At 61.7% G+C, this 56041-nt stretch carries 51 protein-coding genes (1 of these 51 cut by a window edge); 16 read left to right on the plus strand and 35 right to left on the minus strand.

Going from position 1 to position 56041, the window contains the following annotated elements; translation table 11 throughout:
- Positions 1-1107, plus strand: a 1107-nt coding sequence (locus ACJ8J1_RS22860) for an autotransporter outer membrane beta-barrel domain-containing protein (RefSeq protein WP_442520431.1), incomplete at its 5' end; no start/stop codon positions are given.
- Between the two features lie 456 nt (positions 1108-1563).
- A complete protein-coding gene (locus ACJ8J1_RS22865; RefSeq protein ID WP_033645361.1) occupies positions 1564-2415 on the plus strand; it encodes a helix-turn-helix domain-containing protein in 852 nt (283 codons plus the stop codon).
- Here ACJ8J1_RS22865 and ACJ8J1_RS22870 read toward each other — a convergent pair.
- The 4 genes from ACJ8J1_RS22870 to ACJ8J1_RS22885 form a co-directional block, all read right to left on the minus strand.
- Complete coding sequence (locus ACJ8J1_RS22870; protein ID WP_033645360.1) at positions 2405-4189, minus strand: ATP-binding response regulator; 1785 nt, start codon at positions 4187-4189, stop codon at positions 2405-2407. The two genes, ACJ8J1_RS22865 and ACJ8J1_RS22870, sit on opposite strands and share 11 nt — an antisense overlap.
- Entirely contained in the window at positions 4186-4680 is a 495-nt protein-coding gene (locus ACJ8J1_RS22875; protein WP_033645359.1) for a molybdopterin-dependent oxidoreductase, read from the minus strand. Before ACJ8J1_RS22875 ends, ACJ8J1_RS22870 begins: the two co-directional genes overlap by 4 nt.
- A gap of 160 nt (positions 4681-4840) precedes the next feature.
- On the minus strand, positions 4841-6193 hold the full coding sequence (gene gorA, locus ACJ8J1_RS22880) for a glutathione-disulfide reductase (RefSeq protein ID WP_033645358.1): 1353 nt from the start codon (positions 6191-6193) through the stop codon (positions 4841-4843).
- Positions 6194-6323: 130 nt separating this feature from the next.
- Positions 6324-7166, minus strand: a complete 843-nt coding sequence (locus ACJ8J1_RS22885; protein WP_033636386.1) for a 23S rRNA (adenine(2030)-N(6))-methyltransferase RlmJ — start codon at positions 7164-7166, stop codon at positions 6324-6326.
- Between the two features lie 135 nt (positions 7167-7301).
- Between ACJ8J1_RS22885 and ACJ8J1_RS22890 the strand changes: the two genes are divergently transcribed.
- The 4 genes from ACJ8J1_RS22890 (at position 7302) to rsmJ (ending at position 11100) form a co-directional block, all read left to right on the plus strand.
- On the plus strand, positions 7302-7706 hold the full coding sequence (locus ACJ8J1_RS22890) for an ASCH domain-containing protein (protein WP_025304616.1): 405 nt from the start codon (positions 7302-7304) through the stop codon (positions 7704-7706).
- Positions 7707-7722: 16 nt separating this feature from the next.
- Positions 7723-8184 (plus strand): HIT family protein, encoded by a 462-nt coding sequence (locus tag ACJ8J1_RS22895; RefSeq protein WP_033645357.1) that lies wholly within the window; start codon positions 7723-7725, stop codon positions 8182-8184.
- Positions 8185-8302: 118 nt separating this feature from the next.
- A complete protein-coding gene (gene prlC / locus ACJ8J1_RS22900) occupies positions 8303-10345 on the plus strand; it encodes an oligopeptidase A (protein ID WP_033645356.1) in 2043 nt (680 codons plus the stop codon).
- An 8-nt stretch (positions 10346-10353) separates the two neighbouring features.
- A complete protein-coding gene (gene rsmJ / locus ACJ8J1_RS22905) occupies positions 10354-11100 on the plus strand; it encodes a 16S rRNA (guanine(1516)-N(2))-methyltransferase RsmJ (protein ID WP_033645355.1) in 747 nt (248 codons plus the stop codon).
- Between the two features lie 28 nt (positions 11101-11128).
- Here rsmJ and ACJ8J1_RS22910 read toward each other — a convergent pair whose 3' ends face one another.
- From ACJ8J1_RS22910 to ACJ8J1_RS22955, 10 genes are all read right to left on the minus strand, one after another.
- Positions 11129-11728: a KpsF/GutQ family sugar-phosphate isomerase gene (locus tag ACJ8J1_RS22910; RefSeq protein ID WP_033645354.1), complete on the minus strand. Its 600-nt coding sequence runs from the start codon at positions 11726-11728 to the stop codon at positions 11129-11131.
- Positions 11728-13365 carry an FGGY-family carbohydrate kinase gene (locus ACJ8J1_RS22915; RefSeq protein WP_033645353.1) on the minus strand — a complete coding sequence of 546 codons (1638 nt, stop codon included), beginning with the start codon at positions 13363-13365 and terminating at the stop codon, positions 11728-11730. Before ACJ8J1_RS22915 ends, ACJ8J1_RS22910 begins: the two co-directional genes overlap by 1 nt.
- Before the next feature lie 10 nt (positions 13366-13375).
- Positions 13376-14329, minus strand: coding sequence for an ABC transporter permease (locus ACJ8J1_RS22920; protein ID WP_033645352.1), 954 nt, complete (start codon positions 14327-14329; stop codon positions 13376-13378).
- Position 14330: 1 nt separating this feature from the next.
- Positions 14331-15320, minus strand: coding sequence for an ABC transporter permease (locus tag ACJ8J1_RS22925; RefSeq protein WP_015379367.1), 990 nt, complete (start codon positions 15318-15320; stop codon positions 14331-14333).
- Complete coding sequence (locus tag ACJ8J1_RS22930; protein WP_033645351.1) at positions 15313-16812, minus strand: sugar ABC transporter ATP-binding protein; 1500 nt, start codon at positions 16810-16812, stop codon at positions 15313-15315. Before ACJ8J1_RS22930 ends, ACJ8J1_RS22925 begins: the two co-directional genes overlap by 8 nt.
- Positions 16813-16917: 105 nt before the next feature.
- Positions 16918-17904, minus strand: coding sequence for an autoinducer 2 ABC transporter substrate-binding protein (locus ACJ8J1_RS22935; protein WP_033636379.1), 987 nt, complete (start codon positions 17902-17904; stop codon positions 16918-16920).
- Positions 17905-18233: 329 nt separating this feature from the next.
- Complete coding sequence (gdhA, locus tag ACJ8J1_RS22940; protein WP_021505207.1) at positions 18234-19577, minus strand: NADP-specific glutamate dehydrogenase; 1344 nt, start codon at positions 19575-19577, stop codon at positions 18234-18236.
- Between the two features lie 200 nt (positions 19578-19777).
- Entirely contained in the window at positions 19778-20215 is a 438-nt protein-coding gene (uspA, locus tag ACJ8J1_RS22945; RefSeq protein WP_004930988.1) for a universal stress protein UspA, read from the minus strand.
- A 267-nt stretch (positions 20216-20482) separates the two neighbouring features.
- Complete coding sequence (locus ACJ8J1_RS22950) at positions 20483-21391, minus strand: LysR family transcriptional regulator (protein ID WP_033645350.1); 909 nt, start codon at positions 21389-21391, stop codon at positions 20483-20485.
- Between the two features lie 104 nt (positions 21392-21495).
- Positions 21496-22269, minus strand: a complete 774-nt coding sequence (locus tag ACJ8J1_RS22955) for an SDR family oxidoreductase (protein ID WP_033645349.1) — start codon at positions 22267-22269, stop codon at positions 21496-21498.
- Positions 22270-22702: 433 nt separating this feature from the next.
- Here ACJ8J1_RS22955 and uspB point away from each other — a divergent pair, with 433 nt between their 5' ends.
- Positions 22703-23038: a universal stress protein UspB gene (gene uspB / locus ACJ8J1_RS22960; protein ID WP_004930978.1), complete on the plus strand. Its 336-nt coding sequence runs from the start codon at positions 22703-22705 to the stop codon at positions 23036-23038.
- Positions 23039-23112: 74 nt separating this feature from the next.
- Here uspB and pitA read toward each other — a convergent pair whose 3' ends face one another.
- Positions 23113-24615, minus strand: coding sequence for an inorganic phosphate transporter PitA (gene pitA / locus ACJ8J1_RS22965; protein WP_033645348.1), 1503 nt, complete (start codon positions 24613-24615; stop codon positions 23113-23115).
- Between the two features lie 300 nt (positions 24616-24915).
- Here pitA and ACJ8J1_RS22970 point away from each other — a divergent pair, with 300 nt between their 5' ends.
- The gene (locus ACJ8J1_RS22970) at positions 24916-26115 is read left to right on the plus strand and encodes an NAD(P)/FAD-dependent oxidoreductase (RefSeq protein ID WP_033645347.1); all 1200 of its coding nucleotides are present in this window, start codon (positions 24916-24918) and stop codon (positions 26113-26115) included.
- 29 nt (positions 26116-26144) lie between these two features.
- Here the strand turns inward: ACJ8J1_RS22970 and add are convergent, their stop codons facing one another.
- Positions 26145-27137, minus strand: a complete 993-nt coding sequence (gene add / locus ACJ8J1_RS22975; RefSeq protein WP_033645391.1) for an adenosine deaminase — start codon at positions 27135-27137, stop codon at positions 26145-26147.
- A gap of 9 nt (positions 27138-27146) precedes the next feature.
- On the minus strand, positions 27147-28088 hold the full coding sequence (locus tag ACJ8J1_RS22980) for a nucleoside hydrolase (RefSeq protein ID WP_033645346.1): 942 nt from the start codon (positions 28086-28088) through the stop codon (positions 27147-27149).
- 158 nt (positions 28089-28246) lie between these two features.
- Here ACJ8J1_RS22980 and ACJ8J1_RS22985 point away from each other — a divergent pair, with 158 nt between their 5' ends.
- Positions 28247-28930 carry a Crp/Fnr family transcriptional regulator gene (locus tag ACJ8J1_RS22985; RefSeq protein ID WP_033645345.1) on the plus strand — a complete coding sequence of 228 codons (684 nt, stop codon included), beginning with the start codon at positions 28247-28249 and terminating at the stop codon, positions 28928-28930.
- Here ACJ8J1_RS22985 and ACJ8J1_RS22990 read toward each other — a convergent pair.
- The 4 genes from ACJ8J1_RS22990 to ACJ8J1_RS23005 form a co-directional block, all read right to left on the minus strand.
- On the minus strand, positions 28927-29346 hold the full coding sequence (locus tag ACJ8J1_RS22990; RefSeq protein ID WP_033645344.1) for a VOC family protein: 420 nt from the start codon (positions 29344-29346) through the stop codon (positions 28927-28929). The genes ACJ8J1_RS22985 and ACJ8J1_RS22990 overlap by 4 nt on opposite strands.
- A 144-nt stretch (positions 29347-29490) precedes the next feature.
- Complete coding sequence (locus tag ACJ8J1_RS22995; protein ID WP_033645343.1) at positions 29491-29907, minus strand: SRPBCC family protein; 417 nt, start codon at positions 29905-29907, stop codon at positions 29491-29493.
- A gap of 36 nt (positions 29908-29943) precedes the next feature.
- A complete protein-coding gene (locus ACJ8J1_RS23000) occupies positions 29944-30741 on the minus strand; it encodes an SDR family NAD(P)-dependent oxidoreductase (RefSeq protein WP_033645342.1) in 798 nt (265 codons plus the stop codon).
- A gap of 53 nt (positions 30742-30794) precedes the next feature.
- Entirely contained in the window at positions 30795-31805 is a 1011-nt protein-coding gene (locus ACJ8J1_RS23005; protein ID WP_033645341.1) for an aldo/keto reductase, read from the minus strand.
- A gap of 141 nt (positions 31806-31946) precedes the next feature.
- On the opposite strand from ACJ8J1_RS23005, the gene ACJ8J1_RS23010 reads away from it, so the two are divergent.
- Complete coding sequence (locus ACJ8J1_RS23010) at positions 31947-32846, plus strand: LysR substrate-binding domain-containing protein (protein ID WP_033645340.1); 900 nt, start codon at positions 31947-31949, stop codon at positions 32844-32846.
- 33 nt (positions 32847-32879) lie between these two features.
- Here ACJ8J1_RS23010 and ACJ8J1_RS23015 read toward each other — a convergent pair whose 3' ends face one another.
- The 3 genes from ACJ8J1_RS23015 to ACJ8J1_RS23025 are packed head-to-tail and all read right to left on the minus strand — an operon-like array spanning position 32880 to position 39252.
- Positions 32880-35072, minus strand: coding sequence for a virulence factor SrfC family protein (locus tag ACJ8J1_RS23015; RefSeq protein ID WP_033645339.1), 2193 nt, complete (start codon positions 35070-35072; stop codon positions 32880-32882).
- Entirely contained in the window at positions 35069-38014 is a 2946-nt protein-coding gene (locus tag ACJ8J1_RS23020; protein WP_169539938.1) for a virulence factor SrfB, read from the minus strand. Before ACJ8J1_RS23020 ends, ACJ8J1_RS23015 begins: the two co-directional genes overlap by 4 nt.
- Complete coding sequence (locus ACJ8J1_RS23025; protein WP_033645338.1) at positions 38014-39252, minus strand: SrfA family protein; 1239 nt, start codon at positions 39250-39252, stop codon at positions 38014-38016. The genes ACJ8J1_RS23020 and ACJ8J1_RS23025 overlap by 1 nt, the downstream gene beginning before the upstream one ends.
- A 297-nt stretch (positions 39253-39549) precedes the next feature.
- Between ACJ8J1_RS23025 and ACJ8J1_RS23030 the strand changes: the two genes are divergently transcribed.
- Positions 39550-40464 (plus strand): DMT family transporter, encoded by a 915-nt coding sequence (locus ACJ8J1_RS23030; RefSeq protein ID WP_033645389.1) that lies wholly within the window; start codon positions 39550-39552, stop codon positions 40462-40464.
- Here the strand turns inward: ACJ8J1_RS23030 and pdxR are convergent.
- From pdxR to ACJ8J1_RS23075, 9 genes are all read right to left on the minus strand, one after another.
- Entirely contained in the window at positions 40461-41954 is a 1494-nt protein-coding gene (gene pdxR / locus ACJ8J1_RS23035; protein WP_033645337.1) for a MocR-like pyridoxine biosynthesis transcription factor PdxR, read from the minus strand. The genes ACJ8J1_RS23030 and pdxR overlap by 4 nt on opposite strands.
- A gap of 79 nt (positions 41955-42033) precedes the next feature.
- Positions 42034-42657 carry a LuxR C-terminal-related transcriptional regulator gene (locus ACJ8J1_RS23040; protein ID WP_033645336.1) on the minus strand — a complete coding sequence of 208 codons (624 nt, stop codon included), beginning with the start codon at positions 42655-42657 and terminating at the stop codon, positions 42034-42036.
- Positions 42658-42766: 109 nt separating this feature from the next.
- Positions 42767-43306, minus strand: a complete 540-nt coding sequence (locus ACJ8J1_RS23045; protein ID WP_033645335.1) for a fimbrial protein — start codon at positions 43304-43306, stop codon at positions 42767-42769.
- 18 nt (positions 43307-43324) lie between these two features.
- Positions 43325-44329, minus strand: coding sequence for a fimbrial protein (locus ACJ8J1_RS23050; RefSeq protein WP_033645334.1), 1005 nt, complete (start codon positions 44327-44329; stop codon positions 43325-43327).
- Positions 44330-44343: 14 nt separating this feature from the next.
- Positions 44344-44955, minus strand: a complete 612-nt coding sequence (locus ACJ8J1_RS23055; RefSeq protein ID WP_033645333.1) for a fimbrial protein — start codon at positions 44953-44955, stop codon at positions 44344-44346.
- 11 nt (positions 44956-44966) lie between these two features.
- The gene (locus ACJ8J1_RS23060) at positions 44967-45713 is read right to left on the minus strand and encodes a fimbrial biogenesis chaperone (RefSeq protein WP_033645332.1); all 747 of its coding nucleotides are present in this window, start codon (positions 45711-45713) and stop codon (positions 44967-44969) included.
- A gap of 24 nt (positions 45714-45737) precedes the next feature.
- Positions 45738-48224, minus strand: a complete 2487-nt coding sequence (locus ACJ8J1_RS23065; protein ID WP_046687943.1) for a fimbria/pilus outer membrane usher protein — start codon at positions 48222-48224, stop codon at positions 45738-45740.
- 86 nt (positions 48225-48310) lie between these two features.
- Complete coding sequence (locus ACJ8J1_RS23070; RefSeq protein ID WP_033645330.1) at positions 48311-48862, minus strand: fimbrial protein; 552 nt, start codon at positions 48860-48862, stop codon at positions 48311-48313.
- Between the two features lie 91 nt (positions 48863-48953).
- On the minus strand, positions 48954-49484 hold the full coding sequence (locus ACJ8J1_RS23075; protein ID WP_033645329.1) for a fimbrial protein: 531 nt from the start codon (positions 49482-49484) through the stop codon (positions 48954-48956).
- Positions 49485-50241: 757 nt separating this feature from the next.
- On the opposite strand from ACJ8J1_RS23075, the gene ACJ8J1_RS23080 reads away from it, so the two are divergent.
- The 5 genes from ACJ8J1_RS23080 to fetB all read left to right on the plus strand — a co-directional run bounded on the left by ACJ8J1_RS23080 (position 50242) and on the right by fetB (position 53746).
- A complete protein-coding gene (locus tag ACJ8J1_RS23080; protein ID WP_033645328.1) occupies positions 50242-50655 on the plus strand; it encodes a hypothetical protein in 414 nt (137 codons plus the stop codon).
- A 29-nt stretch (positions 50656-50684) separates the two neighbouring features.
- Positions 50685-51794, plus strand: a complete 1110-nt coding sequence (locus ACJ8J1_RS23085) for an FKBP-type peptidyl-prolyl cis-trans isomerase N-terminal domain-containing protein (RefSeq protein WP_226772922.1) — start codon at positions 50685-50687, stop codon at positions 51792-51794.
- Positions 51795-51831: 37 nt separating this feature from the next.
- On the plus strand, positions 51832-52119 hold the full coding sequence (locus ACJ8J1_RS23090; RefSeq protein ID WP_033645326.1) for a FaeA/PapI family transcriptional regulator: 288 nt from the start codon (positions 51832-51834) through the stop codon (positions 52117-52119).
- A gap of 189 nt (positions 52120-52308) precedes the next feature.
- On the plus strand, positions 52309-52986 hold the full coding sequence (gene fetA, locus ACJ8J1_RS23095; protein WP_033645325.1) for an iron efflux ABC transporter ATP-binding subunit FetA: 678 nt from the start codon (positions 52309-52311) through the stop codon (positions 52984-52986).
- Positions 52973-53746, plus strand: a complete 774-nt coding sequence (fetB, locus tag ACJ8J1_RS23100; protein WP_033645324.1) for an iron efflux ABC transporter permease subunit FetB — start codon at positions 52973-52975, stop codon at positions 53744-53746. The genes fetA and fetB overlap by 14 nt, the downstream gene beginning before the upstream one ends.
- 36 nt (positions 53747-53782) lie before the next feature.
- On the opposite strand, the gene ACJ8J1_RS23105 is transcribed toward fetB, so the two are convergent.
- Together ACJ8J1_RS23105 and ACJ8J1_RS23110 are read right to left on the minus strand one after the other, a co-directional pair.
- Positions 53783-54619 (minus strand): TIM barrel protein, encoded by an 837-nt coding sequence (locus tag ACJ8J1_RS23105; RefSeq protein WP_033645323.1) that lies wholly within the window; start codon positions 54617-54619, stop codon positions 53783-53785.
- A 31-nt stretch (positions 54620-54650) separates the two neighbouring features.
- On the minus strand, positions 54651-56041 hold the 3' portion of the coding sequence (locus ACJ8J1_RS23110; RefSeq protein ID WP_033645322.1) for a sugar porter family MFS transporter. The gene runs 52 nt beyond the window's last position; the window shows 1391 of its 1443 coding nt (coding positions 53-1443); its start codon lies beyond the right edge, outside the window — the gene reads right to left on this strand; the stop codon is at positions 54651-54653.

Raw genomic sequence — 56041 nt, forward strand, 5'->3', positions numbered from 1 at the left:
GGGCGCAACGGCACGAGCTTCGCCAGCGTGGCGCAGACGCCGAACGAGCGGGCGGTGGCGGCGGCGGCGGATGCGCTGGCGGCGGGCAACCCGGTGTACGAAAGCGTTCTTAACAGCGGCACGGCGGGCGAGGCGCGGCAGGCGTTCCGTCAGCTGTCGGGGCAAATCCATGCGGATATCGCGTCGGCGCTGGTGAACGACAGCCGCTACCTGCGTGAGGCGCTGAACGGGCGTCTGCGTCAGGCGGAAGGGCTGGCGAGCTCGTCGGCCATCAAGGCGGACGAGGACGGCGCCTGGGCGCAGCTGCTGGGGGCGTGGGACCACGCGTCGGGCGACGCCAACGCCACCGGCTATCAGGCCTCGACCTACGGGGTACTGGTGGGGCTGGACTCGGCGGCGGCGGCCGACTGGCGGCTGGGGGTGGCGACCGGCTACACCCGCACCTCGCTGCACGGCGGCTACGGGTCGAAGGCGGACAGCGACAACTACCACCTGGCGGCGTACGGCGACAAGCAGTTCGGGGCGCTGGCGCTGCGTGGCGGGGCGGGCTACACCTGGCACCGCATCGACACCAAACGGTCGGTGAACTACGGGATGCAGTCGGACCGTGACACGGCGAAGTACAGCGCGCGCACCGAACAGCTGTTCGCGGAAGCGGGCTACAGCGTGCAGGGCGAGTGGCTGAACCTGGAGCCGTTCGTCAACCTGGCGTACGTGAACTTCGAAAACAACGGCATCGCGGAAAGCGGCGGCGCGGCGGCGCTGCGCGGCGACAAGCAGCACACGGATGCGACGGTGTCGACGCTGGGGCTGCGTGCGGACACCGCGTGGCAGGTGACCCCGGGCACGACGGTGGCGCTGCGTAGCGAGCTGGGATGGCAACACCAGTACGGCGGGCTGGAGCGCGGCACCGGGCTGCGGTTCAACGGCGGCAACGCGCCGTTCGTGGTGGACAGCGTGCCGGTGTCGCGTGACGGCATGGTGCTGAAGGCGGGGGCGGAAGTGGCGGTGAACGAAAACGCCTCGCTGTCGCTGGGCTATGGCGGGCTGCTGTCGCAGCACCATCAGGATAACAGCGTCAACGCCGGCTTCACCTGGCGCTTCTGACGTTCAGCGGTCATTACAACGACAACGGAGCCGGCATGCCGGCTCCGTTTTTATTTGCGGCGGTGGGGGGAGAACGTATGATGGCGCGGCGTCAGGACAATAAAAAACCGGGACCCTGACGGATCCCGGCTCAAAAGTGGGTAAAACAGATTAGCGCTAAAGGCTCAAGCCCCGTTTTGCTTATGCAGTCCGAGCGATGTGAGCATCGTCTCAGTAGCGGCAACGGAACAAATTTTCCCTGGTGTTACTATGGTTATTATTAAAAAACGTGCTGGTGTTGTTTTTTTATAGTGTATTGCTGTATGTCTCTTTTGATACCATGTTTGACGATGCAACATGGTATGTCAAGCAACGTTTTTAACGCATAATTGCATGGGATGCTAGTTTTAGATGTGGCTTTTTCAGCAGAAATAATCAAAACGACTGATAAATCAGTAAAAAAAATCGAAGGAACAAATGGATAACAATCACCAAAAATTCGATTCACAGTCGATTGCCAATCGGGTCAGAGAGCTGTTTTTACATTACGGGATTGGAAAACGTCAGCATGCCCGAGAGCTCAGCCGCATCTTGGATCTGAGTTTTTCACATGCGCACCGCAAATTGAAAGGGCAAAGCCCCTGGACGCTGGAACAGATCAACAGCGTCGCGGCCGCGCTCGGAGAAACGCCGGCGGCGATCGCCGATTTGAGTGCCGAACACGAGGCGGCCGAACCGAACATGGCGCGCGATGCCATCTTTTTTGTGGCAGGGGTCGCGATGCCTTGCGTCGGGCACATCGGCGACGAGCTTCCCGCCGGGCGGCCGGCGGAATTTGTGGCGCTGCGCATCGAGGGGCAATGGCATATCTATCGCGCCGATGAGGCGCCGGCAGGGCCGCGTTATGGCGTCGAGCTGATCGAAATCCGGCCCGGCTATGGCGACGACGAGCGTCTGAGCATTGCGGTATTGGACGATTCGCATCAGGCGGCCGATGAGTTGGCCAAGTATCTTGGCGGCTGCGGTTTCAACGCGGTGGCGTTTTACGACGTCGACAGCTTCTGTCAGGCGTTGCAGCAAAGCCTGTTCGACGGTTACGTGGTGGACTGGCTAATCGGTGAAGAAACGGCGGATCGCTGTATCGCCACCATCCGCGCCTCCGACAACCCGGACGCGCCGGTACTGGTGCTGACCGGTGAGCTGGGCACCGATCGACGCGAATCGGAAATCGCTCAGGCGATGCGCGAGTACGATGTGCTCGGCCCTTATGAAAAACCGGTGCGGCTCCATGTGATCGAAGCCGCACTGCAACGCTGTTTTAATCTTTAGCGGGGAACACCTCGGCCAGCGCGTTCGACAGCGCATCCAGCCGAACCGGCTTCATCAGGTAGTTGTCGAACAGCGCGCGCTGATCCGCCGTGAGCTGCTCCGGCGTGTAGGCGCTGATGCCGATGATCGGCACATGGCGGTTGGGGCCGCGACGATTGCGCAGCTGCCTGGCCAGGGCGGCGCCGTCGATGCCCGGCATCTGCAGATCCAGCAACAGCGCGTCGTAAGGGCGTCTGAGCAGTTTCTGCAGCGCGCGCTCCGGCGAGTCGCACAGTTCGTGCTGGTAACCCAGCTTATCCAGCAACGCCGCAAAGGCGTCACCCACCGACTTGTTGTCATCCACCACCAGCACCTGCTGCGGTTTCTGCTGCAGAGAGGCATTGGCGGCGGCGGGCTCGTCGGCGCGTTCTTCTTCACTGATCTGCACCGGAATGCTGACGATAAAGGTGCTGCCCTTCTTGATTTCGCTGTACACCGTGATGGTGCCGTCGAGCAGCGTCACCAGGCCGTGCACGATCGCCAACCCCATCCCCACGCCGGCATATTGCTTGGTATGCGACTGATCCAACTGGGTAAAGGGTCTGAAGATCTGATCGAGCTGGTCTTTTTCGATACCGATGCCGGTGTCGGTCACTTCGATAATCAACGAACTGCCGCCGGGTTGACGGCGCAGACAGCTGTGCAGCGTAATGCTGCCGCTTTCGGTGTATTTGTAGGCGTTGGTCAGCAGGTTGACGATAATCTGCCGGATGCGCAGCGGGTCGGAATGCACCAACAGGTGGCTGCACTCCACCTCGCAGCTCAGTTTGACCTGCTCTTTGCGGGTCAAAGTAGCGATTTCGTTGGCGGTCTCCGCGATCAGCTTCTGCGCGTCGAACGGCACGATGCGCAGCTCCATCATGCCGCTGTCGAGGTGCGCGTAGTCGGTCAGATCTTTCATTTGGCTTTCGATCTGCTGCGCGGCGGTCTCCAGCCGCTGGAAGGTGTCCGCATGCTCCGCCGATACCCGGGTATTCACCAGCACGTCGATGGCCGACATCACGCTCTGCAATGAGGTGCGCAGCTCGTGGCCGATGGCGCCGAGGAAGGCGTTTTTGGTGCGGGTCGCTTTCTCCGCCTCGATCGCCTTGGCCTGCTGGCGAATGGTCAGCCGCTGCTGACGGAACACGATCAGGGTGATGGCGATCAGCGCGATCACCGAGAACATGACAATCACCAGCCCATAGAAAATGATGTGCCGTTTCTCGATGTAGTCCTCATAGGCGGCGGTGCGCTGCTTCACCTCGGCGTGGTCGGTCAGGTTGGCCATTTCGATGGCGTAAGGCTTAATGGCCTTCATGGCCGCGAAAACCTGATTGAAGTCGATTTTCGGGTTATCCAGCAGTTTATCGATGCGATCCATCTGCAGGCGCATCTGCTTGACCACTTCCGGGTAGCCCGGCTCGGCGTACAGCGGTTGCGTGGATTCGGAGACGGTTTCCAGCACGTAAAAGCGCGAATAGAGGATTTCGAACCGCAGCCGCAGGTTGTCGTTGTCCACCTGCGGCGCGTGGCTCTGCTGCTCGACGAACGTGTCGAATTCCGCCAGCTTGATGGAGAACTTGGCGATCGACCAGGAGTAGTTCTCCTGCGTGCCGGCGATGGCATACAGCCCTTTCTTCGACAGGGTGGCGCTGTAGTAATAGAGCGTGACGGTCGAAGCCACCAGAAACAGCGCGGCGAAGATGGCCGGTATCGCCAGCCTGCTGCCGTTCTTAAAGGTCGTCAGCTTCATTTGATCACGATCCTGTCGACTTGCCAGATAAAGCGCGAGTTGTACAACGGCGAGTTCAGCTCAGGCCCGGCGGCGTCACGCGGGTAAACCAGGAACAGCGGGCCGAAGTTTCTGAGCTTCAGCATCTCCCCGTCCATCTTGTAGGCCAGGATCATGTTGTACTTCTTGACGTCGGACAACGGCACGTCGATGTAATAATCGTTCAGCGCGTAGAAGGTCAGCGTCTCGCCCTTGGCGCCGACGCGCTCCAGGATGTCGGCCACCGAAATCCCTTCAAACTTCCTCTGCGGCGTCCAGGAGGTGGAGGTCGTGATGCTGTGCACCGGCATCGCCAACAGCTGTTTATCGGTGAACAGATAGCTTTTTTTGACCGGATCGGTCACGTTGTCGATCTTGCCCGCCACTTCCAGGGTAAAGCTGAGCGCGCTGCTCTGGGCGATAATCAGGGCCACGCAGGCCATCGCAAGGGTTTTGCATAGTTTGAACAGCATCGGCGTTCTCCAGAGGCGCGGGGAGGTTTGTATCAGTCCCGCTAATTTATCAGGCAGAATAATGGCAGAAAAAGCAGGCGGGTGCGAAGGGAATAGTAAACCGCACAAAAAGAACAGGCCGGTATTTACCCCGGCCTGAGAGAGGGATAAACGTAGCGCCTCAGCGCATGGTGACGAACTCTTCCGCCGCAGTCGGGTGGATAGCCACGGTGTTGTCGAAGTCCTTCTTGGTGGCGCCCATCTTCACCGCTACCGCGAAGCCCTGCAGGATTTCATCCATGCCGAAGCCGATGCCGTGCAGGCCGACGATTTTCTCTTCTTTACCCGCGCACACCAGCTTCATGCGGCACGGCTGGCGGTGCTGCGTCACGGCGCTGTACATGGCGGTGAAGGAGGACTTGTACACCTTCACGTTGTCCGCGCCGAATTTCTCGATGGCTTCCGGCTCGGTCAGGCCGACGGTGCCGATCGGCGGGTGGCTGAACACCACGGTGGCGATGTTGCTGTAGTCCAGGTGCTCGTCCGGCTTGTTGTTGAACAGGCGCTCGGACAGGCGGCGGCCAGCGGCCACGGCGACCGGGGTCAGTTCTACCGCGCCGGTGTTGTCGCCCACCGCGTAGATGCCTTTGACGTTGGTGTTCTGGAACTTATCGACGTCGATGTAGCCTTTCTCATTGGTTTTCACCCCGGTCACGCCGAGGTTCAGGTTGTCGGTCGCCGGTTCGCGGCCGATGGCCCAAATCAGGCAGTCGACGGTGAATGCCTTGCCGTTTTCCAGCTGCAGCGTCAGGCTGCCGTCGGCGTTCTTGACGATTGCTTTCGGCACCGATTCGGTATGCAGGCTCGGCCCCTCGGTGTTCATCACTTCCACCAGGGTGTCGACGATCATCGGATCGAAGGTGCGCAGCGGCGCGTGCTTGCGCACGAACAGGTGCGTTTCCGCGCCCAGCGCGTTCAGCACGCCGGCGATCTCTACGGCGATATAGCCGGCGCCCACCACGGCGACGCGTTTCGGCATGGCGTCCAGCTCAAAGAAGCCGTCGGAGTCGATACCGTATTCCGCGCCCGGAATAGCCGGATGGCTTGGGCGGCCGCCGGTGGCGATCAGGATGTGATCGGCGGTGATGGTTTCGCCGTTCACTTCCACGGTGTGCGCATCCACGAAGCGCGCGAACCCTTTGATCACGTCAACCTTGTTCTTGCCCAGCACGTTATCGTAGGAGTTGTGAATGCGGTCGATATAGGCGGTGCGGTTGGCGACCAGCTTTTTCCAGTCGAAGGCGTTGACGGTGGTGTCGAAGCCGTAGTCCGGGCCGTACTGATGGATGGCCTCGGCGATCTGCGCCGCGTGCCACATGACTTTTTTCGGTACACAACCCACGTTTACACAGGTGCCGCCCAGCTCTTTGGCTTCAATCAGCGCACACTTTTGGCCGTACATGGCTGCCCGGTTGATCGATGCGATACCGCCGCTGCCGCCGCCTATTGCTAGATAATCGTAATGTTTCGTCATCTGGGATTTCCATGAGTTGTGAATTTGAAGAGGGTAAGAGTTTAACGCCTGACCGGGGTTTGTCGCAAAGATTGCGTCGATGGCTGCGATAGGCGGACGCAGGGCGCGGCAAAGCGCGCCCTGCCGGGGATTATTCCGGTACCACCCAGTTGACCAGATGGTGGCCGATGCCCGACGGCACCAGCACCTTGTGCAGCCACGGCAGCACGTTTTTCATCTGCTGTTCCAGCTTCCACGGCGGGTTGATGACGATCATGCCGGAAGCGGTCATGCCGCGCTGATCGCTGTCGGGTTTCACCGCCAGCTCGATCTGCAGGATGCGGCGAATGCCGGTGGCTTCCAGATCGCGCAGCATGCGTTTGATCTGCTGGCGCATCACCACCGGGTACCACAGCGCGTAGGTGCCGGTGGCGAAACGCTTGTAGCCTTCCTGAATGCCTTTGACCACGTCCTGGTAATCGGTCTTCATTTCATACGGCGGGTCCATCAGGATCAGGCCGCGGCGCGACGGTGGTGGCAGCTGGGATTTCAGCTGCTGATAGCCGTCGGCGCGCTGCACTTTGGCGCGCTCGTCTTTCTGGAACTCGCTGCGCAGCAGCGGGTAATCACTCGGGTGCAGCTCGGTCAGGTGAATTTTATCCTGCGGGCGCAGCAGCTGGCGGGCGATCAGCGGCGAGCCGGGATAGTAGCGCAGCGTGCCGGAACGGTTGAAGTTGTGCACCACGCTCATGTAGGCCGCCAGCTCCTCGGGCAGATCGTCGCGTTGCCACAGCAAGCCGATGCCTTCCAGGTATTCGCCGGTGCGCTCGGCGTGTTCGCCGCTGAGCTGATAACGGCCCGCGCCCGAGTGGGTATCCAGATACAGGAACGGCTTCTCTTTTTCCTTCAGCGACTCGATGATCAGGCTCTGAACGGTGTGTTTGAGCACGTCGGCGTGGTTGCCGGCGTGGAAACTGTGGCGATAACTTAACATGACGGGTGGCGGTTCCTTGTGCTCCGCAGACGGAGCATTCAATGCAATAAGGCTTATAATCTGCACAGTATAAACTGTCTGGCCGGGAAAAACCGGACTCCGTTGCCGCAGACGTTAACAGAAAGGGACAGGACGATGAGCAAACAGGCGATTTTGGCGAATTACCCCGACGCGGCGCGCTGGGCGTTCGGCGACGGCCCCGCGTTAGCCGACGAACTGCTGGGGTTGGTGCTGAGCGGGGATAAAACCGCCACCTGCAGTTCCTATGCGAGCTATCGTCGGGAACAAACCCCGAGGATCGGCGATTACAGCATCGTTCTCGATGGCCGCGGCGAACCGGCCTGCGTGATCAGGACCCTGGCGCTGCGCCTGGTGCGCTACGACCAGGTGACCGCCGAGATGGCGGCCAAAGAGGGCGAAGGCGACAAAAGCCTGGCATTTTGGCGCGAGGGGCATCAGGCATTCTTTACCCGCGAGGGGAGCTTTGCGCCGGACATGTGGCTGGTATTCGAAGAATTCGAACGGGTTGAAACGCTGTGAATCACAAGGAGAAAGGATGAGCTGCATTTTTTGCGACATCGTGGCGGGCAAGGCGCCGTGCCATAAAATCTGGGAAGACGACGACCATCTGGCGTTCCTGTCCATCTTTCCCAACACCGACGGCTTCAGCGTGGTGATCCCCAAGGCGCACCACCCGAGCTACGCGTTTGACCTGCCGGACGAGGTGCTGAGCGCGTTGATGCTGGCGACCAAGCGGGTGGCAAAGCAGCTGGATCGCGCGTTCGACGACGTCGGCCGCTGCGGCATGGTGTTTGAGGGCTACGGCGTTGACCATGTGCACGCCAAACTGATCCCGCTGCACGGCACCGCGTCGCTGGAGCAGTGGCGGCCGATCGAATCGACCTCGCCGAAGTTTTTCACGCGTTACGAAGGTTATATCTCCTCCCACGATGCGGCGCGCGCCGACGACGAACAGCTGGCGGAGCTGGCCGCCCGCATTCGCCAATGCGCCGTTTAAGGCACGAACGATCAACGCCGGGCATTGATTTTCCTGTTGCCTGGCTCCATGTTAGAGATTCATACGCATTTTAAGGCTCGCCCCCGTGGCGGGCCCCAACGCTAATCAGGACTGCCCTATGACAAATCCGTTGCTGACCCCGTTTTCCCTGCCGCCGTTTTCGGCGATCCGCCCTGAAGATATCGTGCCTGCGGTGCAATCCGCGCTGGCGGACTGCCGCGCTGCGGTAGAGCGCGTGGTCGCGCAGCCGGGGCCGTTCACCTGGGACAATCTGTGTCAGCCGTTGGCGGAGTCGGACGATCGCCTGTCGCGCATCTGGTCGCCGATCGGGCACCTGAACTCGGTGAAAAACAGCCCGGAGCTGCGCGCCGCCTATGAGCAGGCGCTGCCGCTGCTGTCCGAGTACGGCACCTGGGTCGGCCAGCACGAAGGGCTGTACCAGGCCTACCGCAGCCTGAAAGAGGGCGCGGCGTTCGAGACGCTGAGCGTGCCGCAGCGCAAGGCGGTGGACAACGCGCTGCGCGACTTCGAGCTGTCGGGCATCGGCCTGTCGGCGGACAAACAGCAGCGCTACGGCGAGATCGTCGCGCGCCTGTCCGAGCTGGGTTCCACCTACAGCAACAACGTGCTCGACGCCACCATGGGCTGGAGCAAACTGATTACCGACGAAGCCGAGCTGAGCGGCCTGCCGGAAAGCGCCCTGGCGCAGGCCCAGGCGATGGCGCAGGCCAAAGAGCAGGACGGCTGGCTGCTGACGCTGGACATGCCGAGCTACCTGCCGGTGCTGACCTACGCCGACAACCGCGCGCTGCGTGAAGAGATGTACCGCGCCTTCGCCACCCGCGCCTCTGACCAGGGGCCGAACGCCGGCAAATGGGACAACAGCGAAGTGATGGCGGAAACGCTGGCGCTGCGCCACGAGCTGGCTCAGCTGCTGGGCTTTGACACCTACGCCGACAAGTCGCTGGCGACCAAGATGGCGGAAAGCCCGGAGCAGGTGATCGGCTTCCTGAGCGATCTGGCCAAGCGCGCCCGCCCGCAGGCCGAGCAGGAGCTGGCGCAGCTGCGCGCCTTCGCCAAACAGCACTATGGCGTGGACGAGCTCGACGCCTGGGACATCACCTATTACGGCGAAAAACAAAAGCAGCACCTGTTCTCCATCAGCGACGAGCAGCTGCGCCCGTACTTCCCGGAACAGCGGGTGGTGGAAGGGCTGTTCGAAGTGGTGAAACGCATCTACGGCATCACCGCCAAAGAGCGTAAAGACGTGGATACCTGGCATCCGGACGTGCGCTTCTTCGATCTGTTCGACGCCGACGGCGAACTGCGCGGCAGCTTCTACCTCGATCTGTACGCCCGCGAAAACAAACGCGGCGGCGCCTGGATGGACGACTGCGTCGGCAGCCTGCGCAAGGCTGACGGCACGCTGCAAAAACCGGTCGCTTACCTGACCTGCAACTTCAACCGCCCGCTGGGCGACCAGCCGGCGCTGTTCACCCATAACGAAGTGACTACGCTGTTCCACGAGTTCGGCCACGGTCTGCACCACATGCTGACGCAGATCGATACCGCCGGCGTCTCCGGCATCAACGGGGTGCCGTGGGATGCGGTCGAGCTGCCGAGCCAGTTTATGGAAAACTGGTGCTGGGAGCCGGAAGCGCTGGCGTTTATCTCCGGCCACTACCAGAGCGGCGAGCCGCTGCCGAAGGCCATGCTCGACAAGCTGCTGGCGGCCAAGAATTACCAGGCGGCGCTGTTCATTCTGCGCCAGCTGGAGTTCGGTCTGTTCGATTTCCGCATGCACTTCGAATACAGCCCGGAGAAAGGGGCGCAGATCCTGCCGACGCTGGCGGAAGTGAAGAAAATGGTGGCGGTGGTGCCTTCGCCGAGCTGGGGCCGCTTCCCGCACGCCTTCAGCCACATCTTCGCCGGCGGCTACGCGGCGGGTTACTACAGCTACCTGTGGGCGGAAGTGCTGTCGGCCGACGCCTACTCGCGCTTCGAAGAAGAGGGGATTTTCAACGCCGAGACCGGCAAATCCTTCCTCGACAACATCCTGTCGCGCGGCGGTTCGGAAGAGCCGATGGCGCTGTTCAAACGCTTCCGTGGCCGCGAGCCGCAGCTGGATGCTATGCTGCGCCATTACGGCATTAAAGGATAACCCGACACGTGAGCGTGTGTTTATTGTGTGAAGCAGGCGCCGATCCCGGCGCCTTGTCTGTTTTGGCGCAGCGCTGGCGGCTGACGTCCGACGACGACGCGCCGATGGCGCTGGTACTGACCCCGCAGCGGCTGGAGCTGCGCAAGCGCGACGAGCCGAAGCTTGGCGGGATCTACGTCGATTTCGTCTCCGGCGCCATGGCGCACCGGCGCCGCTTCGGCGGCGGCCGCGGCGAGGCGGTGGCCAAGGCGGTCGGCATCAAGGGCAGTTACCTGCCGGACGTGGTGGACGCCACCGCCGGGCTGGGGCGCGACGCCTTCGTGCTGGCGGCGCTGGGCTGCCGGGTGCGGATGCTGGAGCGCAATCCGGTGGTGGCGGCGTTGCTGGACGACGGCCTGCAGCGCGGCTATCAGGATGCGGAAATCGGCCCGTGGCTGCGCGATCGTCTGACGCTGCTGCACGCCTCCAGCCTGACGGCGCTGGCGGATCTCAGCCCGCGCCCGGAGGTGGTGTATCTCGATCCGATGTTCCCGCACAAGCAGAAAAGCGCGCTGGTGAAGAAAGAGATGCGGGTGTTCCAATCGCTGGTGGGCAGCGACGATGACGCCGACGGCCTGCTGGAACCGGCGCGCCGTTTGGCGACCAAGCGCGTGGTGGTGAAACGCCCGGACTACGCGCCGCCGCTGGCCGATGTGCCGGCGCACGCCGCCACGCTGACCAAAAGCCACCGTTTCGATATCTACATGCCGCTGTAATGTCTGCCGGGCCCGCGGTGTCGGGCCCTCAGTTTTCCTCCCGCAAACTTTTCCCCACGCCGCCGCCCGGATGCACCGCCAGCAAGGTGTCCTTATCGTAACCGCTGCGCGTCATCAGGCAGGTGCAGGCGGCGTCGAAGATCGCCAACACCAGCACAATTGAGGTGGTGGCCAGCATGTTCAGCGGATCTATCTCCTTTTGCACCCCGGTGGCGATCGTCAGCTGCGCCGCCTGCGCGATGGCGGAATGCGGGTTTTCCGTCACCGCGATCAGCGTCACCCCCTTGGCCTGCAGCGTCGGCAGCAGGCGGGTCAGCTCGTCGGAATTGCCGCCGCGCGAGATCAGGATCAGCAGATCGTCGGCGCGCAGAAAACCCAGATCGCCGTGCGCAGCGCCGGTGGCGTCGAGGTAGACCGCCGGCCGCTCCACGCAGGCCAGCATATGGGCTATCTTGCGCGCCGCAATCCCCGAGGTGCCGACGCCGGTGACGGCGATTTTACCGCGGCAGTCGGCCAGCAGCGCCAGCAGCCGTTGCCAGGTGCGCGCATCGAGGCGTTCGCCCAGCTGCGCCAGCTCCTGGCTGTAGGTTTGCCAGCCCTGCACGGCCTGCCGCCACTCTTGCTGCATCACGCCTCCTCCTGCATCAACCGGCGGTATTTCATGTGGTCGTTGTACAGCTCGTGGAACACCCGGTATTTGCGATCGTAGTAGCTTTTTATCTGGTTGGTCTGCGGCGTCACCGTCTTGCCGATGCGGCTCATGGCGCTCATCGCCTCCGGCAAGGTGTCGAACACGCCGGCCGCCACGGTGCCCATCATCGCGCCGCCCAGCAGCATCGCTTCGCTCTCCTCCGGCAGCAGCATGGCGCAACCGGTAGCGTTGGCGTGCTCTTGCACGAAGATCGGGTTCTTGGTGCCGCCGCCGCTGGCCATGATGGTGTCGATGCTGTAGCCGCTGTGGTTCATGGTTTCGATGATGTGGCGGGTGCCGAGCGCGATGGCCTGAATGGTGGCCAGGTAGTGCAGCGCCATGTCCTCCGGCGTGCGCGACAGCTTCAGCCCGGTCAGGATGCCGGTCAGCATCGGGTTGGCGCGCGGCGAGCGGTTGCCGTGGAAGTACGGCAGCATGTGAATGTCCTGCGTCAGGAAGGCGATGTTCTCCGGCTCGCCGGCCATGCGGCGCAGAATGGCGTTCAGCACCTCATAGATGGTCTGGCCCTGAGTTTTCGCCTGCGCCAGCAGCTCCTGATAGCACGGGTGCGACTGGATGACGTGGTCGATCAGCGCGCCGGTGGCGGACTGGCCGCCTTCGTTCAACCAGTATTCCGGCAGGATCGCCGAGTAATACGGCCCCCAAACGCCGCCGATAAAGCGCGCGGTGCGCGACATCGCCATATGACCGGTGGAGGTGCCGCCGATCAGCGCGACGCGGCGGTTGAAGTCGGCCACCTCGCCGGAGACGCCGGTGGCGCCCAGCGTGCCGAGGGTGCCGGCGTGGGCGTCGATGATTGACACGCTCACCGCCGTGCCGGCGATCAGCCCCATCTCGCTGGCGGCGCGCTGAGTCAGGCCATGGCCCAGCGGCTCGCCCATCATTTTAACGTCGCTGCCGATCTTGGCGGCGTCGTGTTCCAGCACGTCTTCCAGCCCGATCTGCTGGAAGTAGCTCTTGTCCCAACGCTGCTCGTGGCCGAGATAGGTCCACTTGCACACCGTCGAGCACAGCGAGCGGGTGGCGTCCTGGGTGGCGCGCCAGGTGAGGAAGTCCGGCAGATCGAACAGGTAACCGGCGTTGGCCCAGGTGGTGGGCATGTGTTGCTTCAGCCACAGCAGTTTCGGCGTCTGCATCTCCGGCGAAATGATGCCGCCGACGAAGTCCAGCACCCGGTGTTTGGTGGCGTTGATGCGCTCGGCCTGGGCGATCGCCCGGTGATCCATCCACACGATGATGTTCTGCTCGGTGCGGCCGGAGGGGCTGACGGTCAGCGGTTTGCCTTCTTTATCCAGCACCACCAGCGAACAGGTGGCGTCGAAGCCCAGCCCTTTGACCTGGATCGGGTTGATGTCGGCCTGGTTGACCGCGTCGCGCACCGCATTGCACACCGCCTGCCAGATGTTATCCGACGACTGCTCGACGAAATCCGCCTTCGGCCGGTACAGATCGATGGCCCGGCTGGCCTGGCCGACCATGCGGCCATTGAGATCGAATACGCCCGCGCGCGCGCTTCCGGTGCCCACATCTACGCCAATAAAATAGCTCGCCATTATTTTCTCCTCAGGCTTTTCGATTCTGTAACGCGATAAACAGGATCAGCACGCCGCCCCACAGGGCCATGGTCAGGTAGCTGCTGACCCCCAGCAAATTGAGGCCGCTTTCCAACATTTGCAGCACGATCAGCGCCAGCACCAGCCCCAGAATGCGGCCGAAGCCGCCGTCCGGGTTAATGCCGCCCAGCACCGAGGCCAGAATGGTCACCAGCAGATAAGATTCGCCGTAGCCGGCCTTGGCCGAGTTGAACTTGGCCATCATCAGCAGGGCGGCGCCCCAGCCGAGCAGCGCCGACAGGATATACACCGTGATCTGCACCCGCGCGGTGTTCACGCCGCTGAAGCGGGTGGCCTGCTCGTTGGAGCCGATCAGGTACAGGCTGCGCCCCAGCGTGGTGTGCTCCAGCAGCAGCCACAGACCCACCGCCACCAGCAGGAACAGGATCAGCGCCACCGGCACGCCGAGCACGGCGCCGTTGCCGAGAAATTGAATCGCCGCCGGGAAGCCGGAGATCACCGCGCCGTTGGACAGCAGAATATTCAGGCCGGTGATCAGGGTCATGGTGCCGAGCGAGGCGAGGATGGGCGAGACGCCTATCCAGGCTACCAGCGCGCCGTTGAGCGCGCCGATCGCCACCGCCACCAGCAGGCCGGCCAACAGCGCCAGCGCCAGGAACAGCGGCTGGTCGGGATGGCTGACGATGATCGCCGCCATCACCAGCGAACAGGCGTTGGCGCCGGCGATGATCGACAGGTTGATGCCGCCGGTCAGCATGGTGATGCCCATGCCGAGCGCCAGCAGGCCGAGGATCGGCAGCTGCGAGGCGATCGACTGGAAGTTGCCGAGGCTGAAGAAGCGCGATCCGAGCAGCCCGGCGAACAGCAGCGCCACCGCGATGATGATCGCGCCCTGCAGGCGAATGATCCGATCGTTTGGGATCAACCGAGTTAACTGCGTCATGTCAGATCTCCTTGAGCAGCTTGCGTTTTTCGTTCCAGGCGGTGGTGCTGATGCTGATCAAAATGATCGCGCCGCTGAATACCTGGTGCCAATAGGCCGAGACGCTGAGCAGCGTCAGCCCGTTTTGCAGGAAGGCCAGCAGCACCACGCCGAGCAGGGTGCCGGTCAACGATCCGCGGCCGCCGCTCATGCTGGTGCCGCCCAGCACCACCGCCGCCAATACCGTCAGCTCGAAGCCGAGCAGCGAGTTGGGCGCCACCGACTGGGTGATCTGCGCCTGCACCACCGCCGCGACGCCGGCCAGAATGCCCATATAGCCGTAGACGCAGAAGTGCAGCCGCAGCAGGTTCAACCCCAGGCGCGACGCCGCGTCGCGGTTGCCGCCCATGGCGTAGATCTGGCGCCCCAGCCGGGTGCGGTTCATCAGCACGCCGGTGACGACGATGGTTGCCAGCAGGCACAGCAGCGGCAGCGTCAGGCCGTAGTCGTAACCGTCGGCGCCCTGGAACGAGAACCAGTTGATGCCGTTCATGAACCAGTCCGGGAAGCCGTACAGCCAGGTGCCGTTGGTGGCGTATACCAGCAGGCCGTAGAACAGGTTAAGGGTGGCGATGGTGATGATGATCGCCGGCACCTTCAGCCAGTACACCAGGAAACCGTTCACCAGCCCGAGCAGCAGGCCGACGCCAATCGCCAGGGCGAACGCCAGCGGGAAGCTGCCGCCGTGCTGGATCACCCAACTGGCCATCACATACTGCGCGATGGCGGTGACCGCCGGGAACGAAATGTCGATGCCGCCGGCGATCAGCACCACGAACAGCCCGCAGGCCAGGATGCCGAGAATGGCGTAGCTGGTGGCGACGTCGGTCAGGTTGCCGAGCGTCAGAAACTCATCGGTGCCGGCGCTCAGGCCGATCGCCAGCAGCAGCACCAGCAGGCCGAGATAAAACTCGTGCCGCCCGGCCAGGCGGGCCAATAATGACTTATCCATTCACCACCTCGGCGATCTGTTGTTCGGTACTCTGGTGCGGCGCGAATTCGGCGATCAGTTCGCCTTTGCGCATCACCATCACCCGATGGCTGTTGTAATAGGCTTCTGGGATCTCGTCGCAGATCATCAGCACCGCCATGCCCAGCTGCGCCAGATCGCGGGCGATCTGGTAGATCCCCTCTTTGTTGGCGATGTCCACGCCGACGGTGGGCGAGTCGAGGATCAGGATCTTCGGCTGGGTCGCCACCCACTTGGCGATGGCGATGCGCTGGGCGTTGCCGCCGGACAGGGTTTTCACCGGCAATGCGCTGTCGGACACCTTGATGTTCAGATCGCGGATCAGCCGGTTAACCAGCTCGGTCGCCTTGGCGTGATCCAGCAATCCAAGCGAGGTATGCAGCCGATCGAAGACGGTGACGATGGTGTTGTCGTAGATCGATTGCTCCATGATCAATCCCTGCGTCAGACGATCTTCCGACACGTAGCCGATGCCGTGGCGCACCGCTTCGCGGTTGTTGTGCAGCTGCACCGACCGGCCCTCGATGCGGATCTCGCCGCTGTCCGGCCGCGTCATGCCGAACAGGCTGAGGCACAGTTCGGTGCGGCCGGCGCCGAGCAGGCCGACGATCGAGACGATCTCGCCGCCGCGCAGCGCCAGATTGACGTTGCGGTATTTCTCGCCGCGGCTGAGGTTGCGCACCTCGAGCAGCGGCGCCTGTTCGGCCGGCGGCAGCGGGGGCAGCGGGCTGTAATGAAAGCGTTGGCCGGTCATCAGGAACGCCAGTTCATGGCTGTCCAGTTCGCTGGCCGGCCAGGTGCCCACCAGCTTGCCGTCGCGCATCACGCTGATGCGATCGGCGACTTCCATCACTTCATCCAATCGGTGGCTGACGAACACCACGCAGATGCCGGCCGCCTTCAGTTCGTTGACCACCCGCAGCAGGCCGTCGACCTCCTGGCGGGTCAGCGAGGCGGTCGGTTCGTCCATGATAACCAAGCGCGCTTCGGCGGCGATGGCGCGGCAAATCGCCACCAGCTGCCGATCGGCGATCGACAGTTTTTCTACTTTTTTATCGGGATCGATGTGTACGCCGACCCGCGCCATGGCGTCCAGCGCCGTCTGGCGCATCACCCGCTTGTGCACCCAGAAGTGGCCGCCGGGCAGGTAACGGTGGATGGCGATGTTTTCCGCCACCGTCAGGTTAGGGAACAGCGACAGGTCCTGGTAGATCACCTGTATGCCGTAATAACCGGACAGCTGCGGCGTCAGGGCGTGGAAGAGTTTGCCTTCCAGCGAAATATTGGCGCCTTTTTCCGGCTGATAGACGCCGGAGATGATTTTAATGATGGTGCTTTTGCCGCAGCCGTTTTGCCCGGCCAGGCAGTGCACTTCGCCTTTATTCAGCGTCAGGTTGATCTGGTCTAATGCCAGCACGCCTGGGAATCGCTTGCTGATATTCTCCAGGGTGATAAATGCGGGGGAGGCTGTCATAACGTTAACCTGTGCTTGCGTAGCGGCCGAAGCCCTGGGCGCAGCGTTGCTGCGCCCCTACGAGGGTTTAACTACTTTCCCGGTGTGGCGAAATTACGCGAAAAATCAGAATCCGAGCGATTGGGCGTTGTCTTTGGTCACTTCCAAAATCTTATTAAACCGAATCACTTTGTGTTCCATATCGACGTCGGCTTTGCCGAGGCCCTCGATCGACAGGTCCTTATTCACTTCTTTGCCCTGCAGCAGCTGGTCGGCCACCGTCACCAGCGCATAACCGGCGTCTTTCGGATCCCACAGCAGCGCTTTCTTGATGTCGCCGCGCATCAGGTAAGGAGCGGCCTGCGCCGGCATGGCGATGCCCACCACCGCGATTTTGTCCTTGGCGCGTTTCTTGGCCACCGCCTGGCCGGCGCCGATTGGGCCGAGCGAACCGAAGCCGATGATGCCCTTCATCTGCGGATAGGTTTTCATCAGATCCAGCGTGGTGGCGTAGGATTTGTCGATGCTTTCCGCCACCGGCAAGCGCGAGGTGACTTCAAACATGTCCGGGTATTTTTCTTTCTGGTATTTGATGGCGGAATCGGCCCAGGCGTTGTGCAACGGCACAGTCAGCGAGCCGACGTAGATCGCGTAGCCGCCTTTGCCGCCCATGTCTTTCGCCAGCTCATCGACGTTGGCCTGCGCGTATTTCTCGCTGTCGATGGTCTCGATGTCCCACTGGCCGATCTGCTGGTCCGGGGATTCATGGGTCAGCACCACGATGCCTTTGTCGCGCGCTTTTTTCAGCACCGGCTCCAGCACCTTGGCGTCGTTCGGCACCACGATGATGGCGTTGACGTTCTTGGCGATCAGATCCTCAATCACCTTGACCTGCGCAGCCGGATCCGGCGTAGACGGGCCGGTCTGGTAAGCGTTGACGTCGAGTTTTTTCGCCGCTTCGTTGACGCCCACTTCCATGCGGTTGAACCACGGAATGCCGGTCACTTTGGCGACCACGGCAATCTCATATTTATCAGCGGCGAACACAGGTGTTGTCGATAACATGCACGCAGAAACCACACATGCATTTAATAATGCGAGGTTAAATTTCATTAGCTGTACCTTTTTTTATCTGTAGGGGTGGCGGTTTTTCCACCGCTGCAGATTACAAAGGAATGGAAGAGGGGGCGTAGCTGAAGTTAATAAAATGTGATCTGCGCACATTTAAGTAAAATACTGGCGTATTTAGTGTTAAATAAATGTTTAATTATTTGGTGGTGGTAAACTTACTACCAATTAAACGGCCATAAATAACTTTTTATTAACCTTTAATTAACTTTCATGCATCATTTTGATGGCTTGGACGCGGAAAAAAATGCCGGCGCAGAGGCCGGCATTGAAGCATTTAATCGATGTGTGAACAAGATCACCTTTGCGCCCGATTACAGCACGCCCTGGGCCAGCATCGCCTCCGCAACCTTAACGAAACCGGCGATATTCGCGCCGTGTACATAGTGGGTTTGCTTGCCCTCGCCGCCGTATTCCACGCAGGCATGGTGAATATCCGCCATGATATGTTGTAAACGTACATCCACTTTTTCCGCCCGCCAGCCGATGCGCGCGGCGTTTTGCGCCATCTCCAGCCCCGAGGTGGCTACGCCGCCGGCGTTGGCCGCCTTGCCGGGCGCGAACAGCACCCCGGCGTCGAGGAAGGCGTCGGTGGCCTGGATGGTGGTCGGCATGTTGGCGCCTTCCGCCACCGCTTTCACCCCATTGCGGATCAGCGTCTGCGCCGCCTCGAGGTCCAGTTCGTTCTGGGTGGCGCACGGCAGGGCGATATCCACCGGCACGTTCCACGGCTGCTGGCCCGCCAGGTAGGTCAGGCCGCGTTCGCGGGCATAGTCCGCCACCCGGCCGTAGCGCTGGTTTTTGATCTCCGCCAGGTGCGCCAGCTTCTCGGTGGTGAAGCCGTCTTCGTCCACCAGAGTGCCGCCGGAATCCGACACGGTGATCACGCGCGCGTCCAGCTCCAACGCTTTCTCGATGGTGTACTGCGCCACGTTGCCGGAGCCGGACACCGCCACCCGCATGCCCTCAAAGCCCAAGCCGTGGCGCTGCAGCATGGCGTCGGTAAAGTACACCAGGCCGTAGCCGGTCGCCTCGGGGCGGATCAGGCTGCCGCCGAAGGAGAGCCCTTTGCCGGTAAACACGCAGGCGGTGTTGTTGGACAGTTTCTTCATCATGCCGGCCATAAAGCCGACTTCACGGCCGCCGACGCCGATGTCGCCGGCCGGCACGTCGGTGTCCGGGCCCAAGTGGCGATACAGTTCGGTCATCAGCGCCTGGCAGAAACGCATGATCTCGCCCTGGCTTTTGCCCTTCGGATCGAAATCGGAGCCGCCTTTGCCGCCGCCCATCGGCAGGGTGGTCAGCGCATTCTTGAAGGTCTGCTCAAAGCCGAGGAACTTCAGGATCGACAGGTTCACCGACGGGTGGAAGCGCATGCCGCCCTTGTAGGGGCCGATGGCCGAGTTGAACTGGACACGAAAGGCGCGATTGACCTGCACCTGGCCGCGATCGTCCACCCAGCTGACGCGGAACTGAATGATGCGCTCGGGCTCCACCAGGCGCTCCAGCAGCGCCTGTTCGCGATAGCGCGGGTTGCGCTCGATAAATGGCCACAGCGAGGTGAACACTTCGCGCACGGCCTGCAGATATTCCGGCTGGTGGGGGTTATGGCGTTGTAACGAGGACAGGAAAGACTCTACCGATACGGCATATTCCATGGATAACTCCTTTTAGCATTAAATTTTCCCCCGCTATTTCTTATAGATTTGGGTATAGGTGATGCTCGGGGGAGGATGTTGTGTCTTTAGCGACTATATCATCGGAGGGCGGTTGATTATCAAGCGATTAATCGGCGTAGCGGCATGAAAAACGCCCGCAGGGCGCGGGCGTTGGGCAGTTAAGTTAGCAGGCGCTTACTTTATTCGTCTTCTTCGTCGCGCAGCGGCACGATCAGCATATCGATGTGCACGGTATTGATCAGCTGGCGAGCGGAAGACATCAGTTTGCTCCAGAAGTCCTGGTGGTGGCCGCACAGCACCAGATCCATGTCGTATTTCTTGATGGCGTCCACCAGCACCTGCGCCAGATCGCCGCTGCCGCTCAGGGTCTCGGTGATCGGGTAGCCGGCGTTTTGCGACAGCTCGGTCAGCGCCTGGTGGGTTTCTTCAGAGATGCGCTTTTGCATGTCGCCGAGATTGACGTCGATAAGGCCAGTATAGAGATCGGAATAGTTGACATCGACGTGGATCAGAGAAACTTTGGCGTTATACGGCCGCGCCATAGAGACGGCTTTTTCTACCAGGATCTTGCTTTCCGGGGATAGGTCTACCGCGATCAATATGTGTTTGTAAGCCATAAGAATACTCCTTCCATAAACATGCCGATTAAAAAGGGTTAGCAGGCGTTCCGTGTACCCGCCTGGCGCTTTTGGTTCCATAGTATCATTCGGATAACGCAATGATATGTTGGGGCGATCACACTGCGCCGCATCGAAAATCTCTGCGCACGATACCTTTCGTTGTACACCCGCGCGGCGAAAAAGCCTAAGGGTTATGCGGGTTTTAACGGTCTGACCGCTTGAATTATAAGCGTTATTAAACAAAGTATAGCGCTAAATGTGCAATCAGCGCTCCAGATGCGGTTGCAGCAGGCTTTCAAACCACTCGTGAAACACCGCCAAACGGCGGGAACGCTGGCGGCGATGGGGGTAGATCAGGGCGATCGGCATGGAGGCGGCGCGGTAACCGGGCAGGACTTCCACCAGTTCACCGGCGTCGAGCAGGTGTTGCACGTCGTAGCGCGGGATTTGCATCAATCCCAGCCCGGCGCGGCAGCAGGCGATATAGCTTTCGGCGTTGTTGACCACCACCCGGCTGGGCAAGTCGAGCCGCTGGGTGTGGCCGTCGCCGGTCAGGTATTCCCAGGGGGATTCGCGGCCGGTTCTGGGCGAGGCGTAGCCGATGCTCCAGTGCCCCTCGGCGAGATCGGCGGGATGAAGAGGATGGCCGAATTCGCTCAGGTAGGCGGGGCTGGCGCAGTTGATCAGCGCGATATGGCCGAGCGGGCGCATCACCAGGCTGCTGTCGTGCAGATCGCCGACGCGCACCGCGCAGTCGACCCCTTCCTGCACCAGATCGATGGCGCGATCGGCGGAGCCGAGCACCAGCTGCAGATGAGGGTGGCGCCGCAGCAGGCTGGGCAGCGCCGGCGCGATCAGCCGACGGGCGATGCGGCTCGGCACATCGACGCTGAGCCGCCCGGAGGCCTGCCGTTGGCTGGCCTGAAACGACTGATCGATATCCTCCACCTCGGCCAGCAGCGGGCGCAGCCGTTCGAGCAGCTGTTCGCCGTCGGCGGTCAGCCGCACTTGCCGTGTGGTGCGGTGCAGCAGGCGCACGCCCAGCTGCGTTTCCAGTTGCTGAACGGCGGCGGACACCGAGGCGCGCGGCACCTCCAGCGCATGGGCCGCCCGGATAAAGCTGCCCATCTCCGCCACCTGCACGAATACGCGGTATTGATTGAATCTGTCCATCTCGTTGACCTGCTGTTCCTTGGCGCCGTTTCTGACAGAGAGTGTAGCCGCATGGCGCGGTTGCGCGCGAGCAGGTGCGGGGGCGATAGGTGCCCCCGCCGGGTTTATTTGGTGGTGTAGCCGCCGTTGATCAGGATGGTTTGGCCGGTTATCCACCAGCCGTCGCTGACCAGATGACGGATGAACGGCACCACGTCTTCGATATCGGTCAGGCCGGTTTGGCTGAATGGCGACAGCGCCGCCGCCGTCTTGTGGTAGGCCACGGCGTCCGCGCCTTCCGCCGGGTAGAAGAACGGGGTATCCATCGGGCCGGGGCCGACCGCCGTCACGGAGATGCCGCGCTCGCCGAACTCCTTGGCGGCGGCGCGGGTGAAATGCTCCACCGGCGCTTTGGTGCCGGCGTAAGCGGCGTAGAACGGCGTGAAGGCGCCGAGCAGCGAGGTGACCAGCGTGCAGATTTTGCCGTTGTCGTTAAGGTGCTTACCCGCTTCTTTCAGGAAGAAGAACGCGGTTTTGGCGTTGACCGCAGTCATCTCGTCATACTCGGCTTCGCTGATGTCGATCAGCGGCTTTTTCAGCACCTTGCCGACGGTATTGATGGCGATATCCGGCTTGCCGACGGCGGCGACAGCATCGGCGAACAGCTTCTCGACCGCGCCCGCCGTGGTCAGATCGGCCTGCAGCGCGACGCCTTGCGCCCCGGCGGCCTGAATGGCGGCGACGGTTTTCTCCGCCTCGGTTTTGGAGGCGGCGCTGTTGTAGTGGATCACCACCGCTTTGGCGCCTTGCTCAGCCAAATCGCGCGCGATCAGCCCGCCGAGGTTCTTGGCGCCGCCGGCGATCAGGACGGTTTTTCCCTTGATTGAATGGTTTGCCATAACAGTTTCCTTGGATAAGCGTAACGGAAACCTGAGTCTAGCCAGCGTGGGGGGAAAGATCAGCGGCGCAGCGCGGGATAGACTATCCAGAAATGCGACATAATCGAAACGGATGGTTATCGCTTATAACGCCCCGGCAGGTGACTTTTCGGCACAGGGCGGTAAATTTTATCCACTGCTCAGGCCAGTTTGCGTTTCATTAACCTACAATGATGGATATGGGCCTCATCATTTCTCCTCTGAGTAGAACCATGCCGTGCAAATCTCATCGTGCGGTGCGGCAACGTCTTCGGAGGCGGTGGGTTATGGGCGTGGCCCGTGCAGGCAAAAAAAGGGGATGAGAGCGGTAAGCTCCAGCAGAGTATCGGGTAATGAGGTAGGGCGGTTGGACCCGGCGGATGGCCGCGGATAACAACGCCTTGAGGGGGCAATCATGATCAGTACCGTCGCGCTGTTTTGGGCCTTGTGTGTGGTGTGTGTGGTTAACATGGTGCGGTATTACTCTTCTCTGCGCGCGCTGCTGGTGGTATTGCGCGGCTGTGACCCGCTGCTGTACCAATATGTCGACGGCGGCGGTTTCTTTACCGCCCACGGCCAACCCAGCAAGCAGCTGAGGCTGGTGCGTTATATTTTCGCGCAGCGCTATGTCGAGCACCACGATCCGGAGTTTATTCGCCGCTGTGAGCGGGTGCGCGGGCAGTTTATGCTGACTTCGGCCCTGTGCGGCCTGGTGGTCATCTGCCTGATAGCGATGATGATTTGGTATTAATGCCTTTCTGTTTCCCTTGATGCAGGCAAAAAAAAAGGCGGCCATGCGGCCGCCTTCCTCATGATGCTTGTCGCTTAGATCAGCTTCAACGCGACCCAATACAGCGCACCGGAAAGCAGAATCGAGATTGGCAGGGTGAGCACCCAAGCCAACAGGATGTTCTTCACGGTTTTGCTCTGCACACCGCCGCCGTCCACGATCATCGTCCCGGCAACCGCCGAAGAGAGAACGTGGGTGGTGGAGACCGGCATGCCGGTATAACTCGCCACGCCGATCGACAGCGCCGCGGTCATCTGGGCCGATACGCCCTGGGCGTAGGTCATGCCTTTCTTGCCGATCTTCTCGCCGATGGTGGTGGCTACGCGTTTCCAGCCCACCATGGTGCCGAGCGACAGCGCCAGCGCGACGGCGACGATGATCCACATCGGCGCGTACTCGACGGTCTGCAGCAGATCCTGACGCAGGTTCTTCAGGAAGCGCTGGTCGGCGGATGAGGTTTCCGGCAGCTTGGCGACTTTATCCGCCGTGTCGGTCACGCACATCAGCAGGCGGCGCAAATGGCTGCGCTGCTCAACCGTCAACTGATCGTAGCTTTGCAGGTTGGTCAGCATGCCCTGAGCCAGCTCGATCGCCGGCATGGCGCGCGAACTGTCGCAGTGGAACTCGGCCGGTTTGCCAGGCGTGGCTTCGTCATCCGGGCTTGGCACCAGCGGCGTCAACGACACCGCATGCGACAGCGCGTCGCCGTGCTGCTGGTAATATTGCTGCAGGTGGGTCACGGCGTCACGCGTACGGGTGATGTCATAACCGGTTGCATTCATATTGACCACGAAGCCGGCCGGGGCAACGCCGATCAACACCAGCATGATAAGGCCGATGCCTTTCTGACCGTCGTTGGCGCCGTGCGAGAAGCTGACGCCAATCGCCGACAGGATCAGCGCGATACGGGTCCAGAACGGCGGCTTGCGTTTGCCGTCGACCTTTTCACGTTCCGCTGGGGTCATGTGGATACGCTGGCGTTTCTTGGTGCCACTCCAATAGCGGCGCAAGGCGAACACCATCACTCCCGCCACCATCATGCCGACCAGCGGCGAGAACAGCAGAGAAAGGAAAATGCCAATCATTTTCGGGACGTTAAGCGCATCCACGACCGAAGTGTGGGTCATCAGGGCGTTGGTTAAACCGACACCGATGATTGCGCCTATCAGCGTATGGGAACTGGACGCCGGCAGACCGAAATACCAGGTGCCGAGGTTCCAGATGATTGCCGCCAACAGCATGGAGAAGACCATGGCTAATCCGTGTGCTGAACTGACGTTCAACAACAGATCGGTAGGCAACAAGTGGACGATGGCGTAAGCAACACTCAAACCGCCGAGCATTACGCCAAGAAAGTTGAACAAACCTGCCATCACGACCGCAAGTTGCGAGCGCATGGCGCGGGTATAAATAACTGTAGCGACCGCATTGGCCGTATCATGAAAACCGTTGATGGCTTCATAAAACAACACGAACAACAATGCGAGAATTAACATCAGGCCGGTATGGAAATCCAGGCCAGCGAACAAATGCAGCATAAGCGTTACGCCAGTTTGTGGACATGAACGCCGCGCATTATCAGTGACAACCGGTGCCGGGGAAAAGGAAAATATGACGTTTTTTTGATTTGGACATGACGAAATGGTGGCGTGTCTATAACAAAAATATGGAATATCAACGCGTTAATCTGCTCTGACCTCTGTAATATTTTCTTACTATGGCGTTGGCGGCGCGGGGGCTTTACAATCTGCCGCCGTGAATTTGGCGGTGACCGGCGGCGAAACGGCGTAATATGGCGCTCTTTTGTCGCGATTGTGGTTTTGATAAGTGAGGCTCAGGTGGAACAGTTTGATGTCGTAGTGATTGGGGCGGGCGCCGCCGGCATGTTTTGCGCCGCGCAGGCGGGGCAACTCGGTTGCCGCGTGTTGCTGCTCGACAACGGCAAAAAACCGGGCCGCAAGATCCTGATGTCCGGCGGCGGGCGCTGCAACTTCACCAACATGTACGCCGAACCGGCGGCCTATCTGTCGAACAACCCGCATTTTTGCAAGTCGGCGCTGGCGCGCTACACCCAGTGGGACTTCATCGATCTGATCAACCGTTACGGCATCGCCTACCATGAAAAAACGCTGGGGCAGCTGTTCTGCGACGATTCGGCGCAGCAGGTGGTGGATCTGCTGGTCAAAGAGTGCGAGCTGGGCCAGGTGACGATGCGCCTGCGCAGCGAAGTGCTGGGCGTGGAGAAAACCGAGAACGGCTACGCGCTGGCGCTGAATGGCGAAAAAGTAAGTGCTCGCTCACTTGTGGTGGCCAGCGGCGGATTATCCATGCCGGGGCTGGGCGCCTCGCCGTTCGGTTACAAGCTGGCGGAGCAGTTCGGCCTCAGGGTGCTGCCGACGCGCGCCGGGCTGGTGCCGTTTACCCTGCATAAGCCGCTGCTGGAGCATGTGCAAACGCTGTCCGGCGTGTCGGTGCCGGCGGTGATCACCGCCGAGAACGGCGTCAGCTTCCGTGAAAGCATCCTGTTCACCCATCGCGGCCTGTCCGGCCCGGCGGTATTGCAGCTGTCCAGCTACTGGCAACCGGGTGAGTATGTGAGCATTAACTTACTTCCTGAGCTGGATCTGGCGGGCTTCCTTGATGAACAGCGCCTGCAGCACCCTAACCAAAGCCTGAAAAACACCCTGGCGCTGCACTTGCCGAAGCGGCTGGTGGAATGCTTGCAGACCCTGGGACAACTGCCGGAGGCGACGCTGAAGCAGCTGAATGCGCCGCAGCAGGCGGCACTGGTGGATCTGTTGCAGAACTGGCGCGTGCAGCCGAACGGCACCGAGGGTTATCGCACGGCGGAGGTGACGCTCGGCGGCGTCGACACCAACGAACTTTCTTCCAAGACGATGGAAGCCCACAAGGCGCCGGGGCTCTATTTTATCGGCGAAGTGGTGGACGTGACCGGGTGGCTGGGCGGTTACAACTTCCAGTGGGCCTGGAGCTCGGCCTGGGCCTGCGCCCAGGCGCTGGCGGCGCAGGGGCGTTAAAACGCCGCTTGGCCTTGAAACGCGCCGGGTCACATCGACCCGGCATTGAGCTGACTCATTAATTTAATTTTAGTATCGCCGTCGAGAAAACTCGCCTCCAGCGCCTGTCGGTTGCTGCGGTTAAAATCGTCATCCTGCCAGCCGAAGGCGTCATGCAACAGCTGGTACTCCTTGTTCAGCGTGGTATCGACGACGGTGCGCGCATCGGTATTCACGTTTAGCCGCACCCCCCACTTTTTGAGCCGATCTATCGGATGATCGTCGATGCTATCGAACAAATTGCAGGTGAGATTGCAGCTGGGGCAGATCTCGAGCAGGACGCCGGTGGCTACCAGGCGCTCGACGAGCACAGGGTCCTCGATGCTTCTGACACCGTGACCGATGCGCGACACCTGCAGCCTGTCCAGCGTTTCCCGCACGCTGTCGGGGCCTTTCGCCTCACCGGCGTGGGCGATGACATTGCCGCCGGCTTCGCGCACCGCCCGAAAGGCCGCTACGTGATTGGCCAGCGGGTAACGTGCTTCATCGGCGGCCAAATCCAGCGCCACCACGCCGCTTCCCTGATAATCGATAACCAGCTTCGCCGTTTGCAGGCTGGCGGCCGCGTCGAAATGCCGCAGCGTGCATAGGATCAGCCCGGCGGCGATGCCGTAAGCCCGCGAGGCGTTATGCATGGCCGCCAGCACCGTCTCGACCACCGCTTCACCGCTTAACCCCAACCGGGTATGCAGCAGCGGCGCGAAGCGCAGCTCGGCATAGATGACATTATCCGCCGCCAACTGCGCGAATAAGTCCTCGACGGCCAGCGCTATCGCCTGGCTTGTCTGCAATAGATCTATTTGCGGCGCTATCTTGCTTAGAAAGTCCCCCAGATCGGCGCATCGTTTCGGCGCGACAAATTGCCGATTAAATGCCGTTCTGGTTATTTGCGGGTCGACCTTTTTTAAATAGTGGTAGCTTAAACAGGTATCCAAATGGACGTGTAATTCCACTTTCTTCAATTTTCTTGGATCGAATTTCATGCGGGTCACTTATTTCATTAACGGCTGAGATAACAACGAGAACAGTTTTTCTTTAAACAGGCCGGGCTTAATGCGGGTAATCACGCGCGCATTGGCCGGTTCGCCGGTAAGCTGAGTGGAATCGATGACGTAATGGCCGTAAGACCTCTCACTTTTATATTCTACCCATGAATACGCTTCCAGACTGGTCTCGACGATATCCGGATAGAGCGCCACCGCCATGGTGGTCGGATCGGGCAAATCAAACCCTTTGCGTTCGGTGCGCCGTGCGTTGAACGCCATCAGCGCGCGATTGCAGCGCACGGCAAAGCGTCCCAGTTCGCCGAGGTTATTCAATCGTTCTATATCGCGTTCGTCGATAAACGCTTCCCCCATGCCGATCTCCCAGCCGACGAGAGTGAGCGGCAGCCCGGCAGTGAGCACCAGATGCGCAGCCTCGGCGTCGGCGTAAAAATTAAATTCGGCCAGCGGGGTGATATTGCCTGGCGTCAGTCCGGAACCGCCCATGACATACACGCGCTTCACTTTTTCGGCCAGCGCGGGCGCTTTCAGCACCGCCATCGCGAGATTGGTCAGCGGCCCCAGGGTGACGATTTCCAGCTCGCCCTTGAGCCGTGCGGCGCAGTCGATGATGGCGTCCACGGCATGAACGGGTTCTACGGCCAAGCGTGGGGTCGGCAAGGCCATGTCGCCCATGCCGTCTTCACCGTGAATATGGTGCGAGTGATAGCGCGTGCGAAACAGTGGTTTCGCCATGCCGGCGTAAACCGGAGGAGCATAGGTTCCCGCTTTTTCCACGCAAATGAGCGCATTTTTGACGCAGTGTTCTAGCGGGCAGTTTCCGGCGACCGCGGTGATCGCTTCCACTTTCACGCCAGGTTCGCGCAACGCCATCAGCAGCGCAACGGCATCGTCGGAAGCGGTATCGGTGTCTATCAGAATGTGTCGCATGGCAATCTCCTCGTAGGGGGTACGGAGAAAATACCCAGGCGGCCCAAGGCAAAAAAGGTCAGATGTCCTTTTTCGTTCTGAAGCGCGTCGGCTATGCTGAACGCAGTCGAAAGCGAGGAGGCAAGACGTTTAAGGATGAGCCTTGGGAGTGAATCGCCTTGAAAACGGTCGGTGACAGCAAGCTAAAAGAAGCGTTCATTGAGGTTCACGATCTGCAAACGGCGCTTTCGCCCACGCTGCTCGCCGCACTGCGCCTGGTGAGCGTCGAAGCCGGCGAATACCTGGTGACGCAAAGCGATCGTTTGACCCACCTGTTTTTTCTCGTGCAGGGAAAATTGCAGGTTGAGAATTTTGATGTGAATGGCGCGCACATTGTCTTTTCCTTCGAAACGGATTTCTCGGTAATTGGCGATCTGGAGCTGTTCTCCCAGGCGCAGCGCACGCTGTTCAGCACCGTGCAGGCGGTGACCGACGCGCTGCTTCTCGCGGCACCGATAGAGGTCATCAACAATCACGCCCTGAGCGACCCGGCATTCCTCACCTTTATCTGCCGGCAATTGAGCAATAAGCTGCTGAATTCCTCCTTGCTGCATGCGAACGGCGTTTTGACGGCGGAATATAAACTGCGAAAATTTTTATTATTCAAGGTAAAGAGCGAAGGGGAGTTGATTGAGCTGGAAAACCGGGAGGCGCTGGCGGCGAGATTGGGCATCTCCGTCAGACAACTGAGCCGCGCGCTGGCGCAGCTCGCGGCGGAAGGCATCATTCAGTTTAAAAACAAATCACTGCGGGTGACCGATCGCCAACGGCTGTCCGCTATCGAAGGTAACCAAAGCGGTTAATCGAGCGCCGGCCCTTTCAATTCCACGCGATTGCCGTCCGGATCGCTGAAATAAATCGACGGCCCGTCGCCTTCCGCGCCGTAGCGCGATTCGGCGGGATCCGCGTCGATCCCCTGCGATCGCAGGTAGGTCAACAACGCGTCTTCGTTGAACGGATCGATGCGCAGGCAGACGTGATCGACATTTTGCCGATGAAGATCGGGCGCTTCGCCGCCTTTTTTCCCCAGCACGCCGTTGACGTCCACCAGGTCGATCATGGAGGCGCCGGCGCGCAGGTGCACCAGCCCCAAATCCGGCCGCTGTTTGGCGATATCACAACCGATGACCTGGGTATAAAAACGCAGGCTGTTCTGCATATCGCGCACGCGCAGAACCACATGATCCAACTGTTGCAGGTTGAAAGGGCGCACGGTCATCTCCTCAAATGAACATCTCCTTTACAGCATAAGCGGCGATGGCGGATTTATCCTGTTTCGCGGCGTTGCCGCTTCGCGCGGCCAAACCAAAAAAAAACGGCCGATGGGTGCAGCCATCGGCCGTGGGGCTTGAGTGTTCAAGCGTTAACGAGGGAAGTTACCGCTCAGCGCATCCAGGCCGCCCTGGTAGATGTCGCTGAACAGGGCGATGGCCTCGTCGTCGCTGATGTTGACCGGCGTGAAGCTGCCCGACCATTCCACGCGCGCCACGTTGGCGTCGTCGGTGGCGTGCACTGACAGGGTGGACAGGTAATTCACCACCGGGAACGGCGCCTGCATGATGGAGTAGCTGTAGCTGCGTTGACGGTTATCGAACGCTTCCAGCCGCTCGATGACGGTGCCGCCGTCGGCGGTGGTCAAAGTGCGCACGCGGCCGCCTTGCGAAATGACGCTTTTCGGAATGAACGGCAGCCAGTCAGGCAGGGCGTCGAAGCCGCCGATCAGTTGCCATACGGTGTCGGCGGATGCCGGGATGTCCATTGAGACGGATGTAGTAGCCATTTTCTTTCTCTCTTAATATCGGTTTCGGGTACAGGGTTACATTGCCAGCGTGTCTACGACGCCGCCGTCGACGCGCAGCGCCGCGCCGGTGGTGGCCGAAGACAGCGGAGACGCGAGGTAAACGGCCAGGTTGGCCACTTCATCGACGTCCGCCGCGCGCTGAATGATGGAGCTTGGGCGTTCGGTTTTAACGAACTCGTCGGCCTGATCGCGGGCGCTGCGCCCGGATTTGGCCGCCGCATCCGCCAGCATGTCTTGCAGGCCTTCGGTAAAGGTTGGCCCCGGCAGGATGGCGTTGACCGTCACGCCGGTGCCGGCGAGGCGTTTCGCCAGGCCGTGAGACACCGCCAGGTTGGCGCTTTTGGTGACGCCGTAGTTGATCATGTCCGCCGGGATGGCGACGCCGGATTCGGACGACACGAAAATAATGCGTCCCCAACCCTGCTCGGTCATGCTCTGCGCATAGTGGCGCGCCAGCCGCACGCCTGAGAGGACGTTGACGTTATAGAAGTGCATCCACTCGCTGTCGGGCACGGTAAAGAAGTCGTTATCGTTGAAAATGCCCAGGTTGTTGATCAGCACGTCGGCTCTCGGTTCCGCGGCGAACAGGGTTGCAGCCCCGTGTTCCGTCCCGAGATCGGCGACCACGCCGCGCACCTGCGCGCCGGGCACGTTGGCGCTGATGTCGGCGATGGCGTTATCGACCCCGGCTTTCTGACGGCCGACGATCACCACGGTGGCGCCCGTTTTGGCGAGCCCGCGCGCGATGCCGAGGCCGATGCCGGAGGTGGAGCCGCTGACGACGGCGACTTTGCCTGAAAGATCCAGTTTCATCATGTATCTCATCGAGTTAATGGGGGTAATGGGGCCATGCGGCCCCATAAAACTTAACGAATCGGCAGCGGCGCGTTGTCGGCCACCAGTTTCTGACGGCGCATTTCGGCCCAGAATTCAGCCGGGATAACGGCGTCCAGCGCGGCCAGATCTTCGGCCATGCGGCCAGGGCGGCTCGAACCGGGGATCACGGCGGCGACCGCCGGGTTAGCCAGCGAGAACTGCAGCGCGGCGGCTTTGACGTCGACCTGGAAGCGAGCGGCGATCGCATTGATTTGCGCCACTTTCGCCAGCACCGCCGGGGATGCTTTCTGGTATTCGTAGTGCTCGCCACCGGCCAGCACGCCGGAGTTGTAAGGGCCGCCGACGACGATGTCGACGTTGCTCGCCAGGGCTTCCGGCATCAAACGTTGCAGCGCGCGTTCATGATCCAGCAGGCTGTAACGGCCGGCCAGCAGGAAGGCGTCCGGCTGCGTTTCGCTCAGGCCCAGCGCCAGTTCGCAAGGCTCGACGCGGTTGACGCCGAGGCCCCAGGCCTTGATCACCCCTTCTTCACGCAGACGGGTCAGCGCGCGGAAAGCGCCGGTGCGGGCGATGTTGAACTGTTCAATCCAGTTGTCGCCGTAGAAATCCTGGGCCGGATCGTGGATCCAGACGATATCCAGGCGGTCGGTTTTCAGGCGCTTCAGGCTGTCTTCGATGGAACGCAGCGTGGCGTCGGCGGAGTAGTCGTTGACTATTTTGTTCTTCAAGCCGTGTTCGAACAAACCGCCTTTCTCGCCCAGATCGCGGGCGGAAGTGTCTTCTTCTTCGTCCAGCATGATGCGGCCCACTTTGGTGCTCAGCACATACTCATCGCGTGGGTAGTGCGACAGCACTTCACCCATGCGGATTTCCGACAGGCCGGAACCGTAGAGCGGCGCGGTGTCGAAGTAGCGGATGCCCAGATCCCAGGCGCCGCTGACGGTGGCTTGCACGTCGTCTTGCGGGATGTTGCGGAACATATTGCCGAGCGGTGCGCCGCCCAAACCGATCTTGCCGGGTAAAATATTTCTGATGCTCATGTCAGGTCCTCAATACGTTATCTTTTCAGGGAAATTGGGGGGCGCACAGTGCGTCTGCCCCGTCACGAGGCTAAAGATAGCGTGGCAAGTTGTGACTTGATAGGACATAATTTGTCTAAGTTAAGTCCTTTGAGGTCTCACATGATCGATTTACGTCAGTTGAAATACTTCGTCGCGGTGGCGGAAGAGGAGCACGTCGGCCGCGCTGCCGAACGGCTGCACATTTCCCAGTCGCCGCTGAGCCGGCAGATTTCCCAGCTTGAGGAACGTCTCGGATTGATGCTGTTTGAGCGCAATCAGCAGCGCATTCGCCTGACCGCTGACGGCCAGACGTTTCTGGCCGAAACCCGCGCGCTGTTGACGCACGCCAACCGGCTCGAATCGCTCGGACGCCGCCTGGGGCGGGGTGAAGACGGTGGGCTGTGCATCGGCTATATCGAAAATGCGATGCACTCCGGCGTCTTGTCGAACGCCTTGCGGTCGCTGCGGGTGTCCCGGCCGGATGTGCACATCGTGCTTTACAGCCAGCCTTCTTCCATGCAGTTGGAAGGGCTGCGGCAGCGTAGCCTGGACGTGGCGCTGGTCAATACGGCGCCGGATCGCGACGATCAGGATTTGGACTATACGCAGGTGTTGGACGATCGCATGTTGCTGGCCCTGCCGCAGACGCATCCGCTGGCGGACAGGGAAACGCTGCAGCCGGCGGATCTCACCGATCAGGCCTGGATCTCGGTGATCCACAAAGAGGATGCCCATTCGCGCGACGATTTCGTGGCGGCCTGCGTGAAGGCCGGGTTCGATCCGGATATTCGGCTGGAAGCGGGCGAGCCGCTGACGGCGCTGGGGCTGGTCGCCGCCGGGTTGGGGATGACGCTGATCCAGCACAGCCTGCGGCATAACGCGCCGCAGGGCGTGGTGCTGCGCGAGCTGCCCTGGATGCAATACACCACGCAGCTGTGGGCAGTGTGGCACAAGGCCAACCTGCGCCCGCTGGTCACCCACTTTCGCGAAGTGATGTCGGCCGGGCCGGCCTGCCACTGATCGCGCGGCGGCGTCCGGCCCGGATGGCGCCCACTACGGCGCAGCGCGCAGGGCCGCGACGATCGCCGCCAGGTCGGCGCGCTGCTCGTCTGCCAGCGCGGGCTGCGCCTGCGCGGCATTCTCCGCCAGCAGGGTTTGCAGGCCGATCAGCCAGTCATAAATATAAAACGCGGTATTCTTGGTCGGCGTCGGCGCCAGCCGGGTTAGCCGCTGCTGGCCACTCCAGTCCACCGCCGGCTGCGGCGGCGGGGTAAAGATCGGCTGGCCGGGATTGACGCGGCTCTCGGGGCGCGTGGCCGTGTCGCGCCGCTGGAAGCCGAGCCAGGCGACGAAGTCGCCCAGTAGCGCCAGCGCCTGGCTGATCTGCCGATCTTCACCCTGTTCCGGCAAGCTCCCGGCGCACAGCGCGCGCTCCAGTTCGTCGTCGAGCCGCAGGCGGCAGGCGGCGCCGATCAGCGCATCGACCAGCAGTTCGAGGTGCGGCCTGTCGACGCCGAGCAGATCCAGCAACCGGCGGCTGTCAGGCAGCGCGCGCAGATGGTTGACCCAGTCGGCGAAGATCCGCGCGGCGAAAGGCGATGCGGGCTGCTCGCCGGGCGCCGCAGGGTCTTGCGCACCGAACAGATCGATATCCAGCCCAAACGGCGAAGTCGGCGTCGTCTGGGACGGCGTCGTATGCTGCTGTTGCTGATAAAGCTGGCGCAGCGTATCGCGCTGGGGCAGCAACCGTTCCAGCAGTTCGCCGTGGCGGCCGGCCTGCGCCTGCAACGCGCGCAACAGCTGCTGGGCGCGTTGCTGCGCCGCGTGCGGATCGGAGACGGAGAGCCAGTTGCCGAGCAGGCTTTCCGTCAGTTCGCGCTGCAACTCTTCACGCTGTTCGAGCAAGCGCGCTTGTTTGTGGGCCGGGCGCGCCTGTGCAGCCAGGTAGTTCACCATCCGGCGGCAGTCCTGTTCATCCAGCGCCAGCAGCGTGGCCCAGCTGTCGCCGGGCTCGCCGACCTGACGCTGGACGGCATCGTCGGGCCGCGCTTTGCCTTCCTGACGCAGGTCGAACGGCGTGATCGCCCAGATTAAACCGGGCTTGCGGCGCTGGCGCAGCGCCGGGGTTTCCCCCTGGGTGTGGTTGACCCAATCGGCGAGCGCCTGGCCGACGCGCGCGGTGTCCTGCGGCGTGGCGGCGGCATCGGTCACCAGCAGCAGGCTGGCGTGCAGGCCGTCGGCGCAACGGGCCAGTAAATGGGCGCGCTTCGCCTGCTGCAGACGCTGCGCCGGCTCCGCCTGCGGACAGATGCGGCTGCCGGGCAGATCGATCAGCGCCACGTCGGCGGGCAAGCCTGCCTGCGTCGTCTGCGGCAGCAGGGTGGTCACTTCTGCGGTCAGCCAGGCCAGATCGCTCAGTGCGATCTCCCGTTCATCGCCGTTTTCGGTCATGACGGCGATTGTGGCGTTTTCCGGTGCGGCGCTTGCGGTCAGCAGCGCCAACGCACGGCGCGGGGCATGCACCCGTTTGCTGCCGTCGAGCGCCTGCAACGCGTGCGCCAGCTGGCGGTAACGCGCCGTCAGCGTCGCTTCCTCTCCCCACAGCGGCGCAAACAGGCGCGCGCGGTCATCGATGCTCAACTGCGGCGCCAGCGTCACCGCCTGCGGCCAGAAGTGCCTGTCGAGCGTGGATTGCTCTTTGTCGCCGTGGCGGCGCAGGCTGTCCCACAGCGCCAGTACGGCATTGCCGTCGAGGCCATCGATGGCGACCGCCTGTCGGTGGCGCGTCAGCGCTTGCAGGTGGCCGGCGATGGCGCGGGCGTCCCAGTCCGGGCGAAAGCCGCTCATCGCGGCGGCGTCAATCGTCATGGCCAACCACTGCGCTTCATCGAGCAAGGCGAGGGCGATCGGATAATCGGCGGGCCCCGCCTCGGCCGCCGTGCAGTAGCGCACCGCGAGCGAAAGGTCCGCGTCGAAGCGCTTCGCGCCGGGCGCCAGCGCTGCCAACAGATGGGCTTTGGCGGCGGCGTTGTGGCCATATAAACCGATGGCGACCTGCGCAGGCCGTGTGTTTTCCAACAGTGCGGCGCGGTTATGGCAACGCCGCAAACGCTGTATCAGCCGATCGGCTTCCCGCTCCAGGCGGGCGGAGTGATGGCGTGCGGCGTCCACCCAGTCGATCGCCTGCAAAATGCCGGCGCTGAGCGCGTTATTCGGAGCCGCTGGGGCGAGGGTTTGCGTGTTCATCGTGGGTAAATGCTCCCGCTGTCTATCCAGTAGTGGGTCGCACCGGAGGCGCTGGCAGCCAGGGTATTGAGTTTCAGTTGCAGGTGGTGCGCCGGGACGGGGCTGCCGTCGGCCAGCAGCGCCTGGGCGATCTTGACGCTCTCGGCGCCCTGCTCGGCGCTGGCGGTGATGGCCAGCCGCAGGCCGATCACCGCGTCGCCGGCCAGCTTGCGCGCCAGCTGGGCGTCATTGATGGTCAGCGTATAGAGCGGCGACGCCGGCCAGCGTTCGTTGTCCAGCTGGCGGAAGCCCAGACGCAGCGGGCCGCGCAGCTGGAAGCTGCCGGCGGGATCGAGCGCGAAATCGGCGCGATCCAGATCGATGTCGCGGTAATAGACGTTATCGTCCGCCAGCATGTTGTTGCCGTCCAGCATGCCCAGATAGCGAATGGTGGAGTAGGGCTGGAAATCGCCGACGTTGAAGTAAAAGCTCTCCAGCCGCAGATCGATCGCCAGCAGGCACAGCATGGCGCCCACGGCAGCGGTGGATTTCGGGTTGTCGATGCGGCCGCGTTTGTTGAACGGGTACCAGCTGCGGGTGTGGTAGCCCTCGAGCGGCAGAATGCGGCTGGCGGGCAGCGGCTGCAGATGGCGCAGCAGCGCCTGCACGCCGGGGAAGCGCGCCGGGCGGCCGGTCAGCAGCAACACGTCGCAGGTGTACAGCGCCACCACTTCGGCCAGCAGGCGCAGACAGCGGCCGATGCCGATGCGATCGGACAAGAAAGCGGCGTGCAGGTCGGCCAGACGGATCACCAGCGGGGTGTGCAGGATATCGAAGGCGTCGCTGTCGGCTTCGCGCTGCACTTCGCCGTTGATAAACGCCAGCACCTGCGGCGTCGGCCGCTGCGGCAGCAGATCGCCGAGGCCGGCGGCGATTTCCGCGCGGCTGTCCAGCGGATCGTACTGCTCATAGGCGGCGAGCAGCGCGCGTCCGGCGGGCATGAAGATCTGCAGCGCGGCCTGTTGACGCAGGGTGGAAAGCCCGTCCATGCGCCCTTCGTTGCCGAACAGTTTGTCCATCAGCGCCGCGGCGGCGTTCACGCCGGCGGCCTCGAAAGCCTGTTGCACGGCGGGCAGAACAAATTGCTGGATGATATCCAGCAGGATGTCGTCGCCGGCGACCTTAAAACCTTCGCGGAACAGCAGGCGCGGGTTGATTTTGATGTTGTTGCCCACGCCGTCATCGAGCGAGTAGTGCGTGATCGCCAGATCGGTGGTGCCGCCGCCGATGTCGATGGAGGCGATGCGCAGCGTTTTTCCGGGCTGTTCACCCGGCGCCAGCGGCCGATCGGGCCGCGCCATGGCGGCGAAGAAGGCGTCGGTGCGGCCGGCGAAGTTCACCTGGGTTTCGTTGTACAGATAGACCATCTGGCCGCAGGTGGCTTCGTCCCACTCGATCTGCACCTGCGGCGCCGGGAAGCGAGTGTGCGCGCCGTCGAACGGCGCATCCTGCGGGTGCCAGCCGAGGGCTTTCCACACCAGCCCGATCGCTTCCTGCATGCGGCGGCGGAAGATCTCCCGCTCCGGCTTCGGCATCGCCGACGGCAGCGTCAGGATGATGGCGCGTAAACGGCGCGGGGCGGCGGCGTTCGGCATGCGGCTGCGCTGGGCGATGCTGTTGATCTGCATCAGCGCCTGCGCCAACAGCTCGCTCAGCATCAGGCTCATCACCGCGCTGCGGCTGTAATGGGCGGCGAACACCGGCAGCCGTTCGGCCGTCGGCAAGGCGGACAGCGGCACGCCCTCGTCGTTGATCAAGGTGGTCAACGGCGCGGCGGCGGCCATCGGCTCGTGCCGCTCGTTGAAGCGCCAGCCGGGCGCATAGCGCTCTTCGTCCCACAGATAGCGGCGCGGGCTGGAGATGCCGGTGGTGCCTTCATGCCCTTCGCGTCGCTGCGCCAATTGCGCGGCTTCACGGCCGATGCGGGTGATGGACGGCCATTGGAAGGCGTCGTCGCGTCCGCTCTGGAAGGACAGATGCGGCTTGCCGAACGCGGCCCGAGAAAACTCCACCCGGCTCTCGAACAGTTCGTTGTAGACGCAGTGCGGTTCGGACAGCGAACGCAGCTGCAGCTCATAGGTTTGCTTCAGGCCGTTGCTCTCTTCCGGATGGTCTTCGACCAGCACGCCGCAGGTGTGAGAATTGCCGACGTCCAGCACCAGATCGACGTCGATCGCCGGCTGTTGCAGCGTCGCCGCCGCCATTTTTATCTGCGGCACCGTCAGCTGATGGCCGAGCATGTGCAACAGGTTGAGGTAGTGCGCCTGATACTCGAAGGTTTTCAGCCCGGCGTTGATCTCCGCCTCGGCGCGCTGTTCCCGCTCGGCGGCGCGCTGGCTGAACGCCTCGCGCAGCCAGCCATCCACCCAGGTAAGATCGAGGAACTCGCCCAGTTCGTGGTTACGGTGCGCCAGCGCGAAGCTCAGATCGGCGCCGAGATCGCTCTCGCCCGGCGCCAGCGCTTCCTGGCCGGGCACGGCGGCGCGGGTATCGAAGGCCAGCACCACCCGCAGCAGGTTGCCGTCCTGATCTGGCTCATCCAACTGCACCACCTGCAGGCGAGCCCAGTTATCCGGGCCCGACAAGAATATCCCCGAGGCGGTATAGCGCAAGAACGGCAACGGCAGCCAGAGCTTATCCAGCAGGCGCAGCGACTGCTGCAGCGGGTAGCTGAACTCCGGCCGCACCACTTCGGCGGCTTGCCCGCCCTCGGCCGGCAGCTGATATTTGCCGCTCTCGGCCTCCCATTGCAGGCGCAGCAGCGGGCCGCTGGCGGTCTTGCGCACGAATTTGCCGGGAAACTCGGCGTCCAGCCGCGGGGTCAGGGCAAAGTCCATAAACTGAATGCCGCTGTCCTGAATCAGCGTAATGCCGTGTTTGTAGTCCGTAAGGGGTGCCAGCATCATTTACTCTCGCGCTTGAACGTCATGGGATAGGTGGTGTCCGCATCGTAGCGGCCGGTGCATTCCGCGGCGCCGGTCTCGCCCTGGCGGCAGACGATTTCCGGGATCTGGTAGCGGCTGCCGTCGCTGCAGCGCGCTTTGGTGCGGCTGTTGATCACCAGATTGCCGGACTGCATCAGCCCGGCCTCGACCGCCACCCGGCAGGTGACGCCGTCGCCGTAGGCGATGACAGCGCTGCCTTTGCCCGCGTTCAGGCGGTATTGCAGGCTGGGGCGCTTGCCGGTGATCGGATCTTTCAGCGCCACCGTGGCGCGCCATTTGCCGTTAAGGAAACGGGTGGAGCCAGCCTTCACCGCCTCGGGCGGCAGCACCAGCGCATTTTTGTCCGCCGGCTGCGGGATGATCGGCGCCGGGGGCGGCGGCATCAGCGTGGCGTGCGCCAGCGGCAAGCGCAGCTCAGGCAACGGCGCGGCGGTTTTTTCCGGCGGAGCCGGATGGCGCACCTCAGCCGGCATCGCCGGTTGCGGCGGCGGTGAGCGGTGCAGCCAGGCGGCCAGCGCCGCGCTGCCTAGCAGCAGTACCGGCAACAACCACAGCGCGTGGCGTCGACGCGGGCGGACAAAGGCGGGGGATTCGGCGGGCGCCGTCGGAGCGGGCACCGGTTCAGGCTCGGCGGCCGGGGCCGGTTTTACCGGTTCGACAACGGCCGGTTTGCGCGGCGCGGCGGCGATCGGCGCCGGTTTTTCCACTTCCGATTCGAGCGGGCGCAGGCAGGCTAACGGATCGTCCGGGCTCTGCGCCTGCGGTTTGATAAAGCCCCAAAAGGTCAGCACCGGCCGATCGTCCACCAGGTAGACGTGGTTGGGATCGGGAATGTGCATCGCTTTGGCCAGCAGCGCGCCGAACAGGCGGTGGCTGGGGTGATCGGTCGCCCGGGTCTGTTCGGTCAGGCTGCGGAAGGTCGCCAGACAGTGTTCCAGGTGGCGCACCGCCTGCGCGCGCTGGGCATCGCTTGCCGCCAGCCAGGAGGTCACCTTGCCCGGAAAGGGCGCATACCAGTCGATGCGCGTGCCGCTTTCGTTCGGCTGGGGGATCGCCAGACAGTCGGCGGCCTGCTGCTGTCGGCGAAGACGCAGGGTTTCCCGCAGCTGCTGCGCGCAGGCGTAGATCGGTTGCCCGTTTTCGCCTAAAGCCAGCACATCATCCAAACTGCCACTGCGTAAGAAGGGTTTCACCACGGCGCCGCACCTTGTCCTGTTCTGCAAAAACGCATAAAAGTCCATGATACCCCGCCGGCGATGCCGCCAAACGGCCAAGGACAGCCCGAAAAACGCCCTTCTTTGGCGTTAGCGGCGCACTTTGGCAACCGGCACAGTGAAAATCTCGCTATCTGGACCTGTCTGTGAACCGCTTTATCTGAAAAATAGAACGCAGCCCCGGCAAGCGACGCCGGGGAACGATGTTCTCTTTCACTATGACCTCGCCTCGCGGGTTGCCGATTTCGGTATGCCTCAGGCGTGCGGAGCATTCGCATGATGGACAGTCAGTCTGAAAAAACGCTTGTTGTTACCCCTGCTCATCCCGCCGTCGGGCATTCGGCTCAGGGCTGGATGAACGGTTTCCTCGGCATGATTATCTTCAGCGGCTCGTTGCCCGCCACCCGGGTGGCGGTGCTGGAGCTCGATCCGCTGTTTCTGACGGCGATCAGGGCGGCGATCGCCGCTTTGCTGGCCCTGTGCGCGCTGCGGATCACTCGCCAGGCGCGGCCGACGCGGGCCGATTTGCCGCCGTTGCTGTTTGTAGCGCTCGGCGTGGTCATCGGTTTTCCGCTGCTGACGGCGCTGGCGCTGCAGCACACCACCTCGGCGCATTCGCTGGTGTATATCGGCCTGCTGCCGCTGGCGACCGCCGGTTTTGGCGTCTTGCGCGGCGGTGAGCGCCCCAAGCCCGCTTTTTGGGCTTTTTCGGGCATTGGCGCCGCGCTGGTGGGGGCGTTCGCGCTGAGCCAGGGGAGCGGCGGCGCCTGGCAGGGAGATGCGCTGATGGTCGGCGCGGTGCTGCTGTGCGGTTTGGGTTATGCCGAAGGCGCGGTGCTGTCGCGCCGGATCGGCGGCTGGCAGGTGATCTCCTGGGCGCTGGTGGCGGCGTTGCCGTTGACGCTGGCGGCCGCATGGTGGGCGGCGCCGGCCGCTTGGCCCGTCGTCAGCGGCGCCGCCTGGCTGTCGCTGGCTTACGTCTCGGTGTTCAGCATGTGGATCGGCTTTATCTTCTGGTATCGCGGCCTGGCGCAGGGCGGCATCGCCGCCGTCGGGCAATTGCAGCTGCTGCAGCCGTTCTTCGGCCTGGCGCTGGCGGGCTGGCTGCTGCAGGAAACCGTCCAGCCGATGATGATCGCCGTGATGGCCGGCGTGGTGGTTTGCGTGTTCGGCGCCAAGCGCTTTTCTCGCTAGGCCCCGTTGCGGGCGCAGGCGCGGATCACCTCGCCGAGTCGTTCTACCGCCTGCTGCACCTGGCGGTCATCGTAACCGCCCAACCCCAGCACCAGACCCGGCTCACCGTGGCCGGGCGCATACATCGGCGATACCGCCCGCAGCGCCAATCCGGCTTCGTTGGCCTGCTGGGCGACCTGCACGTCGTCGAGATCTTTCCTCAGCCACAGCACCATGTGCATGCCCTGATCGCAGGGCTGCACCCTCCCCAATTCGGCCGGGATGCGCGCGTTGATCGCCTCGATCAGCACCCGGCGTTTCTCGGCGTAGACGCCGCGCATTTTGCGGATATGCCGGTCGAGATACCCTTCGGCGATAAAGGCGGCCAGTACGTGTTGATCTGCGCTGGGCGGGTGACGATCCATCAGGATCCGGGCGCCGCAAAAGGCGTCGACCAGCGGCGGCGGCACGATGGCGTAACCCAATCGCAGCGAAGGGAACAGCACCTTGCTGAAGGTGCCGAGATAGAGCGTCCGCTCGGGCGCCAACCCTTGCAGCGAAGGGAACGGGTGGCCGGCGTAGCGCATCTCGCTGTCGTAATCGTCTTCCACGATCCAGGCCTGCCGTTCTCTGGCCCAGGCCAGCAGGGCGCTTCTTTTCGCCATGCTCATCGGCATGCCCAGCGGATATTGATGAGACGGCGTGACAAAAGCGGCTCGGGCGTCGGCGGCCAGGCGCACGCCGGCGGCGACGTCGATGCCGTCGTCGGCGACGGGCACCCTGATCATGTGCCGATCGCGAAACAGGCTGTTAAAAAGGGCGGTGATGCCGGCGTAGGCGGGGTCCTCGACCCAGGCGCTGTCGCCGGCGTCCAACAGGATCTGCGCGGCCAGATACAGTCCCTGCTGGGTGCCGGCGGTGATGAGGATTTGCTGCGGCGTGCAGTTTACCGAGCGGGAACGGCGCACATAATCGCAGATGGCTTCGCGCAGCGGCAGGGCGCCCAACGGATCGCCATAGCCGGATGGGGCGCCGGGGCCGCGCGCCCGGATGCGGTTGCCGAGCCGCCGCCAGATATCGTCGGGCGCGGTATCGCCGATCGGGACCGACACGGTGAATGGCACCGACGGCAGCGCCCGCGCCTGGGCGGCAAAACGCGCCAGATGCTGCGCCTGTGAAGAAAGCGGCACGGCTGTGGCCGGAGCGGTTTGCACCGTGGCGTGTGGCGTGCGGCGCGGCGCCTGATAGTGGGCGACCCGGGTGCCGGAGCCGGGCTGCGGTTCAAGAAAGCCTTCCGCCGTCAGCTGAGCAAACGCCTCCAATACCGTGCCGCGCGCCAGATTCAGCGCCGCCGACAGCCGGCGCGTCGAAGGCAGCAGATCGCCCGCTTTCAGATCGCCTTTGTGGATGGCCCGGCGCAGTGCCTGCGCCAGTTGGTGGCTTAGCTGCCCCGCCTGGCGGTCAATCTCGCCGAGGGCGGGGACGTCAACGACTTGGGCTGTTCTGGGCATGCATTCCGGCTCGCTGTGCAGTGCAAAAATGAGTATTCAGAGTAAACCACTCTGTCGGCACTCGCGAGTCCGTTGTCAGTCAACTCAGCCCGCGCTGATTCAGCAGCACCTTATTCAGCTCGCTGTTTTTACGCACGTTGAGCTTGCGCATCGCCGAACGCTTATGGGCGCTGATGGTTTTCTGGCTGCGCTGCAGCAGGCCGGCGATGCTGCAGGCGGACATGCCGCTGCTCATCAAACCCAGCACCTTTTTCTCGCAGTGGCTGAGCGCGGCGATGCGGCAAGCCTGGCATTTCCACTGGCCGGCGGCGTGCAGCGCCACCCACGGATGCAGGATGAACTTTTCCAACGCCATCTGCAGCTTGAGGCGAATGGCGTAGGCCGAATCGCGCCGATGGATGCTGAACAGCGGCGGCAGGTTTTTCACCTGTTGCTGGGTCGCGTCGTCGAGGATCAGCAGGGTCAGCTGCCGCTGGCGCGGAACGCCGTGAGGGCTTTGATAACAACAGGCGCAGCCCCAGCGCTCTTCCGGCGTGCGGAACACGATTTCGATGTTATCCAACGCCTGCAGCGCCAGCGGCGAGAACTGCGGGTACCGGCGGTGGCATTCGTTCAGGGAGTGCAGATAGTCCTGCAGCAGCAGACGCAGCCCCTGCTGGTAGAAGTTATCGCTGTCGAACAGCGTGAAGCGAATATCTGGCATGGGTGACTCCTTAAAAAGCCGTGGCGCCGCGCCGGAGCAAACGGTGACGGCCCATCGCCGGCGTTCGCGCGCCGGTCGTTTTCCTGATTTCCCTGGGACGGTGCGAGGCTTATTGGTACGCCAGCACAAAATTGGCGATGGACGTGAATTCGCCTTCGGTAATGCTTTGGTTTTGAATCGCGCTGGGCCGCCCTTGCACATAGGCGGTGAAGTTCAGGCTGTTGGGGCCGTTTTGCAGCGCGACGGCGCTGGTGGCCTTATTCAAATCGATGTCTGCGCCCTGATGATCGAACAGGGCGATGGCGGCGCCGTTCGCGCCGTTGTTGATCGCCAGCTTGCCCGGCATCTCTCCGTCTTCGGTGCCGCTGAAGGTCACGCTGACGGATTTGAACACCGTGGTCTTGCAGTCGGTCAGCTTGATGCTGAACGGCACCGGCGTGGTATGGCCGTAGCGGTACAGGGTTTTGACGATCACCGTGCCCATCTCCACCAGCTGATCGGCGGACTGCGGTTCGATATTGCACGGCCGGCTCACCACGGTGCCGTGGAACTGCACCGGCGCGCCGATAAGCTCGGTGTTCGCCGCCGCCGGCATGGCGGCAAACCACCAGGACGCGCAGCTGAGCAGCGCTAAAGCGCGTAGACGCATTTTCCGTTCCTCCCTCGGTTACTGGAATGCCGCCACGATGGTGGCCGACGCGTTGAATTCCCCTTCGCCGATCTCCGCGCCGCCGTTGGCGAACGGCGCCGCCACCAGGTTCCAGGAGCCGCCGTTGCCGATGTTCGGCACCGGGTAAAACTCGTTCGGAATGACCAGCTGGCCGTTGTGCGTTAGCCGGATGCCGAGATCGTTCTTGTCGGTTTTGAACACCTCGTTGCTGAAGGAAGCGGCCGTGCCTGAGACCGCCAGCTTGATGTTCAGCGTGCCGTCCTCGAAGCTGCCGCCCTCGCACTGGAAACGCACCGGAATGCTTTGCGGGTAGTTTGAACCGTTGAGATCGCTGCCGCCGATTTCGCCGAACTCCACGTTGATCAGCTGGCCTTCGTTCACCACGCATTTATCCGGCACGTAAAGGATCGCGGACTGGATAAACACCTGCGCCATCGGATTGGGGCCGAAACCGCCGTCGGTTGAGCCGAGGCGGCCGAACATCTCGATGATCTGCCGATCGTTAATCTCGACGCCGTTGATGATCTTTTTGCGCACCCGGAAGGTGATGCGGCCTTTTGAACCGCTTTCATAGTTGTTGACCTGCACATAGGGCGGTGAGCAACTGTGATTGGGATACTCGTTGGATTCGTTGTAAAAAGGCACCGTGACATAGGCCTTCTTATTACCTGCAATCCACACTTCGGCTTTTAAATCCAGGAAGTCGTTCAACTGCAAGAAGCCGTTGCCGTAGTCAGAGGGGGGCAGCGCCGAATCCGACTTGTAAAAGTGCGGGCTTCGGGGGATCGGCGTATCGCAGTAGGCCTTGCCGGTATAGGTACCGCCTAATGAATAGGGAAACTGTTTGGTGAACCCCACCTGGTTGGTGATGTTGCTTTGATTCAGATCGATATAGAACTGTTTGGGGCCGCCGTCCGGCGTGACGTAGCCGTTGGCCCAGGCGGCGGGGGCCGCCAGCGCGATCGCCAGCGGCAGGCAGAGTTTGGTCAGTTGTGTTTTCATCGCGTTCTCGAGCCTCACAGGTAAATCACCTGAATGTGCGCCACGGCGGCGAACCCGGCCGCCATCACCGCCCGCTGGGTGGATTCCACGCTGGCGCTGAACCACAGGGTGTTGCTACCGGGTTGCAGAATGTAAGGGCGGCTGCGTTGATTCAGCTCCAGCGCCTGGCCTTGTTGGTCTTGCAGCCGCAGACCGATGCCCTGCACGCCGCCGTTCAGCTTCAGCAGCGATGGGTTGTCGACATCGCTTTCGCCGAGAAACACCAGCGTGGCGGCCTGCTCTCCCTGCAGGTAGAGGCGGCCGGCGTCGCCGTTGCGCGGGCCGGCCGGGTTATCCGCCAGCGCGCGCGCGCCCAGCAGGCAGTTGCGGAACGAGAGGCGAAAACGCACCGGCGCGCTGCGATCGCCGGCGTTGCGGAAGTCGCGTGCGCTGACGTCGCCCAGATCGACGGATTGATCCCGGCTGTCCGGCGTCAGGCTGCAGGGGGAGCTGAGCAGGCCGCCGTGAAAGCTGACGGTGCCGGTGGTGCCTTCGATCACGCCCAGCGGCGTTGCCGCCATCGCGCCGCCGCCGCACAGCAGTGCGCCGAGCAGCAGTGGGCGCAGTCGATCGGTGAATTCAGCCATGCTGGACCTCCTTATTTTTTCTCGGGCACGGCGGTGCAAACGCCGCCATTGCAGACGAAGCGCAGCTCCGGATGGCCGCCGTAGTCGTTGATGTAGGTGATGACGAAGCTGTTCATGCCGGTCTCTTGCAGCTTGAGGCTTTCGCTGGATTTCGGCTTCAGCATCAGCGGCTGAAAACCGCCGATCGCGCCGCCGCCCTGTTTTTGCGTCTGCCGCGTCATGCCGGTCAGGGTGATGTAAAACGGCGTCGGGTTGTCGACGGTGATGGCGCCGCCGCTTTTACGGAACACCAGCTTTTCCTGCCACACCTGGCCCTTGGGCGCGACGATGGCTTTCGGCCGATAGAACAGTTTGATCTGCGTTTGCAGCGCCAGCTGCATCACGTTGGTTTTGGTGCTTTTCGGCGGAATTTCGCGCAGGTTGAAGTAGAACACCGACTCGCGATCCTGTGGCAGGCGATCCGCCTCCGGCGTCTTGGTGATGCGCACCACGCTGCGCTCGCTTGGTTCCACGCGCTGCAGCGGCGGCAGCACCACCAGCGGCGAGGTGATTTTCTGGTGCTGCTCGTTCTCAAGCCAGGATTGCGCCAGGAAGGGCAGCTCTTTGTTTTCGTTGACGATATTCAGGCTGATCGATTTTGCGTCGCTCACATAAACGGCGCGCGTGCGATCCAGCGATATCGCCGCGTCGGCGGTGGGCAGTACGGCGCTCAGGGCCAGGCCGGCGGCGGTCAGTAGCGTTATCGGGTGTTTGTTCATGTCATCATTTCTCAGCGTTACGGATTACAGGGTGGCGCACGGCAGCAGCAGCTGGTCCAGCGGCTTGGCGGCGCCCGGGATCACGATGCGGCAGCGGCGTTGGCCTTCCCAGGCGACGTCCAGTTTTTCCTCCGGCTGCACGCCGGTCAGGTAAACCGAGCCGCCGTCGTTGACCACCGCGACCTCGCGGCCTTTCTCGCTCAGCACCGCGGCGCCGAACGGCGGTTCGCTGCCGTCCGCGAGGCGAATGGTGGCCAGCAGCTTGCTGCCTTTCACCACCTCGAAGTGGCGGTAACCGATGGCGCCTTCGGTCAGCGTGCCTTGCACCACGGCGCGAGTGGCCTCGACGTCGTCCGCCAGCTTGTTGACGTCGATGCGGGTGTCGGTGTTGTAGTAGCTGGTGATGTCGGAAATCACCGCCAGCCCGAAACGGTTGCTGTAGGCGCGGCCGTTGTTGATCGGCACGCCGGCGATGCCGTCGGTGTCGAGCATCATGCGGCTGCCGCCGTTGCTCGAGTTCTGATGCGCCGCGATGCCGTGCCGGGTCGCAGTGAGGCCGCCGCGGAACGAGCCACCGATCGACGAGTAGCTGTCCTGCTGGTAAGAGGCGCTGGCGTTCAGCGAGCCAAACGAGGCGTTGTGGGTGTAGTACCCGCGCGCCAGCGATTTGCCGGACTGATTAAAGCCGCCGCTGACCTGCCAGGTATTGTCCGGATCGCTGTAGTCGTTGTACGACGCGGTCTGCGTGACATCGCCGTTGTTGGTTTGCAGCGCATAACCGACGCGCCGACGGTCGCCGATCGGCACGGTGAAGTTGAGCATCACGCTGTCGTCGGTGCGGCCCTGGTAATAGGTGCGGTAAGCCGACAGCGAGGCGGTGATGTTGCTGATATCGCCGACGCTGAACAGCTTGCTGGCCGACAGCCCGTAACGGTCCTGGGTTCGCGCATCCCAATAGGTCTGGTGCGAGTAGGTCAGGTAGGCGGTGATCGCCTTGGCGCTGTCTTCCGCCATAAAGGTTTTGCTGGCGGTGATGGTATACAGCTCTTTCTGGCGGCCGTTGTAATTCTTGTCGTAATCGCCGTAACGCTCCTGCAGGTACTGCGACATGTTCATGAACTTGCGCTGCGAGAAGCGGTAGCCGGCGAAGGTGATCTGGCTGTTCAGCTCATCGAACCGTTTGGCGTAGTTGAGCTTGAACGACATGCCGCTGGCGGTCGGCTCGCCGGGCAGACGGGCGATCGACTGGGTGACGTCCAGCGACATGGCGCCGAACACGTTCAGATCGCGGCCGAGGCCGAGCGCCCAGGCGTTATAGTCGCCGCCGAGCAGCGCCCCGCCATACAGCGACCAGGCGTTGCTCAGCCCCCAGGAGAAGTCGCTGGCGGAAAACAGCGGGCCCTGGGTGCGGTGGTCGTAGGCCGAGGTTTTGCCGAGCGCCACGTTGTAGCGCACGTAGCCCGGGCGGGTCAGGTACGGAATGGTGGCGGTATCCACCTGGAAGGTCGAGACGGTGCCGTCCTGCTCTTCCACCTTGACGTCCAGCTTGCCGCGCACCGAGCTGTTGAGATCCTGAATGGCGAACGGCCCGGCGGGCACGGTGGTTTCGTACAGCGTGCGGCCTTCCTGCGAGACGGTGATCTTGGCGTTGCTCTTGGCGATGCCGCGCACTTCCGGCGCGTAGCCCTGCAGGTTCGGCGGCAGCATGCGCTCGTCGCTGGCCAGATTGAGGCCGGTGAAGCGATAGGCGTCGAACACCCCGGAGTCGAGATAAATCTCACCCAGCGTCAGCTTGGCGGCCTGCATCGGCAGCGCGCGGTAGGCGTAGATCTGGTTCCAGTCGAAGCCGGTGCTGCGATCGCCGGCCTGCTGATTGTAATTGGCCTGGTAGTCCGCGCGCAGGCGCCAGGGGCCCAGGTTGGCGCCCAGCGTGCCGTAGCTGCTCAGGTTCTGGGCGGTGTTGTTGTTGTGATTCTGCTTGCCTAACTGGCCGCTCAGGTTGTAGTCCAGCAGCAGGCCGGGAATGCCGTCGTCCCACTGCTCGGGCGGCGTCCAGTCGGGATCGGAGTATTTCATCCACGCCTGCGGGATGGTGATCGCCAGCACGCCGCCGCCGATGCGATCGGAGACGGTCGCGCCTTTGATGCCGCGAATGTCGGCGCACTGGTTGTCGTGCCACAGGGTGACTTTTTTGGCCGCTTCTTCTTTCAGCGCCATTTTTTCCACCAGATCAGGCGGCAGGCACACCTGGCTGCCGCTCTTGTTATCCGGCGACGGGAAATACTGAATGCTGCGCTGGGGCAGCGTTTTCTGGTTGATCTTGATGTCCAGCAAATAAGCGCCGGGCATGACGTAGTCGGCATCGGAGAAACGCGAAAGATCCACTTTGCTGCGCTCGCCGATATCCAGGACGTCGGTATTGAATTCCGTGGCGGAAAATGCCGGACGCACCCAGAGGAAAGATAGAATGACGAGAAGAGGTAGGTGTTTCCGTGTCAGTAATGACGTCATAGCATAATCACTCATGGCAAGTCCGCGCCCAATAGCAGGTCATCCGTGCGACCTGAATACGTAATGCTGTGCAGCGCCCGCCGGCGCTAGAGATAAGACAGGGTGAATTTGGCCAGAGAGCTGAAGCCGCCCGCCCGTGCCTTATCGGGATGCAGGCGCAACTGCGCGCCAAAACGCAGCGTGTTGTCGCCGGCGACGATCTGGTAATCCGCCGTCGTGCTGCCGAGCGGGATCGGGGTGCCGGCATCGGTCAACAGCTCGATAGCCACGCCCTGCGCCTCGCCGTAAACGCCCAGCAGGGAAGGATCCCGGCTGTCGGCGGTGCCGTCGAAGGTGACGTTGGCTGCGCGATAGATGAAGTCAGGCTTCACCTGGCTGGCCAGTTCGCAGTTCACCAGTTTGATCGTGAAATGACGGCGGCTGCCGATCAGCACCGATTGCCCGTCCTGCGAGGCATCGGTCATGGAGATCAGACCGAAATCGACGGTTTGATCCAGGCTGTCGCTGGCGATGCCGCACGGCGTTTCAACGATGGTGCCGCCCAGGCTGACTTTGCCGTGGCCCTGATTTTTCACTGCCGCCGCCGCGCTGCCTACGCTGAGCGCGATGAGCAACAGGCCGCAAAGGCGGATAGTCATGCTGGCGTCTCCCTGTCTTGCCCTGTTCCCTTGCCGCTCTCGTCGGCATGCAATCAAGCGGGGGATGCCCTGAGACATCCCCTGTGGGGTATTACAGGTAAGCCAGGGTGAAGTTGGCCACGCTGGTGAAGTCGCCCGGCACCACGGCGGCGGAGGCGCTGCTGCCCTGCAGGTAAGCGGCGAATTTCAGCGAGTTGTCGCCGTTGTTCAGGCCCTGACCGTCGGTCGCCGTGCCCAGTTCCACTTCCTTGGAGTGCAGGTTGTCGTAGATCACGATGCCGGCGCCGGTTGCCGTGCCGCTCAGGGCCAGCAGTTTGTTGTTGACCGGATCAGGCGTGCCGGTAAAGGTCACCTTGACGTTTTTCATGGTGGAGATGGAGCAATCTTTCAGTTCGATGTTGAAAGGTTGCATGCTGGATTTACCCTGGTTAGCCAGGATGCGGCTGCTGATCTGGCCCATTGGTACGGTTTGGTCAACGGATTCCGGCGCGACGCTGCATGGCGCATCGATAATTTCGCCGGTAAAGGTGACTTTACCGCTGCCCTGATTAGATGCGGCGTGAGCAACAGATGCAGAAGCGAAAGCAATCACGGTTGCCAGCATTAATTTATTCAGTTTCATTTCTCAGGTTCCTGTAGAGAGTTTTTAAATAAAAAGAACAGCACATCTAAATCCCCCGCAGCGGCGGCAACGTCATGTCGCCGGCCGTACGGTTGGAGCCAGATCCTTTTGCTCTGGGCAATACGCCAACATCCGTTATTTATGAGAAATAACGAGATTGGGAAAATCGACAATGGATTTTCTGGTAAATAAAATACGAGTTTTACGTGTGGCGTGTTGCTGGGAATATTCTTGCAAATAATAGTATTGCTTGGAAATAGATTTTATTAAATTAAGTCAAATTCAGAATATAAAACCAAAAGGAAAAAGAAATATATTTGCTTTAAAACCAATAGATCGTATACAAATATTATCCAGTATAAATCACTATATAAATAACGATATGCGAGATATTAGATCGGGGGAAATAGGCTGATACCTACAATTCGCCATATTGTTTTGCTAATATCGCCCTGAGGCAGCAGATGATGAATTTCCCTTTAGAAACAAAATATAAAACATAATCTATTGTTTTTATTGTTGTTTCGTGGTTTTCTTCTCCTAAGGGATTGGTTTTTTTATTCGTGTTTAGCCCGCGTTTAGGTCTAATTCATTAACAATTAAATAACAATGTCATCGGTAGTGAATTATTCTATCGCACTGCGGTATAGGGATTTTTCACTGCCTAACCCATTTTGATTAATCAAATTAAGGCATGTGCTGTTGCCGTTCGCCACATAATGATGACCTAAGTGACAATTAAAGGATTATAAACGGAATGATAACGATGATTAATGCTTGCGGCGGCCGCCGCACGGTAGTTTCTGCTATATTTTTACTGTCTGTCATGTCGCTGTCAGGCTGCGTGGGCGGTAGCAAGACAAACCTGAATTCCGTGAAAAAAATTTCACAGAACAATCCTAATGATAAATCCGATGAACAACGTATCGCGCTTTGCCAGCAACGGGTTAACTCATTAAAAAATATTAATCCGCAGAGTTACCAAAAACGCATTGCCTATTTTAACGGTCTGCTTTCCAACGCTTCCGGATATGCCGGCGTGCGCGGCAATGTGGATGAAAGCACCCGTAAAGCGATTGATGCTCTTTATCAATATAAAACCGAGAAATTCTGCGCCGACGTTGAACATGAGCTGATGTCCGATCTGTCCAACCGGGTCGAGAATCTGTAGCCATGAAGCGATGCGCGCAAAGATGGGCGATGGGGCTTTGGCTGTTGGCGCTGAGCGGCGCCGTTTGCGCCGCTGACGACGGCATTCCCGCCCTGTTGAAATTTGCCGAACAGCGGCAGGCTCCGCCGGCCGCGCTCAAGGAGGAAACCGCGCGTAAACCGGCGCCCGCACCGGCCGCCAAACCGGCCGCCGTCGCGGGGGCAGACGGCGCTCGTTTAACTTCTCTGAAGCACTCTGTACAACAGCAGGCGGAGAAAATCCGTCAGCTGGAGCGCCAGTTGGCGGCGGCTCAGGCCGCCGCGGCGCCGAAAAGCGAGCGGACCGATGTCGATATTCGGCCACTGGCCGATGCCCTGAAGGCGTTGCGGCAGGCCGTTGCGCCGTTGCCTGAGGTCACCGCGCTGGCCGCTTCGCTCACGCGGGCCGAACAGCGCAGCGCAAGCTTGACGGCGCAGTTGGCACAGCAACGACAGCGGGTAGACACCTTGCTGGCTGAGCGGCGGCAGGCGGCTGAGGCCCCGGTGCTGGCCAGCGAGGCGGACAAGCAGGCGTATGCCGCCGGCGTATCGCTGGGGCGCGATATTTTGCATCTGCAACAGGAGAACCGGCGTGCGGGACTGGAGGCGGATCGGCGGCTTTTGCTGGCGGGCATCGCCGATACCCTGGCCGGGCGGTTGCGGCTGGATGAGGCCGCCATCGACAGCGCGCTGCGCACGGCGCAGCAACGTTTGCAGCAGACGCAACAGACACAGGCTCCCCCTCCGGACGGCAAGGCCTATCTGGCCGATTTCGCCCGCCAGGAGGGAGTCAAGCAAGATGCGCTCGGTTTCTACTACCGGGTGGACTATGCCGGCAGCGGTGCGATCGGCGCCGACGATCGGGTGGATATCGTGGTGCGCGAAAGCCTGACCGACGGCCGGGTGATCAAAGACATGGAGCTCGCGGGAACGGTGATCTCGCAGCCATTGACGCGCTATCCGCCGCTGTTTCGCGCGGCTATCGAGAAGCTGCAGCGCCACGGCTCGATCACGCTGGTGGTGCCGCCGGCGCTGGCGTACGGCAAGCAGGGCAGCCCGCCGGCGATCCCTCCGGACGCCACCATGATTTATACCCTGCGCATTGCTGACGTGCAGTCGTGAGCGGGGAGCTCAGCAGTAACCACTCAGGAGGAATGCTATGGCCAAGGCGCCGAAAACGTTTGAAAGCAGAAAATCGCTGATGCTGAATGTGTTGCAAGGATTGTGCAGGGATCGTGTGGAAGGCTCCGGCGGCCATCATCCCCCGCCGGAGCAGTGGCCGAAGACCCGCGAGCTGGCTGATAAATGCGGTGAAAACATTTATACCACCCGCACCCTGCTGCTGGCGCTGGAAAAGGAGGGCAAGGTCCGCTGCACCCACCGCAGCATCAACAATTCTCTACGCTGGTACAGCTGCGACGAACAGGCAGCGATAAAAAAAGAGTGATTCGACCCTGACGGTCGCTTTTGACTATCTTACAGCTAAACATTAATTAATCTTATTATTTGGCGGGGCGTTTCGCTCCGCCAATCCTCCTCTCAGCTTTCCGCCCTCCGCGCAGGCATTGCTAAGATGTTTTTTGCGACCATATACTTATCGCTCAGACGGGAACAGGTGTAGGGAGCCGGCATCGTAATGAAGGAAAAGAAAGACATACTGAGATTGGATGATATTCATTATCAAATAGACCGCCAGGTGATCCTGGACTCCGTCTCTTTCACGTTGGGTGAGGGCGAGTTCAAACTGATCACCGGGCCTTCCGGCTGCGGAAAAAGCACGCTGCTGAAAATCATCTCTTCCTTAATGAATCCGACCAGCGGAAGCCTCTATTTTGACGGCCAGGCGATCGACGAGATGTCGCCGGAGGCGTATCGCAAGCAGGTCTCTTATTGCTTCCAGACGCCGGCGCTATTCGGCAATACGGTTTACGACAATCTGGCGCTGCCGTATCAGATCCGCCAGGAACCGCCGGCCGAGCGAAAAATGAAGGCCGATCTGGCGCGTTTCGGCCTGCCGGAGGCGATGCTGACGAAAAGCATCAATGAACTGTCCGGCGGGGAGAAGCAGCGCGTGTCCCTGATCCGCAACCTGCAGTTTATGCCGCGGGTGCTGTTGCTCGATGAGATCACCAGCGCGTTGGACGAGGAAAATAAGCGCAACGTCAACGAAATCGTGCATCAGCTGGTGGCGGAACACCGGCTGGCGGTGCTGTGGGTGACGCACGATACCGAAGAGATCGCGCATGCGGACGAGGTGATCACCCTGCGCGCGCACGGCGCCGAGCCACAGGAGCAACAGCATGAATCAGCATAATATCACCAACGAATCCTTGGGCTTGTCGATGGTGCTGGTGGTGGTCGCCATCCTGATCAGCCACCGGGAAAAGCTGGCGCTGGAAAAGGACATCATCTGGAGCATCTGCCGCGCGGTGGTGCAGCTGATCATCGTCGGCTACGTGCTGAAGTATATTTTCGACCTGGATAACGCCGTTCTCACCGTGTTGATGGTGCTGTTCATCTGCTTTAACGCGGCCTACAACGCCAAGAAACGCAGCAAGTACGTCGAACACGCGTTCGTGACGTCGTTTATCGCCATCACCACCGGCGCGGTGCTGACGCTGGCGGTGCTGGTGTTGACCGGCTCCATTGAATTTACGCCGATGCAGGTGATCCCCATCTCCGGGATGATCGCCGGTAACGCCATGGTGGCGGTGGGGCTGTGCTATACCAACCTCGGCCAGCGTTTCAAAAGCGAGCAGCAGAAGATTCAGGAGATGCTCAGCCTGGGGGCGACGCCCAAGTTCGCGTCGGCGGCGCTGATCCGCGACAGCATCCGCGCTTCGCTGATCCCGACCGTCGACTCGGCGAAAACCGTTGGGCTGGTCAGCCTGCCGGGCATGATGTCCGGGCTGATCTTCGCCGGCATCGATCCGGTGAAAGCGATCAAATATCAGATTATGGTGACCTTCATGCTGCTTTCCACCGCCAGCCTGTCGACCATCATCGCCTGCTATCTGGCCTACCGTAAGTTTTACAACGAGCGCCATCAGCTGGTGGTCGGCAACCTGAAGTAACGCCATGAAAAACGGCCTCCGCGGAGGCCGTTTTGTTTACCCTTGCAGCAGGGCGATGCTCTGGCGGATTTCCCGTTCGATATCCGCCTCGCTCCAGCGGTCCAGCTGTGAAGAGAACGGTTCGAAAGCATAGACGCCGGTGTAGCCCAGGCGTTCCAGGTTCTGCACCTGGCGGCGGCTCTCCAGCCGATCGCCCTCGCTCAGCATGATGCGCTCTTCGTCGCTCAGCGCGCTTTTATCCCGCCCGTCCTCCACGCCGGACAGATGCACCAGGCCGATCTGCGCCACCTGGATCTGCGCGTCAAAGTCGGCCTGCGTCACGCCGCTCAGATAGTGGTGGAACGTATCGAGCACAATGCGGTACGGCGCGCCCGAGTCGCGGATAAGCGCCTGGGACAACAGCGACGATCGCAACGAGCTGATGCCGAAGCCCAGCGGTTCGACGTATCCCTGTACGCCATAGCGGGCAAACAGCGGTGCCAGCAGCCGCAACGCCGCGAGGGTGTCGTCGCGTTTTTGCTGCTCGCTGCGCGTGTCGTCGGCGCTGCAGTGGGGGCATAGCACCAGCGCCCGGCTGCGGATGGCCTGCGCCTGCGCCAGCATCGCTTCGGCGCGCTGTTGCAGCGCTGCCGGGTCATCCATCAGATTGAACCTGCCGAGGGCGTTGATCGTGACGATCTCGATGCCGTATTGCGCGGCGAGCGCGTTGAGCTGCGCGTCGCTCAGATCGTCGGTCACCTTGCCGCTGGGCATGTCGTTGCGCAGCTCGACTTTGCTGAGCCCGCAGCGTTTCACCAGGCGGAAAAAACGGTCCAGATCGAGATTCGGCGCGATCTTGCGGTTAATGCAGAAGCGGTCCAGCGCAATGTTCATGGGCATGACTCCAGCGGTCAGGGTTGAGAGATCAGGATTTGCCGTTTTCCAGCGGCAGCGGCTTGCCGTCGGGCTGGGATTGGCGGTGGCGTTTGGCCAACACCACCTGCTCCATTTTTTCCAGCGAGACGCCTTTGGTTTCCGGGATATAGCGGCCGATAAACCAGTAGCTGAACAGGCAGCAGGCGGCGAAGATCCACATCGGGAAGGCGCCGTGGAAATGCGAGAACAGGTAAGGGTGATCGTTGATCATCGGGAACGACTGCGACACCGCGAAGTTGGCGACCCACATGCAGCCGACGGCGATGCTCATCCCCTGTGCGCGCATGCGGTTCGGGAAGATCTCCGACACCAGCACCCAGGCGCCGACGCCCCAGGAGAGCGCATAAAACACCATGAAGAACAGCATGCCGAACAGCGCGAAATAGCCGGTGGCCTGGGTGTAGAGCGCGTACGAGGTGAGCAGCAGGCCCGCGATGGCGCCCAGCGTGCCGTAACGCATCAACGGAATGCGGCCCATGCGATCCATCAGCATGGCGCCGATGACCGAACCGACCAGCTGCAGCACGCCGATCCAGATGGTCTGGAACAGCGCTTCCTGCGCGTTTTCGGTGACGGTTTTCAGCACCACCGGCGCGTAGTACATCATCACGTTAACGCCGGTGACCTGTTGCAGCATGGCGATCATACAGCCGACGAACAGGATGAAACGCACCCGCACATCGCCGTAGTTCAGCTTCCGGTGCTGCTGCTGTTGATCCTGCTGCAGCGAGTCTTTGATTTCTTTCAGCAGATTCTGCGCGTGGGCGGCGTTGGAGACTTTGGTCAACATCGCCAGCGCCTGATCGTCGCGGCCCATCATCACGTTCCAGCGCGGCGATTCAGGAATGACGAACACCAGGATGCAGAACAGAATGCAGGGGATCACGCCCGAGGCGAACATCCAGCGCCAGCCCATTTCCACCAGCCAGGCTTCGCTGGCGAGGCTGGCGATTTTGAAGTTGACGTAGAAAATCACGATCTGACCGAAGACGATGGCGAACTGCTGCATGCTGAGCGCCCGCCCGCGCATGTCTTTCGGCGACACTTCCGACATGTACATCGGCGACACGGTGGCGGCGATGCCGACCGCCAGCCCGCCAATGATGCGGTAAATGACGAACCAGGTGAAGGTCGGGGCCAATGCGGCGCCGACGGCGGAAACGGTGAACAGCAGCGCCGCCAGCATCAGCGCTTTTTTACGGCCCCAGCGCGCCGCCAGCGGCCCGGCGGCGAAGGCGCCGACCACGCAGCCGATCACCACGTTGGAGACGGCCCAGCCGGTTTCGGCCGGGCTGAGATTGAAATAGGTTTTCAACGCTTCGATCGCGCCGGAGATCACGGCGGTGTCGTAGCCGAACAGAATGCCGCCCAGGGCGGCGA

This window comes from Serratia sp. CY37869, from assembly GCF_052168895.1.
Taxonomy (GTDB): Bacteria; Pseudomonadota; Gammaproteobacteria; order Enterobacterales; family Enterobacteriaceae; genus Serratia; species Serratia ureilytica.

Excerpts from the sequence above, each read along its gene's own strand:
- ACJ8J1_RS22865 (WP_033645361.1), top strand. The coding sequence starts at position 1,564 with ATGGATAACAATCACCAAAAATTCGATTCACAGTCGATTGCCAATCGG.
- ACJ8J1_RS22870 (WP_033645360.1), bottom strand. The coding sequence starts at position 4,189 with ATGAAGCTGACGACCTTTAAGAACGGCAGCAGGCTGGCGATACCGGCC.
- ACJ8J1_RS22875 (WP_033645359.1), bottom strand. The coding sequence starts at position 4,680 with ATGCTGTTCAAACTATGCAAAACCCTTGCGATGGCCTGCGTGGCCCTG.
- gorA (WP_033645358.1), bottom strand. The coding sequence starts at position 6,193 with ATGACGAAACATTACGATTATCTAGCAATAGGCGGCGGCAGCGGCGGT.
- ACJ8J1_RS22885 (WP_033636386.1), bottom strand. The coding sequence starts at position 7,166 with ATGTTAAGTTATCGCCACAGTTTCCACGCCGGCAACCACGCCGACGTG.
- ACJ8J1_RS22890 (WP_025304616.1), top strand. The coding sequence starts at position 7,302 with ATGAGCAAACAGGCGATTTTGGCGAATTACCCCGACGCGGCGCGCTGG.
- ACJ8J1_RS22895 (WP_033645357.1), top strand. The coding sequence starts at position 7,723 with ATGAGCTGCATTTTTTGCGACATCGTGGCGGGCAAGGCGCCGTGCCAT.
- prlC (WP_033645356.1), top strand. The coding sequence starts at position 8,303 with ATGACAAATCCGTTGCTGACCCCGTTTTCCCTGCCGCCGTTTTCGGCG.
- ACJ8J1_RS22910 (WP_033645354.1), bottom strand. The coding sequence starts at position 11,728 with ATGCAGCAAGAGTGGCGGCAGGCCGTGCAGGGCTGGCAAACCTACAGC.
- ACJ8J1_RS22915 (WP_033645353.1), bottom strand. The coding sequence starts at position 13,365 with ATGGCGAGCTATTTTATTGGCGTAGATGTGGGCACCGGAAGCGCGCGC.
- ACJ8J1_RS22920 (WP_033645352.1), bottom strand. The coding sequence starts at position 14,329 with ATGACGCAGTTAACTCGGTTGATCCCAAACGATCGGATCATTCGCCTG.
- ACJ8J1_RS22925 (WP_015379367.1), bottom strand. The coding sequence starts at position 15,320 with ATGGATAAGTCATTATTGGCCCGCCTGGCCGGGCGGCACGAGTTTTAT.
- ACJ8J1_RS22930 (WP_033645351.1), bottom strand. The coding sequence starts at position 16,812 with ATGACAGCCTCCCCCGCATTTATCACCCTGGAGAATATCAGCAAGCGA.
- ACJ8J1_RS22935 (WP_033636379.1), bottom strand. The coding sequence starts at position 17,904 with ATGAAATTTAACCTCGCATTATTAAATGCATGTGTGGTTTCTGCGTGC.
- gdhA (WP_021505207.1), bottom strand. The coding sequence starts at position 19,577 with ATGGAATATGCCGTATCGGTAGAGTCTTTCCTGTCCTCGTTACAACGC.
- uspA (WP_004930988.1), bottom strand. The coding sequence starts at position 20,215 with ATGGCTTACAAACACATATTGATCGCGGTAGACCTATCCCCGGAAAGC.
- ACJ8J1_RS22950 (WP_033645350.1), bottom strand. The coding sequence starts at position 21,391 with ATGGACAGATTCAATCAATACCGCGTATTCGTGCAGGTGGCGGAGATG.
- ACJ8J1_RS22955 (WP_033645349.1), bottom strand. The coding sequence starts at position 22,269 with ATGGCAAACCATTCAATCAAGGGAAAAACCGTCCTGATCGCCGGCGGC.
- uspB (WP_004930978.1), top strand. The coding sequence starts at position 22,703 with ATGATCAGTACCGTCGCGCTGTTTTGGGCCTTGTGTGTGGTGTGTGTG.
- pitA (WP_033645348.1), bottom strand. The coding sequence starts at position 24,615 with ATGCTGCATTTGTTCGCTGGCCTGGATTTCCATACCGGCCTGATGTTA.
- add (WP_033645391.1), bottom strand. The coding sequence starts at position 27,137 with ATGAAATTCGATCCAAGAAAATTGAAGAAAGTGGAATTACACGTCCAT.
- ACJ8J1_RS22980 (WP_033645346.1), bottom strand. The coding sequence starts at position 28,088 with ATGCGACACATTCTGATAGACACCGATACCGCTTCCGACGATGCCGTT.
- ACJ8J1_RS22990 (WP_033645344.1), bottom strand. The coding sequence starts at position 29,346 with ATGACCGTGCGCCCTTTCAACCTGCAACAGTTGGATCATGTGGTTCTG.
- ACJ8J1_RS22995 (WP_033645343.1), bottom strand. The coding sequence starts at position 29,907 with ATGGCTACTACATCCGTCTCAATGGACATCCCGGCATCCGCCGACACC.
- ACJ8J1_RS23000 (WP_033645342.1), bottom strand. The coding sequence starts at position 30,741 with ATGAAACTGGATCTTTCAGGCAAAGTCGCCGTCGTCAGCGGCTCCACC.
- ACJ8J1_RS23005 (WP_033645341.1), bottom strand. The coding sequence starts at position 31,805 with ATGAGCATCAGAAATATTTTACCCGGCAAGATCGGTTTGGGCGGCGCA.
- ACJ8J1_RS23010 (WP_033645340.1), top strand. The coding sequence starts at position 31,947 with ATGATCGATTTACGTCAGTTGAAATACTTCGTCGCGGTGGCGGAAGAG.
- ACJ8J1_RS23015 (WP_033645339.1), bottom strand. The coding sequence starts at position 35,072 with ATGAACACGCAAACCCTCGCCCCAGCGGCTCCGAATAACGCGCTCAGC.
- ACJ8J1_RS23020 (WP_169539938.1), bottom strand. The coding sequence starts at position 38,014 with ATGCTGGCACCCCTTACGGACTACAAACACGGCATTACGCTGATTCAG.
- ACJ8J1_RS23030 (WP_033645389.1), top strand. The coding sequence starts at position 39,550 with ATGGACAGTCAGTCTGAAAAAACGCTTGTTGTTACCCCTGCTCATCCC.
- pdxR (WP_033645337.1), bottom strand. The coding sequence starts at position 41,954 with ATGCCCAGAACAGCCCAAGTCGTTGACGTCCCCGCCCTCGGCGAGATT.
- ACJ8J1_RS23040 (WP_033645336.1), bottom strand. The coding sequence starts at position 42,657 with ATGCCAGATATTCGCTTCACGCTGTTCGACAGCGATAACTTCTACCAG.
- ACJ8J1_RS23045 (WP_033645335.1), bottom strand. The coding sequence starts at position 43,306 with ATGCGTCTACGCGCTTTAGCGCTGCTCAGCTGCGCGTCCTGGTGGTTT.
- ACJ8J1_RS23050 (WP_033645334.1), bottom strand. The coding sequence starts at position 44,329 with ATGAAAACACAACTGACCAAACTCTGCCTGCCGCTGGCGATCGCGCTG.
- ACJ8J1_RS23055 (WP_033645333.1), bottom strand. The coding sequence starts at position 44,955 with ATGGCTGAATTCACCGATCGACTGCGCCCACTGCTGCTCGGCGCACTG.
- ACJ8J1_RS23060 (WP_033645332.1), bottom strand. The coding sequence starts at position 45,713 with ATGAACAAACACCCGATAACGCTACTGACCGCCGCCGGCCTGGCCCTG.
- ACJ8J1_RS23065 (WP_046687943.1), bottom strand. The coding sequence starts at position 48,224 with ATGACGTCATTACTGACACGGAAACACCTACCTCTTCTCGTCATTCTA.
- ACJ8J1_RS23070 (WP_033645330.1), bottom strand. The coding sequence starts at position 48,862 with ATGACTATCCGCCTTTGCGGCCTGTTGCTCATCGCGCTCAGCGTAGGC.
- ACJ8J1_RS23075 (WP_033645329.1), bottom strand. The coding sequence starts at position 49,484 with ATGAAACTGAATAAATTAATGCTGGCAACCGTGATTGCTTTCGCTTCT.
- ACJ8J1_RS23080 (WP_033645328.1), top strand. The coding sequence starts at position 50,242 with ATGATAACGATGATTAATGCTTGCGGCGGCCGCCGCACGGTAGTTTCT.
- ACJ8J1_RS23085 (WP_226772922.1), top strand. The coding sequence starts at position 50,685 with ATGGGGCTTTGGCTGTTGGCGCTGAGCGGCGCCGTTTGCGCCGCTGAC.
- ACJ8J1_RS23090 (WP_033645326.1), top strand. The coding sequence starts at position 51,832 with ATGGCCAAGGCGCCGAAAACGTTTGAAAGCAGAAAATCGCTGATGCTG.
- fetA (WP_033645325.1), top strand. The coding sequence starts at position 52,309 with ATGAAGGAAAAGAAAGACATACTGAGATTGGATGATATTCATTATCAA.
- fetB (WP_033645324.1), top strand. The coding sequence starts at position 52,973 with ATGAATCAGCATAATATCACCAACGAATCCTTGGGCTTGTCGATGGTG.
- ACJ8J1_RS23105 (WP_033645323.1), bottom strand. The coding sequence starts at position 54,619 with ATGAACATTGCGCTGGACCGCTTCTGCATTAACCGCAAGATCGCGCCG.